This is a genomic window from Enteractinococcus helveticum (genome assembly GCF_020742345.1).
Lineage (GTDB): Bacteria > Actinomycetota > Actinomycetes > Actinomycetales > Micrococcaceae > Yaniella > Yaniella helvetica_A.
The window spans coordinates 1-57,671 of sequence record NZ_DYXC01000061.1 but is presented as its reverse complement, the minus strand read 5'-3'; the positions used below and the strand labels follow the sequence as shown (position 1 = coordinate 57,671).

Below are 57,671 nucleotides of genomic sequence, written 5' to 3'. Positions count from 1 at the left end.
CTAGCTTGCAAGAAGCTAAAGACATGGGGGCTATGAGCCTGTTCGGTGAAAAGTATGGCGATCGCGTTCGAGTTGTCGAAATCGATGGTGCCTGGTCACGTGAGTTGTGCGGTGGAACCCACGTTTCAGCGACCGCCGAGATCGGAACATTGGCACTGCTCACTGAACAGTCTGTGGGCTCAGGAAACCGACGAGTCGAAGCTCTCGTTGGACTTGATGCTTTCGAACACTTCGCTGCCGAACGGACGCTGGTCAATCAGCTGTCTTCCATGCTTAAAGCACCGACAGCTGAAATCCCGGGCCGTGTTGAGCAAACCCTGACTCGTCTGCGCGAGCTAGAAAAAGAACTTGCAGCACTTCGCACACAACAGATGCTTGCACAAGCAGCAAAACTTGTGGATGAAGTAGAAACCGTCGGAAATGTGACCTTGCTAGCCCAGAATCTGGGCGACGTTTCCAGTGCAGATGACCTACGCTCCACGGTGATGGATCTACGCGATCGACTAGCCAAGGCTGGTCATCAGAACATTGTCGTGGCCTTGATTGGTGTGGCGAATAATCGTCCACTGGTAGTCATAGCCGTCAATGAAAGTGCGCAGAATCTGGGACTGAAAGCAGGTAATCTGGTCAAGGTCGCCTCACAAACCTTAGGTGGTGGCGGCGGCGGTAAACCAGATCTTGCTCAAGGCGGGGGACAGGACACTGCCAAGATTGCCGATGCGCTAACAGCACTTCGGCAGGCAGTGGAAACTGCATAACAGAACCGACAACGAAACGCTGATTAGAACTATTCAATGACAGATACACGCGATCATGAGCCGGTACGAGGTTCTCGTCTGGGAGTGGATGTCGGACGGGCCCGTGTTGGCCTTGCGGCAACCGATCCGGCTGGCATTATGGCCAGTCCGGTGACCACATTGACGAGAGACCCCAAGAATTTTCGCGACCTGCATGCAATCGTTCATGAAGCGATTCAACGAAATGCTGTTCGTGTCTACGTCGGCGATCCGATTAACCTGAAAGGCCAAAAGACTGCGTCGACTCAGGACGCTCACATTTTTGCCCGGCAATTGGCAACAATGCTTGCTGAAGCAGAACTTCCCACCCAGGTTCGGCTCATTGATGAACGGCTGTCGACGGTGAGTGCAACACAGCAACTTCGCCAGGCAGGCGTATCATCGCGGAAACAGCGATCTGTGATCGATCAGCTTGCCGCCGTGGCTATTTTGGAACATGCCATGGTGCTGGAGAAAAATACCGGGGGTAACACCGGCGTCCTGGTCGGCCGAGACGAGGAGGGCGAAGTTGACGGATAGCAAGCTGCCAGAAGAACCTTCTGAACCACAGTTCCGTTCCCGCCGGGAACGTCGGGAATATGAGCGTGCCCGGCACCAAGCCCGGCACATGACAGGCGAGCTTACGGTCACCCAGGAGGATTCAGAGCACTACCTCCCAGAAGCCGAAACGTCACCGGCTGAACCTGAAACGTCCGAAGCTGAAGTGGAGTTTCGCCCGCAACCTATAGCTGCTGACGGCCCCGGCGGACTCCAAGATGCCCCCAGTCGTCCGGTCAATTATTCCCCAGATCAGTCAGCGGAAGAACCTGAGGGCTTTTTCAATGACTCCATCCGATATGACAATGCGGCAACGGCATTACCACAACTTCCCGAAGATACCCGCGCATATCCAGAACAGTCCGGTAATGTCGACTCTGACATCGAAGAACAACCCGGTGAGAAGACGTCCGATGATAACCCGCTGGGTTACATGCTCGTTGGTGACGGTATGCAGTTGCCGGAGATCGACGAGGAAGAATTGAAGACACGCAAAACGCGTAAACGCCGCCGGACCATCATTATGCTCACCAGCTTTGCGGTGTTTTTGGGTCTTCTTGCGATCGTCGGCATTGGGGTAGGCCAGTTGGTTGGTTGGAATAATAAAGACTTCCCTGGCCCAGGTGGACAAGAAATCGCCTTTGAGGTCAACCCGGGCGAAGGCCCCATCGTTATCGGCAATCGCCTGGTGGAAGAAAACATCGTAGCCTCCACCAGAGCATTCCGTGACGCTGTTGAAGCAACTGATACCACAGCACAAATCCAACCCGGTGAATATACCCTGCGCTATGAGATGCCGGCCCGAGACGCAGCCGAAGTGTTACTGGGGGTTGGGATTCCGGGCATGAACTATGTTCATGTCAACTCCGGCCACCGGATTGATGATGTCTTCGCACATATTGCCGAGCGGACTGACTACAGCATCGAAGAGATTGAAGAGGCAGCAGATCCAACCAACTTTGATCTTCCCACAGAAGCCTCCACGCTGGAGGGGTATATTGCGGTCGGAGAGTACCATTTCCCACTGGATGCCTCCATCCAAGAAATCTTAGAAATCATGATCGAACCGACCATGGAAGAATTCGAGCGCTTAGACGTGAATGAAGGAGCTCAACAGCACCGACTCGTAACAGTTGCTTCAATCGTCGAGGCCGAGGCACGGCCTGAAGATTACGCCACGGTGGCTGGAATCATTGAAAACCGTCTGGATGAGTCGAATCCAGAAACTGCAGGATTCTTACAGATCGATGCCACCGTTATCTACGGTATGGGCGTCCGGCAGTTGCAATTTACCGCCGAAGACCGCCGCGATGCATCCAATGAATACAACACCTACGTCCACCGCGGATTGCCACCCGGACCGATTGGTGCCCCTTCAATCGAAGCGCTGGATGCCGCGGCAGCACCTAAGGATTCGGACTACTACTACTGGATCACCACCAATATTGAGACTGGTGAAACGAAGTTCTCCTCGACCTACGCCCAACACCAGGAGTACCAGGAAGAATATCGAGCTTACTGTGACGATAACGCTGAGATCTGCGGTCGCGGGTAGTCAGGGGAGATATGACTGATCAGAAATATCACGCGGCTGTGCTCGGCTCACCGATCGCACATTCTAAGTCCCCGGCGATGCACCAAGCAGCATACGAATACTTGCAAGCTCCCATCGATTACGACCGGTTCGAGGTAGCTGAGGACAAGGCGGCGGAATTTTTCGCCTCACTTGATCAACGTTTCGGTTCACGACGTCGTCTTGTAGGATTTTCCGTGACGATGCCGCTCAAAGCCGTTCTGGTACCCCACATGGATGACCTCTCCACTCGAGTGCAACGCCTTGGTGTACTGAATACCGTGGTATTTGACAAACACGGTGCAGCTTGTGGCTATAACACAGACGTCGACGGCGTCCGGCTGGCATTAGCCCAGGCCGGGTTCACCAGTGCTGATGGTGGTTCGATGGGTATTCTCGGGGCCGGCGGCACAGCTACGGCGGCTGTGGCGGCTGCAGCAGATATGGGTCTAACACAGGTTGTGCTGTACGTGCGCGACCCACAACGGGCTCAGGATGCTCTCGAGGTTGCTGAGTATTTTGGTTTAGTAGCACGAGTTAAACGGTTAGAGACCTTTGTCCAGTCAGTGGCGCATCATGCTGCTGTCGTGGCCACTTTGCCGGCGCACGCAGCCGATTCGCTGGCCACTGAACTACCATCGGCAGGACTGCCACCGCTGCTTGATGTGATCTATGATCCCTGGCCCACGGCGTTGGCCGCGGCCTGGCAAGCAACCGGGGCACAGGTGGCATCTGGACTCGACATGCTACTGTATCAGGGCGTGGAACAGGCCAAATTATTTATCCAAAAAGTGGTAGCAAACCCAGAAACTATTGACTGGGATATCGCAACACACCATATGGCGGCAGCACTGGCTCTTGACGTGAGCTAATGTGCAACCGCACTGACAAACATCGACATGAAGCAAGCGCAACTGCGCAGAGCATGAAAGAATCGGGCCTATGATGCGTTGGTTAACAGCAGGGGAGTCGCACGGCTCTGGACTCGTAGGAATTATTGAAGGCCTACCGGCGGGAATTGAAATCACTACCGCCGATGTCCAAGAAGCCCTTATGCGGCGTCGTTTAGGGTACGGTCGCGGAGCGCGAATGAAATTTGAAAAAGACGAGGTCACCATTATTGGTGGTGTTCGTCATGGGGTGACACTCGGCTCGCCCATTGCCATTCATATCGCCAACACCGAATGGCCAAAATGGGAAAAGGTAATGAACCCTGATCCCGTTGATTCTGCAGAACTTGAGGGCCTGGCTCGCAACGCCAAGCTCACCCGCCCGCGTCCGGGTCACGCCGATATGGCTGGCATGCAGAAGTACGGTTTCGATGAAGCCCGCCCACTGCTCGAGCGCGCCTCCGCCCGCGAAACAGCGACCCGTGTGGCTCTGGGCCGGGTAGCCCAGCAGTTCTTAGCCCAGCTTGGGATTACCACCGTGTCGCATACCGTGCGCATGGGAGAGGTGGCCATACCAGATGGCTATGACTTTCCCACCGCCGACGATGTGGAATCCTTGGATGCTGATCCACTGCGCTGCATTGATCCAGAGGTCTCGGCCAAGATGGTCCAAGTTGTCGATGTGACCAAGAAGTCTGGAGAAACCCTGGGCGGAGTGGTCGAAGTTATCGTACACAATGCACCGGTCGGGCTCGGCTCCCACATCCACTGGGATCGCCGTTTGGATTCAAAACTGGCTGGCGCCCTGATGGGTATCCAAGCCATGAAGGGTGTTGAAATCGGTGATGGTTTCGACATCGCCACCCGGGTTGGTTCAGCTGCCCATGATGAAATTGTGCGCAACCCTGATGGCTCAGTTGCCCGCACAACCCACCGTGCCGGCGGCATTGAAGCAGGCATGTCGACCGGAGAACCCATCCGTGTGCGCGTGGCCATGAAACCGATTGCCACCGTGCCACGAGCGCTTCAAACAGTTGATGTCGCAACCGGGCAGGCCACGAAGGCCCACCACCAGCGTTCCGATGTCACGGCGGTTCCAGCCTCTGGAGTCGTCGCTGAGGCCATGGTTGCCCTGGTGATCGCCGGTGAAGTGCTAGAGAAATTTGGTGGCGACTCCGTTGCCGAAACCAAACGCAATATGGACAGCTTCATTGCAAATATTGCTCGGCTGCCCGAACCATCCTCGGATGACGCCGCCGATGACCACCTGGGCGACCCACTATAACCATGCCAGCACTTAGCCTGCCGATCATTCTGATCGGCCCCATGGGATCGGGTAAAACCACCGTGGGTAGACACCTCGCACAGCGTCTTGAAGCAAACTATGTTGATACCGACGATCTGTTCGTGGCCGAACACGGCCACATCGGCCAATTCTTCACCACCCACGGTGAGACAGCCTTTCGTGACAACGAACAACAAGTCATTGCCCAGACCCTTGCCCGCGATGATTTAGGTGTCATTTCACTGGGCGGGGGAGCCATCATTCGGCTGGCTAACCGCGAAATTATTCGTGAGCGTGGTTACGTTGTATTCCTCGACGTCAGCGAATCAAAAGCCCTCAATCGGCTCGGCGATGCCAGCGATCGGCCCGTGTTGGCAGGCGATCCAGCAGGTCAATGGTCGCGGATCCGGGCCGATAGGCTTGAGCACTTCACCCAGTCAGCACATCAAGTGGTGGATACCACTGGACTGGACGTCGACGCTGTGGCGACTAAGATCGTCCAAGGATATCAATCATTTTGTCAAGGGATTCGACCGCAGTTATGACTGAAAACACTACAAGCGCCACTACCCAACAGCCCACGATCATCAAGGTTGCAGGCGGCTCAGCAAACGAAGTCAACGGCGGTTACGACGTCGTTATTGGCAGCGGCCTGCTAGCCCAGCTACCAGAGATCCTGGGGCCTCAAACCCACCGGGTGGCAATCATCCTGCCGCGCGCGCTGCGCGCGACCGGTGACGTTGTGAAATCATCGCTGGATGAGGCCGGTTTCAACGCCATTTTGGTGGAGATCCCGGATTCAGAAGAAGGCAAACACATCGAAGTTGCCTCCTTCTGTTGGCAGGTTCTGGGACAAAGTGACTTCACCCGCTCAGATGCCATTGTCTCCGTTGGAGGGGGAGCAGTCTCAGATCTTGCCGGTTTCGTTGCCGCAACCTGGCTACGTGGTGTGCGTGTCATCCACATGCCCACCACCTTGTTGGGCATGGTGGACGCTTCTGTTGGAGGAAAAACCGGTATCAACACCGCCGAGGGCAAAAACCTGGTCGGCGCATTCCACCCACCGGCTGGTGTGCTAGCCGATCTTGACACATTGCTCACCCTGCCCAAAAACGAGGTCATCTCGGGACTGGCCGAAGTCGTAAAATGCGGTTTTATCGCCGATGCGACCATCTTGGACCTGATCGAAGCCAACATGTCGCAGGTTTCCAACCCGCACGCCTCGGTGCTGCGTGAACTCATTGAACGGGCAATCCAAGTTAAAGCCGATGTCGTAAGCCAGGACCTTAAAGAATCCAACCTGCGTCAGATGCTCAACTACGGGCACACGCTGGGGCACGCCATCGAATTGGCGGAACGCTACCAGTACCGTCACGGGGCAGCCGTCGCTGTCGGAATGGTCTTTGCCGCCGAACTCGCACGCTCAGTCGGCCGTCTCGACGATGCCACAGTGGCCCGCCACCGCAGCATCCTCGAAGGCATCGGTTTGCCAACCAGCTACGTTGGAGACCGGTGGGCGACTTTATTGGATGGTATTCGTCGTGATAAGAAAAACCGCGGCGAACAACTGCGCTTTGTGATCCTAGAAGAGCAAGGCAAACCAGTCACCTACGATGTTCCCGATGAATCCTTGCTATTTGCGGCATATCAAGAGATTGTCGACTAGCCACTCGAAAATTTTCTCGGTCGTCTACACTAGAGAAGGCCGGGTTCTATGAAGCTGCCCGTAATCTGCCAGAATACATACTCGACTTTCAAGACTTATACGGAGAAATCACCCCCATGGTCATGCTCACCAGTAACGATATTAAAAACGGTTCCGTCGTCGTCGTCGACGGCCAACTCTGGCAGGTACAGGAATTTCAGCACGTCAAACCCGGTAAAGGTGGTGCGTTCGTGCGCACCAAAATCAAAAATCTGACTTCCAATAAGATCGTGGATAAGACCTGGAACGCAGGCGCCAAACTGGAATTTGCCTCCGTGGATCGTTCCGAATACCAGTACCTGTACCGTGACGCTGATGACTTCGTGTTCATGGATCTGAAGACTTTTGACCAGATCATGGTTCCCTCATCCGTGGTGGGTGATGCTGCCGACTTCCTGCTGGAAAACGAAAACGCCCAGATTGCGATGTCCGATGGCGTGCCACTGTACTTAGAGTTGCCACCAACTGTGGTGCTAGAAGTCACCTATACTGAACCAGGCCTGCAGGGGGACCGCTCCTCGGGTGGTACCAAACCAGCAACAGTCGAAACCGGCCTGGAAATTCAGGTTCCACTATTTGTCGATGAAGGCACCAAAGTCCGTGTGGACACCAAAAATGGTGAATACCAGGGCCGGGCCACTGAGTAATCATTGGCGCGGAGTACAACTACATTGACAAAGAACGCAAAAGACCAGCCACGTAAGATCGGTTCCCGGGGACGGGCCCGACGTCGTGCCCTTGAAATCCTATTCGAAGCTGAACATCGAAACACCACCCCGCTGTCGGCGCTGCAACGACGACGCGAATTCACCGACCAAACCATCAACCCCTACACCGCACAGATCATTGACGGGGTGATCACCCACCAGGAGCAGATTGACGAGCTGTTAGCACAGTATGCCCACGGCTGGACGATGGAACGCATGTTAGCCATGGACAAGTCCATCCTGCGATTGGGCGCATGGGAATTGTTATTCAATGACGAAATGCCCGACGCCGCAGCAGTCAACGAAGCAGTCAATATGGCTCGGGAATATTCCAACGATGACTCACCGGGCTATGTCAATGGTGTTCTTGGTCGCTTACAAGACCTCAAACCCACGTTGTTCCTGTAAACATCACGGATGTGAGGCACACCGGTGCTACAGTTACATCCAGTGAAACTGACGGGAATACCACAGATCCCGCAGATCCTTTAAAATCCGTCCTGTGAGGCGGGAAAGGAGATAATCGTGGTGCAAGAACCCGTGCGCAAAGCACGCACCGTGATGTCCGAATCGGATATCAATCGGGTCCTAACCCGCATCGCTCACGAGATCCTCGAGGGCAACCGCGGCGTCGAGAACCTGCTCATTTTGGGTATCCCACGCCGAGGCGTCCCGCTGGCCAATCGCCTGGCGGCCAAACTAGCAGAAATTGATCCAGCATTCATCATCGAAGAACGCACCGGACAACTCGACATCACCCTCTACCGGGATGACCTCGCCCGCTCTGGTTCGCGAGTACCAGCATCCACTATCATCCCGCCAGTCGGTGTTGATGACGCCGTGGTCGTACTGGTAGATGACGTCTTGTATTCCGGACGAACCATTCGCGCAGCACTGGATGCACTGTCTGCTATCGGGCGGCCACACACCGTACGCCTAGCGGTCCTGGTGGACCGAGGGCATCGCCAGTTGCCCTTACGCGCCGACTATGTGGGCAAGAACCTGCCAACGGCGTCATCCGAACATGTTCGGGTCCATCTGTCCGAAATCGACGATGGCGAAGACTACTACACCACTGACCAAGTACAAATCGTGGAAGTGATGGACTAATGCGCCACCTTCTGGCAACCCGAGACCTGTCTTACGACAACGCACTGAAGATCCTTGACACCGCCCAAGAAATGGCCACGGTCTCGGATCGCTCCATCAAAAAACTTCCGACCTTACGCGGCCAGACTGTCGTCAATCTGTTCTTTGAAGACTCAACCCGCACCCGCACTTCATTTGAGGCTGCAGCCAAGCGTCTGTCGGCTGACGTGTTGAACTTCGCGGTCAAAACCTCATCAGTATCCAAGGGGGAGTCCCTGAAGGATACCGTCCAAACCCTTGAAGCAATCGGTGGCGATGCGATAGTCATGCGCCACTGGGCCTCTGGCGCCGCTCAACAGCTCGCGAATTTTGGTTGGTCGTCATCGGCAGTCATTAACGCCGGCGACGGCACCCACGAACACCCAACCCAAGCGCTGCTGGATGCATTCACCTTGCGCAACCGTTTATACGGTGCCAAAGCCACCGGTAAAGACCTCAACGGCCTCCACATCGTGATCGTTGGAGATATCCTGCACTCCCGGGTGGCACGTTCAAATGTGTGGTTACTACACACCCTGGGTGCCAAAATCTCACTGTCCGGGCCACCGACTTTGATGCCGGTGGGTGCCAACACTTGGCCGGTAGACATCAACTACGATCTCGACGCCCTGCTGGCACAGCGTGTCGACGCCGTCATGATGCTGCGCGTCCAAGCCGAGCGCATGGCTGGAGCCTTCTTCCCCTCACCAACCGAATACACTCGCGGCTGGGGGCTGACCAACGACCGGTATCAGACCATTGCCGGAACCGACATTCTGATTATGCATCCTGGGCCGATGAACCGCGGATTAGAGATATCCGCGGCAGCCGCCGATTCAGCACAAAACACCGCACTCGAACAAGTTGCCAATGGCGTCTCTGTGCGCATGGCAGTCCTGTACCTGCTCCTGGCAGGTCAACTAGGACAATGAAAGGGTAACGAATGACTTATACCTATGTGATTACTGGCGGCACCACCCCCAACGGCGTGCAGACCGACGTAGCCATTGATGCCAACGGCACGATTGCACAACTTGGCCAAGAACTTGCCACCGCCGGCGCTGAGGTGATCGACGCTACCGGCAAGATCGTGCTGCCCGGACTGGTAGACCTGCACACCCACCTCCGCGAGCCCGGCAACGACGACGCCGAGACTGTAGAAACCGGTACCCGAGCCGCAGCCAAAGGCGGATTCACCGCTGTTCATGCGATGGCCAACTCCAACCCAGTGGCTGACACCGCCGGTGTCGTAGAACAGGTGCACCGACTCGGCCGTGCTTCCGGCTGGACCGATGTCTACCCGGTGGGAGCCGTCACCGTGGGCTTGAAAGGTGAACAGCTAGCCGAAATTTCTGCCATGCACGATTCAGCCGCCGAAGTCACCATGTTCTCCGATGACGGCATGTGCGTCTGGGATCCAGTGTTGATGCGCAGAGCACTGGAATACGTCAAATCCTTCGACGGGTTCATCGCCCAACACGCCCAGGAACCGCGCCTGACCGAAGGCGCACAAATGAATGAATCTGCACTCTCATCAGAACTCGGCCTGGCAGGCTGGCCTGCTGTCGCCGAAGAATCCATCATCGCCCGCGACGTCTTATTGGCCCAACACGTCAATTCCCGTGTACATATCTGTCACGTCTCGACCGCCGGGTCGGTCGAGTTAATTCGCTGGGCCAAATCCCAGGGCATCAACGTCACCGCCGAAGTCACCCCGCACCACTTATTGCTCACCGAGGACTACGTCAAAACCTATGACCCGGTCTATAAGGTCAACCCGCCACTGCGCAAAGACTCCGATGTCCACGCGCTACGCCAGGGGCTAGCCGATGGCACGATTGACACCGTTGGTACCGATCATGCGCCACACACCGCCGAAACCAAACAATGCGAGTGGGTCGTAGCAGCCATGGGCATGACCGGACTGGAAACCGCACTGCCCGTCATCCAGCGCACCATGATCGACACCGGCCTGCTCGACTGGCATGCGGTTGCACGTGTGATGTCGGTCAATCCGGCAGCCATCTACCGCCACACCGACCAAGGCCAACTCACAGACAGCGGTAGTCTGGTACAGGGGGCAGTTGCAAACTTGGCCATCTACGATCCGAACCACACCTTTGTGGTCAACCCGGCCCAGCACGCGTCAAAATCCGCCAACTCGCCATATAAAGACATGGAACTGTCCGGACAGGTAACCGACGTGTTCTATCGCGGACATCGCGTCGTCGCCGACGCGGAGCTGACCACACCGTACCAACACAGCTACTAAGGAAGCACCAGTTTTGGACGAGACCGTATTTATTGTCACCCTGACCTCAACCATTCTTGTGCTGATGATCCTCGGAATCATCTTCGGACGTCGCAACCGCACCAAGCGACAACAATACGTCCCCATACCGCATGACGTACCTGCAGGACTGTTGGAAAAACAACCACAACTGGTTGTGGAAGGCACCTACGTCTCGACCGTCTTAGGCCAAGAACTCCTAGAACGTGTAACCGCCCACCGACTGGGCAACCCCGCCACAGTACAACTCGAAGTGCATAACGAGGGCGTTGCTCTGCTGCGCGCTGGTGAACCGAATATCTTCATCCCCACCCCAGACCTCGTCACGGTCGCCACGGTTTCGGGCATCGCAGGAAAGTTCGTCGAAAAAGACGGAATCCTAGCCATCACGTGGAACCTCGGCGACGTCGAAGTCACCACCGGATTGCGCATCGAATCCATCACCGAACATCAACAAGTTCTCACCGCACTGGAACAACTTACGAACGGAAGGCAGACCGCATGAGCGCATCAGCCAAACTTGTCCTGGCAGATGGCACCATCTATGCCGGCACCACCTACGCAACAACCGGTACCGTCTTTGGGCAATTGGTCTTCGACACCACCATGACCGGTTATCAGCACAGCCTGACGAACCCAGCCAATGCACACACGCTAATGGTATTTACCTTCCCACACATCGGTAACGTCGGGGTCAACGACGCCGAAGCCGAATCAGGCGCCTACTGGCCAGCCGGCGTGATCATCCGCGAACCGGCCCGGATACATTCCAACTGGCAGGCAGAACGCGACCTGGAGGCTGATCTGACCGCCGCCGGTGTGGTTGGTATCGCCGGAATTGACACGCGCGCACTCACCAGGCGCATCGCCGCTGCCGGGCAAGTCGCCGCCGGAATTTTTACCGGTGACCACGCCCAAGCCACCGACGCCGAGTTAGTCGCCCAGGTCCAGAACTGGTCTCAACCTGCCACCGAAGAACTCCTGGCAGAAGTCACCACCAGCACCGCCTACGAGGTCGCCGCCGATACACCAAAACACACCGTTGCCCTGATCGACCTAGGTGCTCGCCGTTCCACTATCAATCAGCTGGTGCAGCGCGGCAACACCGTCAAGGTGCTGCCAGCCAACGCCACGGCTGACGACATCGCTGCCGCCAAGGTTGACGGCGTAGTCTTCTCCTCGGGCCCAGGCAACCCAGCACAAGCCACCGCACAAATCGAGCTGGCCACCGCGCTGCTGGATGCCAAAACTCCACTATTGGGCATCGGATTAGGCCACCAGATTATTGCTCGGGCCCTGGGATATGACACCGCCCTGCTAGCCCAGGCTCAGCGCGGCCCCAATCAGCCGGTCTATGATGTGGCCTCCGGGCAGAGCATTATTACCACCCAGAACCACCAGTACGCCGTCGTCGCCCCACACGGCACCTCCACCGCACCGAATGCCACCTACGGGGAGGTGACCGTGACCCAATACAGCCTCAACGACCAATCTGTCGAAGCGCTACGCGCCGAGGCACTGCCGGTGGTCACGGTACAGTACTACCCAGAAAATACCGCCGTTACCGTCACCGAAACGCACCCGGTCTTCGATACCTTCGCAGCCCTGATGGCCACCGGAAAATAAGACTTTAGGAAACACAGACATGCCAAAACGCACAGATCTCACATCCGTATTAGTCATCGGCTCCGGTCCCATCGTGATCGGCCAGGCCGCCGAATTCGACTACTCAGGAACCCAAGCCATCCGGGTACTCAAAGAAGAAGGCATCCGCGTGGTGCTGGTCAACTCCAACCCGGCCACCATCATGACAGACCCGGAAATGGCTGATGCAACCTACGTTGAACCCATCACCGCCGACGTCGTTGAGAAAATCATCGCAGCCGAGCGTCCCGATGCGATCCTGCCAACCCTGGGTGGACAAACCGCACTAAACACCGCCATCCAACTGGATGAACGCGGCGTATTAGAACAATACGATGTCGAACTCATCGGCGCTAACATTGCCGCAATCGAACTGGGCGAAGACCGTGAACAGTTCAAAGGTGTTGTTGAACGATGCGGTGCCGAATCCGCTCGTTCCGTGATTGTCCACTCCATGGATGAGGCCCTGGAAGCCGCCAAAGAACTGGGCTACCCAATGGTTGTTCGACCATCATTCACCATGGGTGGACTCGGCTCGGGCATGGCCTATAACGAAGCCGACCTGTACCGCATCGCCGGCGCCGGCATCCAGTACTCGCCAACTTCGGAAGTCTTATTAGAAGAATCCATCCTGGGGTGGAAAGAATACGAATTCGAAATGATGCGCGACAGTGCTGACAATGTCATCGCATTGTGCTCGATCGAAAACTTCGACCCGGTCGGCGTGCACACCGGAGATGCCATCACCGTGGCACCGGCTGTCACCCTGACGGATACTGAATTCGCCAAGATGCGCGACATTTCCATCAAGATCATCCGTGAAGTCGGCGTGGCCACCGGTGGCTGTAACATCCAGTTCGCAGTCAACCCAGTAGACGGTCGCATCGTCGTCATCGAAATGAACCCTCGCGTCTCGAGATCTTCGGCACTGGCGTCCAAAGCCACCGGATACCCAATTGCTAAAATCGCGACCAAACTGTCACTGGGCTACACCCTGGATGAGGTGCTCAACGACGTCACCGGCACCACAACCGCCGCATTTGAGCCGGCACTGGACTACGTGGTTGTCAAAGTCCCGCGCTTTGCCTTTGAGAAATTCCCCGCCGCTGATGCCACCCTCACCACGACCATGAAGGCCGTGGGCGAGGTTATGTCCTTTGGCCGGAATTTCTCTGAAGCCCTCCAAAAAGCTCTGCGCTCTTTGGAACAGGCCGACGACGCCGAACTAGACTTCACTGTGCCAGACGCAGCAGAAGTAGCCCAACTGCTGGAAGCCGCGAAAACAGCCACGACATCGCGTCTAGGACAGATCCAGCGTGCACTGCTTGGGGGAGCGACCCCACAGCAAATCTTTGACATCACCATGATCGATCCGTGGTTCATTGATCAGTTGGTGCTGATCAATGAAGTAGCCACCGAAATTCGCAATGGTGATGAACTGACCAAAGACCTGCTGCTGCACGCTAAACGCCATGGTTTTTCCGATCAACAAATCGGCCAGCTGCGTCACATGGATGAGGCCGTCGTCCGCGGCGTCCGCCACGCACTGGGTGTGCGTCCGGTCTACAAATCCGTTGACACCGCCGCCGGTGAACACCTTGCCCAGGCGCCGTACCACTACTCATCCTACGACGGCACCGAAACCGAAATTACTGCACACAGCCGTCCGACGGCGATCATCCTGGGCTCGGGACCAAACCGCATTGGTCAGGGTGTGGAGTTCGACTACTCGTGTGTGCATGCGACCATGGCCATGCAACAGGCCGGTTATGACACTGTACTGGTCAACTGCAACCCAGAAACGGTGTCGACCGACTCGGATATGTCCGACCGTTTGTACTTCGAACCGTTGACGCTGGAAGACGTACTGGAAATTATCCATGCCGAAGAACAAACCGGTCCGGTCGAAGGAGTCTTTGTCCAGCTTGGTGGTCAGACGCCGTTGAAGCTGGCTCAAGATCTCGCCGATGCCGGGGTAACTATTTTGGGTACCTCTCCGGAAGCCATTGATCTGGCCGAACACCGTGGCCTGTTCTCCCAGGTGCTACAGGAAGCCGGACTGATCGCACCAAAGAATGGTACTGCGGTTTCATTTGAAGACGCCAAGGCCGTTGCCGATGAAATCGGCTACCCGGTGCTGGTGCGTCCATCGTATGTGCTGGGCGGTCGCGGTATGGAAATCGTCTACGACGAAGCCCAGTTGGAGTCCTATATTATAAACTCCACGGCAGAAATCACCGCCGAACACCCGGTGCTGGTTGATCGGTTCCTCGATGACGCCATCGAAATCGACGTTGATGCCCTATATGACGGGCATGAACTGTTCATGGGCGGCATTATGGAACACATCGAAGAAGCCGGGGTGCACTCCGGTGACTCCGCGTGTGTCCTGCCCCCAACCACGCTGGCACCCGATGTGTTGGCGCGGGTGCGTGAAGCAACCGAAGCCATCGCCAAAGGCGTGGGCGTGCGCGGCCTGATCAACATCCAATTTGCACTGGCCGCTGATATCCTCTACGTCATTGAGGCCAACCCGCGTGCCTCACGGACTGTGCCATTTGTTTCCAAAGCCACCGGTGTAGCACTGGCGAAAGCTGCCGCTAAAATTGGTGTCGGAACCACCATCGCTCAACTGCGCGAAACCGGGGATCTGCCGGCCACCCACGATGGATGGTCGCTGCCACTGGGTGCACCGATCGCTGTCAAAGAAGCCGTTCTGCCATTCACCCGCTTCCGTACGCCCGAAGGCCGTGTTGTGGATTCACTACTGGGACCAGAAATGCGCTCGACCGGTGAGGTCATGGGCATCGATAAGTACTTCGACACCGCCTATGCTAAATCTCAAGACGCCGTTGGCGGCCGTCTGCCGACCGGTGGCCGCGTCTTCGTCTCGGTAGCTAACCGCGATAAACGGAGCATCGTAGCCCACGCCAAACGTCTGACTGATATGGGCTTTGAGCTCGTGTCAACCGGTGGCACAGCTGATGTGCTTGCACGCAACGGCATTACCACGGAAATCGTCGACAAGATTACCAGTGATGTTGAAACCACCGGTGAAACGATTCTTGACCAACTCGAAGACGGTCGCGTAGATCTGGTAATCAACACGCCATCGGGTTCTGACGCACGTGGTGACGGTTATGAGATCCGAGCCGCTGCCAATTCGCTTGGTGTGCCACTGGTGACAACCATGGCCGCGGTCGGTACCGCGCTGCAGGCCATCCAGGCACAACGTGAATACTCCTGGGACGTTACCAGCTTGCAAGAACACGATCGCCGTTTAGCCGAAGTCATCAACAACCAGCACTAGGAAACCATGTCACAACCATTTGGAAGTCGTCTTGCCCAAGCCATGGACCGCCACGGTCCACTGTGTTTGGGCATCGACCCACACCGTCAGTTGTTGAACGCCTGGGGACTGAGTGACGACCCGGCTGGGCTGACAACCTTTTCCAAAACCGTAGTCGAAGCCGCTGCCGAAACCAACGGTGTCGCTGCCTTGAAACCACAGGTCGCACTCTATGAGCGGTTCGGCTCGGCGGGCTTCGCGGTATTGGAAGAGACCCTGCAGTTGGCACGTGATGCGAATATCCTCACGATTGCCGATGCCAAACGCGGCGATATCGGCTCCACCATGGAAGGCTATGCACAAGCGTGGCTTGCTGACGGATCAGCATTGGCCGCTGACGCGGTGACCCTGACGGCCTACTTGGGCTATGAATCGTTGCGTCCAGCAATCGATTTAGCCTTATCCCATGACAGGGGCGTATTCGTCCTCGCCTTGACATCGAATCCCGAAGGAGCATCTGTTCAACATCTTGGTCCTCAAGGTGACTCGGTTGCCAAGCGGATCGTCGATGCCACATCGCAAGATAATGCAACGGCCACAGGGCTTGGATCTATCGGATTAGTCGTTGGCGCAACCGTTACAGACGATGCTAAGGCACTTAATATTGATCTGGTTAGGGCAAACGCGCCTATTCTCGCGCCAGGGTATGGGGCTCAAGGCGCTCAGGCCGCAGATATTCGGGCGGGCTTTGGTGAGGCTTGGAAGAATGTCCTAGTCAACTCGTCACGAGGCATCTTGCAGCACGGCCCCGAAGTTGCAGACCTGAAGTCGGCTATAGACGACGCTCGCAAAGACATCAATGTGAAGTAGAATACAATCCACTAGGTAGAACAGGTCAAACACCCCGGTGGTTACAGGCCTCTTGGGGTGCGACGGTCCTCACCGTTACGCTAGAAACGGGCACGAAAGGGCAAAGCCAATGGTTCTCAAAGATTTGACACCCGCCGAACGTCAAGCAGCTCGACAAAAAGCGCTTGATGCCAGGACGATACGGGCAAAAGTCAAAGCGGATTTCGCTGATGGAAAGCTAACACTGGCAGAGGTTTTTGAACGATCTGACACAGAAGAGGCTGTCGCCCGGATGCGTACCATCGATCTGCTCACTGCTATAAAAGGTATCGGTGAGATCCGCGCCCAAAGCATTATGGAACAGTGCGAAATTTCTTTGAATCGGCGTCTGCGCGGTCTGGGCCATCGGCAACGTGACGCGCTCATTGATGCCCTAGGCCGGTAGAAAAAAACCACAGAAATGGGCGGTCTCTTTTGTGAGATCGCCGGTTGTTGCGCTAATCTACACGTATCGCATTCGAGCGGAATCCACCCAGACACACCACGAGGAATATCTTGCCTGATCAGACGCCACCGGTCATTCCTGAGCCCCGAGATCTGACGTTGCGTCCTGAGCACACAGGTACACGCCCTGCCGTAACCGTGTTAGCCGGTCCGACTGCTGTAGGCAAGGGCACAGTAAGTCAATACATTCGCGAGCATTACCCACAGGTCTGTCTTTCAGTGTCAGCTACCACCAGGGAACCGCGTCCCGGTGAAATTGATGGTGTGCATTACTCATTTGTGTCCCATCAACAATTTGACGAACTCGTAAAACAAGGCAAGATGTTGGAATGGGCACAAGTCCATGGGCAGAATAAATACGGCACACCCCGCTCTATGGTTGAAAATGCCCTGGCAAAAGGACGACACGTCCTATTGGAAATTGATTTACAGGGTGCTCGTCAGGTGCGACAGACCTTGCCAGAAGCCACTTTCGTATTTCTGGCACCACCCAGCTGGGAAGAACTAGTGCGCCGCCTCACGGGACGCGGCACCGAATCACCCGAGGAACAGCAGCGCAGATTAGAAACCGCTAAACTAGAACTTGCTGCAGAACCAGAATTTGACGCCGTGATTGTCAACGATACAGTTGGACAAGCATCTGCCAGACTGGTAGAAGTCATGCAGTTGACTACACCCCAGCAGTAGCCGCGGCAAATAACAAATATATCCACAATCTCCGGTCGCTCCGGAGAAATTTATTGGAGAGTCAGTGACTGAACAAAAAATTGAAGGTATCGTCAACCCATCGCTCGATGAACTTATCGACAAGGTTGATTCCAAATACGCCCTGGTGCTTTTCGCTGCTCAGCGCGCCCGCCAGATCAACGCATATTACTCCCAACTGCACGAAGGACTCTTCGAATACGTTGGGCCACTGGTAGACACCGAGCTCAACGAAAAGCCACTGTCGATTGCACTGCGTGAAATCGATGAAGGTCTGCTAGAAATGAAGCCGGTTGAAGAAGTTCATGCGGCCGCTGCCGATGAACTGGCCGAAGAATTCCCAACCTTCGAATTGCCAGCCAATGAAGATGATCCATTCGCACTGCCACAGGAACCTGCAGCAGACTCCGAGGAATAACACCACACATCAAGAGGTTTGAAGAGGGCATCCATGCGGATTGTACTAGGCGTTACCGGCGGTATCGCCGCATATAAGGCTGCACTCCTACTGCGACTTATGACCGAAGACGGTCATGAGGTGCACGTGGTCCCCACAGATTCGGCCCTGAAATTCGTTGGCAAGCCTACTTGGGAAGCTCTCTCGGGCCGACCGGTATACAATGACACGTTTGAGGCCGTCGAAGACGTCAACCACGTGTTGCAGGGACGCCGTGCTGATGTAGTGGTGCTTGCGCCAGCAACTGCTAATTCGATCGCCAAAGCTGCCGCAGGTCTAGCTGAAGATCTGCTGGGCAATATCCTGCTGACTGCCACAGTTCCGGTCGTTATGGCTCCGGCCATGCACACCGAAATGTGGGAGAATCCTGCCACCAAGGCCAACGTTGCAACGCTGCGCACGCGCGGTGTGCACGTTATAGAACCGGCCGTTGGTCGTCTGACCGGTGTTGATACCGGCAAAGGACGTTTTCCTGAGCCAGAAGACATTTGGGCCCAAACGCAACAGATTGTTGCCGAAACTCAGACCGGGGATCAACTTGCTGGCAGATCAGTTGTGGTCAGTGCAGGCGGGACTCGGGAGGCACTTGACCCCGTGCGGTATTTGGGGAACCGCTCCTCCGGTAAACAAGGCGTAGCGCTGGCAAAGGCTGCTGCTGCACAAGGTGCACGCGTCACGCTGATTGCCGGGGCCATGGACGTCCAGGCACCGACACACCCTAATATCACCGTAGTGCGTATTGAGTCCACCCGGGATTTGCTGGACGCTGTACTGGAACATGCTCAACACCAGGACGCTCTGATTATGGCAGCGGCTGTTGCCGATTTCCGACCAGCCACTGCTACCAACGAGAAGATCAAGAAACACGATGATGCTACGGCTCCAACGATTGTTCTTGAACAAACCGAAGATGTCTTGCGTACCAGCATAGAACAACGCGCCGCAGGTCAACCGCTACCACGAGTTATCGTTGGATTTGCTGCTGAAACCGGCGATGAGACCACTAGCCCGCTGGAATACGGACGGGCCAAGCTGCAACGCAAAGGTTGCGAAATACTGGTAGTCAATGAAGTCGGAATTGGCAAAGTCTTTGGCCAAGACGACAACGACGTCACTATCCTGTTTGCCAACAGTCACGAAGAAGTTTCCGTTCGGGGCAGCAAAGATGTCGTGGCCAAAGCGATTATTGAACAGGTTGCTGCCGCGTTGGCGTAGAGTTTTACGATCCATGTATCGTAGCCTTGTTGAGGCAGCCGGAGGGGGTAAACTCTCATACTGTGACTGCTAAAGATATTTCTTCCATATATGAACCATATGAGGGCATCGGCGACGGCCAACTTCGATTATTTACCTCTGAATCCGTGACCGCCGGCCACCCCGATAAAATTTGTGACCAGATCTCTGATGCGGTGCTTGATGCCATCATCGCGCAAGACTCCAACGCTAAGGTGGCAGTCGAAACCCTGGTGACCACCGGTCTGGTCCAGGTTGCAGGGGAAGTCAACACCTCCGCATATGTTGAAATCCCAGATATCGTGCGTCAGACCATCTTGGACATTGGCTACGATTCCTCCGCCAACGGCTTTGACGGTGCCACCTGCGGTGTCAATATTTCTATCGGACAGCAGTCATCAGATATTCACCAAGGTGTCTCGACATCGCTGGAAACCCGCGACGGCTCCGTCGATGAAATCGACAAACAAGGCGCTGGCGACCAGGGCATCATGTTCGGCTATGCTTCAAATGAAACCCCGGCACTTATGCCTGCCCCGATCTACCTGGCTCACCGGTTGTCCGAGCGTCTTACCACGGTGCGCCAACAGCATAACTCACCGATGCCATACCTGTTGCCAGATGGTAAAACACAGGTCACCATTGGCTACGACGAACACCACGTACCACAGTCGGTCGAAACCGTGGTTCTATCCACTCAACACTTAGCCGATGTTACTCAAGAACAGCTCCACGCCGATGTGATCGAATACGTTATCAAACCTGTGCTGGTCAATTTTGGTTTGAACGCTGAGAATGCTGAATTTATCATTAACCCCTCCGGCCCATTTGTTATCGGTGGACCAGTTGGTGACGCCGGCCTGACCGGCCGAAAGATCATCGTTGACACCTACGGTGGTATGGCTCGCCACGGCGGCGGTGCCTTCTCAGGTAAAGACCCATCGAAGGTTGACCGATCGGCGGCGTATGCCACTCGCTGGGTTGCTAAGAACATCGTTGCAGCAGGCTTAGCCGCTCGCGCTGAAGTCCAGGTCGCCTACGCGATCGGCAAAGCTCGTCCAGTTGGTCTGTACGTGGATACTTTCGGCACCGAAAAAGTCAGCCACGAGCAAATCGTCAACGCCATCAACGGGGTCTTTGACCTGCGCCCAGCAGCCATCGTCCAAGATCTGCAATTGCTACGCCCCATCTACCAAGCCACCGCGGTCAACGGGCACTTCGGTCGAGAACTGCCAGACTTCACCTGGGAACGCACTGACAAAGTCGATCAGTTGCGTGCCGCGGTAGGCTGGTGATGTGCCACAAACAGATGCTTTATTCGACCTACCGGAACACCGGGCGAGCCTGCCACCGGCGCCTGATGGGTGGCCAAAACAACCGGTAGCTAAAATTCTGCTTGAAGCACCAGTACTGCATCTGGATAGGTACTTCGACTATTTGATTCCCAGAGAGCTTGATGCTGCAGCTCAACCGGGGGTTCGAGTGAAAGTCCGGTTTGGACATCAACAACTCTTCGGGTGGCTCATTCGACGTACCGATACCATCGAGACCGCGGCACGACTGACGACCATCAAAACCGTCGTCTCTGCACTTCCCGTGCTCGAACCCAAAGTGTTTGAGCTGGCCCAACAGATCGCGCAACACTATGGATCCATTACCGCCGATGTGTTGCGCGCCGTCGTGCCACGCCGCGTCGCCGGAGTAGAACGCGAAATCGCAGAACAAATAGCAGATCACAGCATCCCGGCACCGCCGGCCATCCCCGAAGTCAACGAAGCCCCCCTCACCGATAGCGGCGCCCCAAATTTCCGGTGGGCTCTACTCGACGGCGCAGAACAACTCTTCATCCAAAAACACCGGGGCCACTATGCTCTGACACTACCCAGCGCTCATGGTAGCTGGGATGCGATGGGGGTTCTTGCTGACGCCGCACATCGACTGGCCATCAGCGAACAAAACACGCTCATTGTCGTTCCAGACCATAAGCACCTCTCCAGACTGCAACGTCACCTTGAAGATCGGATCGGGTCACGTGCTTTTGCCATGCTCAGTGGCGAACAGGGCAATACCGCCCGCTACCGGTCGTTTTTGAAAATCCTCACCGGCCAACACCGAGTGGTGATCGGTACCCGATCGGCTATCTGGGCACCCCTTGAACACATTGACGCGATCATTGTATGGGAACCCACCAGCGAGCATCTTATTGAACCGCGCACGCCATATTTCCATGTCCACACCGTGGCACGGTTCCGAGCGACCCAACACGGGGCTCGGCTGGTGCTGGCATCCACCTCACGAGCACTGGAGATTCAGCACTTGGTTGCCAACGGACAACTCCAACAGATCGGTGCGGATCGACCAACACGGAAAACGCTTACGCCCAGGGTCGTGGCTACCGCTGACTCATTCCATGCCGAGCGTGACCCACTTGCCCAGATCGCCCGCATACCGCATCTGGCGCATCAAACAGCCCGTGAAGCCCTTGACGGCAAACACGGACGCCCCGGACCGGTCCTAGTGCAAGTCGCTCGCGCAGGCTTTATCCCCGGACTATTTTGTTCCAACTGCGGTGAATCAGCCCGGTGCCGACACTGCACAGGCCCACTTGGATTCACCGATCGGTTTTCGGTCGAGCGACACGAGGCGACCTGTCGTTGGTGCGGTATCAAAGAACGCCATTTTGCCTGCAGCAACTGCGGTGGTCGACAACTGCGTGCCGGAGCTCGCGGAGTCCGGCGCACCGCGGATGAACTGGGACGCGCTTTTCCCATGACACCTGTGATGTCGTCCTCGGCTGACCATATGCTCGTCACGGTGGGGGAGCAGCCGGCCATCGTTATCGCCACCCCGGGTGCCGAACCGGTTGCCACAGACGGTTATGCCGCTGCACTGTTACTTGACGGCGATGCACAACTCCAGCGAGAAGGACTCAACGTTCCAGAGCAGGTACTTGGCCATTGGATGCGGGCCGCAACCTTAGTGCGACCTTCCAGCCAAGGTGGCACCGTCGTCGTAACAGCAGAATATGACGACGCCGTGGCAGCGCTTGTTCAAATGAATCCCATTGCCTGGGCCACCCGAGAACTGGCACAACGTCAACAGCTGGGTCTACCTCCTGCCATGCGTGTGGCCGAGTTGATCGGACCATCCCATGAGGTGCAGAAAACGATTCGAAATACTCCGCTGCCATACCAATCGCAAGAGTCTCCGTGGATCGGTCCGGTACCGGTGGATGAGACTACGTATCGAGCGCTGTTATTCTTCCCGGATCATGTCGCAGAACAGGTCGTGGGAGCATTGAAAACGACTCGTGCCCAACTGTCAGCGCGCGGAGAGACAACCTCAGTGCGCTTGCGCATAGACCCCATCGATGTGCTGTAAGCCATTGGCGGAACGGGGCGCTCATAATCCACCGGCCGGGCGCGCAGGCTTCTCAACAGAGGACGGCGCCGTGGGATGCAACGCTGGCCAGGCACACTAGATCGTCAACCTGTCAAATGAATTCCCTATTGTTGATAAACCGCCCAATATTGTCGATCTGGCCCACGTCGATATGCTCCTGGTGATGTGAAGCGCAATCAAGGTTACAGGGGTTTTCAGGAGTCTTCGGTATTCTCTATAACATCTTAGAGAATCCGGCAGGTTACACAACATCGCCTGTCAGCTAGGCTAGGAGACAAGCTGCGGAGGTGACCCATGCGACGCCGTATCATGATTGCGGTCTGTTCATTATTGGGCTCACGGTGTGCTGTATCCGTGCGGCGCCCGACGGCGCAGGAAAGTCTCGATGAAGCATCCAAGCTGATCCCGCGCGACAAATACAGTTCCGAACAATGGTCAGAACGGTGAGCCGCTACTAAGCATCCGTCAGGCGAGATACCATCAACACTGCTACGGCACCCGACCGTTCGTAATGCATCAGGTGCCCGGTGTGCTGTAGCACGTACGTTTCGACGTCGTCGGTAGCCAACACCTCGGCCAGGGCTGATAGATCCTGTGGGGATGACAGCTCGTCGTCGGCGCCACCAATCATGGTCACAGGCACACACAAACGATCAGCGAAATCAGTCACCGTGTGCGTGATAGAGGCCTGGTAGGCCTCCAATAATGTTATCGGGGAGTCAAAACCGGAGAAGTATGCCTGGTGCTGATCATGGGTATAAGCCAATACGCGAGGATCATCGGTTTTAGTCATGAACGCGCCGGTGGCCCACACAATGAGTTTATTGCCCAGTAGACGACGCCCCACCCCTGACGGCAGGGCAGCACAGAGCCGATAAAACCCATCGGTCACCAGGGTTGCTGCACGATCCACCAGTGTTCCAGCATCCAGGGCTGGTTTGGCAATCGGATTCAAACACACCAGGTGTGGGTAGTCCACTACGTTGGCAGCCACCGCGGCGGCGGCTATGACTGACCCAAAAGAATGGCCCACCAGAATAGGCGAGACCATAAACTGTGCGATCTGGTTGACGATGTGCCCATAGTGTTCAACGCTGTGCGGGGCATCAGGCATCGGGCCTGACACCCCAAACCCCGGCAGATCCGGAACCCAGATCTCATACGGGGTCAACCCATCGACAATCAGCTCCAGCCCGTGGTGATCACCGCGGAACCCATGGACGGCCAACAGTTGCGGGGCACCAGGCGGCCCGGGGTATTTGAACACGGCCACCTCAAAGGGCACCCCTGAAACCGGGTCGGTGACCGTCACCCCGAAGCGCTGAGGATCCCGCTGGGCGTGTCCCGTTAATACGGCACGGTCACGAACTAAAAACCGCGGTCGCAACCGGGCGGCAATCCCATAACTCATAGCGACCAGTCTATAGAGTCTGCACATGGTATCGCTCCCGGAGTGACCTCGAGCCCAGCAATGTGGTTAAGTAACGCTTATGGTTGCAGCATCAACATCCACGATCATCATGGCACTTGACCTGGGCACCACCTCCACCCGGGTGGCCCTATATGATGCCCAGGGCAACACCGTGACCATTGTTGCCCGCGAACACCAACAGTATTTCCCACATCCCGGGTGGGTGGAACACGACGCCACCGAGATCTGGGCCAATATCCGCGAGCTGTCTGCGCTTGCATTAGCCCGTGCCAACCTGACCGCTGCCGATATCGCTGCAATAGGCATTACGAACCAGCGCGAAACCATTGTCGCCTGGGACGCGACCACTTCGATGCCCGTGCACCGGGCGATCGTGTGGCAGGATGCTCGCACCGACGCCATCATCGAACACCTGATCGCAAACGGCCACAACGCCGCGATGCAGCAAACCACCGGGCTGAACCTGTCAGCCTATTTCTCAGCGCCCAAAATCGCCTGGTTATTAGCAAATAACGACGACGCTGCCCGATTAGCCCAAGCCGGAAACCTGCGCTTTGGCACGATCGATTCCTGGATCCTGTGGAACCTGACCGGCGGGAGGGTGCATGCCACTGACATTACCAACGCCTCACGCACCTCGCTGATGAATATCCACACCGCCACCTGGGACTACCAGCTTGGTCACGTATTTGGCATCGACCCACAGATACTGGAATCTGCCCTGCCCCAGATCTACCCCTCGGTCCACGATTATGGCACCGTGACCGCAGGGCTCGCCGTTGCAGGGGTGCCCATCACCGGGGTCCTGGGCGACCAACAAGCCGCAAGCTTTGGCCAAACGATCTTCTCAGCCGGTGAAGCCAAGAATACGTACGGCACCGGGTGTTTTCTGTTGTATAACACCGGCCACGAACCGGTGTTATCGTCGTCGGGATTACTGACCACGGTTGCCTATCAACTACCGGGCCAAGACCCCGTCTACGCGCTGGAAGGTTCAGTGGCTCAGGCCGGTTCGGTGGTCCAGTGGCTGCGTGACCAGCTGGGCATTATCCAGCACTCGGCAGATATTGAAACCCTGGCTAATAGCGTCGAAGACAACGGGGGAGTGTACTTCGTGCCGGCGTTCTCGGGCCTATTTGCCCCGTGGTGGCGCCCAGATGCCTCCGGAACAATCATTGGGCTGACCAGCTATGCCACCGCCGGTCACATCGCCCGTGCCACACTAGAAGCCACCGCATATCAAACCCTCGACGTGGTGGCGGCCGTTGAAGCCGACACTGGAGAAACACTGCGCCGTCTGAATGTTGACGGCGGGATGAGTATCAACGATCAGCTGATGCAATTCCAAGCCGACATCCTCGACGTTGACATCCACCGCAACGCCGATGTGGAAACCACCGCCCGCGGTGCCGCTTATGCGGCCGGTTTGGGTGTCGGCATATGGTCCTCAACCAAGCAGCTTCGCGCCCTGTGGCAGTCCGGTGGCCACTGGAGCCCACATATTGATCCGGAGCAACGCGCCCGATTGATCTCCGGCTGGCACGCTGCAATTGACCATGCGATTGGGTGGCCAGTTGACCAACCGGGTTAGAATACTAGTCTTAGATTAGATTTGACCTTTTGACCGAGTGTAGACAGGACATCGTGACGAACACATCGAAGCAAGCCGCAACCGAGCGTGAAGAATATTCGTTTGCAGCCATCGAGAAGCGCTGGGCCGGCTTTTGGGAAAAGAATAAGATTTTCAAAGCCGCCGACGACGGCACACGCCCCCGCCGCTACGTGCTGGATATGTTCCCCTACCCGTCTGGTGACCTACACATGGGCCACGCTGAGGCATTTGCCATGGGCGACGTCGTCTCCCGCTACTGGATGCTGCGCGGCTACGATGTACTGCACCCCATTGGCTGGGATTCCTTTGGTCTGCCCGCCGAAAACGCCGCAATTGCCCGCGATGCCCACCCAGCCGAATGGACCTATAACAACATTGCCACGCAACGCTCCTCGTTTGAGCGCTATGCGATCTCGGTCGACTGGGACACCATCCTGCACACCTCTGATCCCGAATATTACAAGTGGACTCAGTGGCTGTTTCTGAAGTTTTATGAACGCGGCCTTACCTACCGCAAGAAATCTCAGGTTAACTGGTGCCCCAAAGACCAAACCGTACTGGCAAACGAACAGGTTGTTGACGGCGCGTGTGAACGCTGTGGCACCGAAGTGACCAAGAAGGCCCTGGAACAGTGGTATTTCAAGATCACTGACTATGCTGAACGTCTGCTCCAAGACATGGACGCACTGGAAGGTCAGTGGCCCGAACGGGTACTGAATATGCAGCGCAATTGGATCGGCAAATCCACCGGAGCGACCGTAACCTTTGCGATCGAAGACGGCCCCGAAATTGAGGTGTACACGACCCGTCCGGACACGCTGTACGGTGCAACCTTTATGGTGATCGCCGCGGATGCTGATCTGGCCGAAGAACTGGTCACCGAAGACCATGCCGACGCACTGGCTAGCTATCGCGAAGAACTTAAACACGTTTCCGATATCGACCGCCAGTCGGCTGATCGACCCAAGACTGGCGTCTTTTTGGGTCGCTACGGCATCAACCCGCTCTCCGGTGAACGCGTCCCCGTCTGGGCATCCGATTATGTACTGGCCGACTACGGTACCGGTGCGATCATGGCGGTTCCTGCCCACGACCAGCGCGACATGGACTTTGCCCGTGCCATGAACCTACCGGTACGCACGGTGGTTGATACCGGTGAAGACAATCCCGAAGATACCGGGGTTGCCACCACCGAGTCCGGCACCAACATCAACTCTGGCCAACTGGACGGCCTGTCCGGTCAAGCCGCGATCGACAAAGCTATTGAACTGCTGGCCGCTAAAGGCACCGGCGAAGCCTCCGTCAATTACCGCCTGCGTGACTGGCTGCTGTCTCGCCAGCGTTTCTGGGGAACCCCCATCCCAATCATCCACTGTGATGGCTGCGGCTTGGTTCCCGTGCCTGCCGATCAACTGCCAGTCCAGCTGCCCACTGATCTTCACGGCCAACAGCTGGCCCCCAAGGGCAAATCGCCACTAGAAGCTGCCGAAGACTGGGTCAACGTTGAATGCCCGACTTGTGGCGGTGCCGCCACCCGTGACACCGACACCATGGACACCTTCGTGGATTCATCCTGGTACTACATGCGCTTTACCGACTCCAAAAACAGCCAACAAGTCTGGGACCGCGATCGCCTAGATCGTTGGGCGCCTGTGGACCAATACGTTGGCGGTGTCGAACACGCGATCCTGCACCTGCTATACTCACGCTTCTTCACCAAAGCCCTCTACGACATGGGACTGGTCAATTTCACAGAACCATTTGCACGACTGCTCAACCAGGGTCAAGTGCTCAACGGCGGCAAAGCGATGTCTAAATCACTCGGCAACGGGGTGGATTTAGGCGTACAACTCGATGAATTCGGGGTCGACGCCATCCGACTGACCATGGTATTCGCCTCACCGCCAGAAGACGACATTGACTGGGCCGACGTCGCCCCCGGCGCCTCCCTGAAATTCCTGGCCCGTGCTTGGCGGCTGGCACAAGACGTCCAGTACGCTGACTCAGCACCCGGCACTGACCCATCCACCGGGGCGCTAGCATTGCGCCAGACCACCCATAAGATCGTCTACGAAGTGCAGAGTCTCTTGGACGATCAGAAGTTCAACGTGGTCATTGCCCGCACCATGGAATTAGTCAACGCCACCCGTAAGGAAATCGACAACGGCGCCGGAGCCGCCGATCCGGCAGTACGTGAGGCAGCCGAAGTGGTTGCCCAATTATTGTCACTGGTGGCTCCATACACCGCCGAAGACATGTGGGCGATGCTAGGCCATGAACCATCTGTCGCCCGGTCGACTTGGCTCAACGTTGATGAATCCCTGCTGGTCGAAGACAAAATCACCGTGATCGCCCAAGTCCAAGGCAAACTGCGCGACCGCTTCGAAGCCCCCGCCGATATTTCCGAACAGGAACTGGAAACCATGGCTCGCGAATCACAAAACGTGCAGCGCGCCATCGGCGATAAACAGATTCGCAAAGTCATTGTGGTCAAAGGCAAGCTCGTGAACTTCGTGGTGGGTTAACCCCACTATGACCGAAATTGCCCCGTGGATCGCCCGACTGACCGTTCGCTCGCGTGAAGTACGCAGCGAAGCGGTCGGTTGGGCACGCTACATCAAACCGCAGCGACGCGACCGGGTAGCCATTGTCACCGACACCTCAGCAGCCTTACCCGATGCAGTCTACAAACTACCTAATGGTTCAGATCTCTTTATCATCCCTATTCCGGTGATGATCGGTGATCAGATTTATAATGAGGAGGACGACACTCTTCATCACGATCTGTCCATCGCCTTGGCATCCGGCACCGCACTGCGTACTTCGCGCCCGTCGCCGGGACAATTTTCAGCCCTGTATAAATACATCGCCGAACAAGGCTACGGCCATATTCTGTCGATCCACCTGTCGTCAAAATTGTCTGGCACTACGGACGCTGCACGAGTGGCTGCCCAGACGTCGTCGATACCTGTGACGGTCCTGGATTCGCATAGTGCTGGGCTGTCGTTAGGAAATGCCGTACTTGACGTGCTGATCCGCACTCGATTAGGCCTTTCACCGCAATATCTTGCCAGCGTCGCCACGCGACAGACCCAGGTCGGGCAGACGATCTTTACCGTCCCAAACCTGGAAACGCTGCGCAAGGGTGGTCGTATTTCAGCCTTGGCCGGTATCCTGGGACAGCTGCTACAGGTACGTCCTGTCATGCAACTCAACGACGGTGCTATCGAACTGCTTGACCGGCCGCGTAGTGAGGCCAAAGCACTGTCGATCATCACCGATATTGCCACTTCGGTACCACCGCCAGTTCGACTCAGCGTCCAGTCCTACGGCGATTACGACATGGCCCACCAAATCGCAGGCGAACTCCAAGAGCACTCTTCGATGCCAGTGCCTGTCGTGCGTTTACCCGCCGTCCTGGCAGCCCACTTAGGCTTGGGCGCACTGGGAATCTCCATAAGCCCAGACCTCGATTATGCCAGTTACGGCACGGCCTAGGTTAAGTTATCCCCAGCTAGCATCATCAGGCCCCTACTATCCACATTGCTTGGGTTAGCCGCCAGCAGTAGACATCAGAGATTGCACGCTAGATGGTATGGCAAAACATCTAGCCGAACCCCTCGGGCAATCGCAACAAGCACCGATCTGGCGCACCAAGATCGCGCTATCGGCTGTGCTCATGGTAATCATTATTATCCTGACGATCCTGGGATTTCGGTGGCTCACGACTGACCATGAGGCCACACCAGACTCCGCTCTGACCGTCAATAACACCGAACCGGAACCATTTGACCCACCCGTGGATGATGCATCAGTTCCCGAGGAGACACAACGCGACCTACTTATCGTGCATGTTGCAGGCGAGGTGCAACAGCCTGGCATAGTTGAACTTGAGCCCACGGCCAGAGTCATTGATGCCATTGACAACGCTGGTGGACCAACCGACGAAGCACACATGGATGCATTAAATCTCGCCGCGATCGTCAACGACGGCGAATATATTTTGGTCCCCGATCGTCAAACCACAGCAGAAGCACCACCAAATTCACTGCCCTCTGGCGGGACGGGCCTTGCCGGCAGCAATCCCACAGTCAACCTCAACACCGCCGATTCTACTGAGTTAGAAACCTTACCGGGTGTTGGTCCCGCCACTGCCGAAAAGATCATCGCCCATCGAGAACAGCACGGAGCTTTCGCACAATTATCCGACCTCGAAGCCGTTTCAGGGATTGGCCCTGCCACCTTAGAACGACTCGACGGGCTTGTGACGTGGTAATGCAACAAGACCACATTAAGCCAGACGATATTGCTGCCCCCATTGATATACGGCTAATCCCTGCTGCAGTCCTTACGGTTCTAGTATGTTTGATAGGGCCTGAATTATCTATTGCATGGGTACAACGAGTTCCGTGGATTCTTGGTTTCCTCGGTGTGCTGACGTTGTCGGTCGTTGCGTGTTTCCGAAAGTCACGTGGCAAACGTATCGTCCAGGGTGTACTTCTCTTGTCGATTGCGTGCTGGACTGCGACTCCTGCAGCAGTGATGGTGCAGTATCAACAAACAACGGCCCAAACCTCTGGCTGGTTGGACTTTGTTGACACCCAGGGCACCGCACGGATGTCCGTGCGCTTAGCGACTGACCCAGTGAAACGCGATGGACCTTTTGGCACCAGTTGGTTTGTCACGGCTGATGTTGAGGCCTATGGCAAAGATCTTATCCTCACACCCCACCCCGCTAAGATCGTAATTTCCGGGGACCAAAGTTGGAATGATCTGGCAGCCGAAGATCAAGCGTGTTTCATCGGTCGCGTTACTGACAATGAAACATCAGTATTTGTTCAAGCCACTGCAGCAACACACCCTGGTAGCTGCGCTAACGGGGCGAGTGAACCAACAATAACTGGTCGCGATTCACTTCGAGAAACGCTGCGAACCCAGGCCAATCAGACCATCAGCTTTGCTCCAGAACTGTTACCCGGGCTCATTCTCGGAGACCGGTCTCAACAGTCAGAAGAAATTGACCACGCGATGAAAGTATCGGGTCTGAGTCATCTATCGGCGGTTTCAGGTGCTCACACGTCACTGATTGCATCGGCAGCAACCATATTATTTCGCAGCCTTCGTTTGCCACGTTCTGTTGTGATCGCAGCATTCCTGGCCACCTTGGTATTGTTTGTTCAAATTGTAGGAATGCAGCCGTCCATAATTCGCGCTGCAACCATGGGCGCTATCGGCGCGTGGGCTCTATTTTATGGTCGCGGCTCTCAAGTACTGCCGATCTTGGCATTATCAACCATCGTTATACTTACCATGTCGCCGGAACTGATACACGAGGTCGGCTTTCAATTATCTGTTGCGGCCACAGCAGGAATTGTGCTGGGCGCTCAGCCACTTGAAGCCTGGTGCCGCCCGATGCTGGAGAAAGTCCTTCCGAATTTCTGGGCAACGATGCTCAGTTCGTCTTTTGCAATCTCTGCTACCGCACAATTGGCCTGTCAACCACTGCTGCTGACGTTCATCGATTATGTCAGTCCATATTCTTTGCTCGCCAACCTCTTGGCCACGCCACTGTTACCTATGATCACCATTCCCGGCACGGTGGCAGCCGGATTAGGCATCGTGGCACCTGGCATAGCGCAACTCCTGCTGCACGCTGTGTCACTGCCTACGGCAGCCATCGGCTGGATCGCCACCAGTGTTACCAACTTGCCTGGAGCAATGCTTCCCTGGCCTGAAGGCTTGGCAGGAACCGTATTGATTGTATTGCATTGGACCGCCAGCTGTATTGTCCTGCTAAAACTTCTACGCCGCCAACGACATTCAAAACCAGCAGTCAAAATTGATTCGCCCCAAGCAGGATGGTTTGGCGTCCTCACCGCTGCAGTACAGCGGCTCACCATGGCCAACATTATTCAGTTGAGTTTGGTGGTCGTGGCACTTGTTGCCCACCTCGTGGCGTTCTGGCCTATACGACCAACGACAGTGGATGCTGATTGGGATATTGTCGGCTGTGATGTCGGCCAGGGTGATATGTTCCTGATCCGCACTGGATCCGACTCGGCCATGGTGATTGATAGCGGACCGGATCCAGATCGTGCCCGACAGTGCCTGGAAGCAGCAGCAGTAGAGCATCTTGATCTCGTCGTCGTGACACACCTTCATGCAGATCATGTGGGAGGCATACAAGGCGTATTAAATGTTGCCACACCACAAGACATAATATTTTCTACCGGTTCTGATGATACCTATTCGCCAACATCAACGGACCTGCCCGACACAGCTCGACAGGCCGACCAGCCGGTGGTTGGCGTGATTGATCACGCACAACATGATCCAGACCATGCGGTACAAGTACGCTGGTCGATTCTGAGCGCGGACAGGACTGCTCAAAATGAAAACAACGCCTCGATTATGCTGTTTCTGGAAATCTACCGACACGGAGGAACTGTGACCGCACTGTTTACTGGAGACGCTGAAGAAGACCTTGCAGCAAAGCTCTTGGGCGAACAACGCATCCCGGCAGATGTCGATATTCTCAAATTGTCACACCATGGAGCAAAAAATGGAGGAACTGAGCTGATTGAACATACTAGCCCCCGGATGGCCCTGATTGGGGTGGGAGAGAATAACACCTACGGTCATCCGCACCCGGAAATATTAGAGGCGTTGGGTCCACGAATCCAACTTCACAGAACGGATCTCGACGGCACTTTTGCGGTGACCTTTCAGCACAGTCACGCATTGGTTGCTGCAGAACGATAGACTCAAGCCCATGGCCGCAACTCGACGTACAAAAACTTCCGATACATCCTGGCGTAATGTGCTGGCGAGCCCACTGATCCTCGTGCAGGGCAGTGAAGAATACATTCACTCGGCCGTCACCGAATCCGTGAAATCGCAGCTGAAAAAAGATGAACCCGACACGGAAATCCACCATCTGTCAGCAGCCGAATATCAAGCTGGAGAGCTACAAGTCCTCGCAAGTCCCTCACTATTTGGGGAGAAGAAGTTGTTGGTCTTTGCAGATATGCAAAAGATGACCGACGCTTTTGTCACTGATGGGTTAGCCTACCTGCAAGATCCCAACCCTGACGTAACGTTTTTAGGCTTGCACGCCGGCGGGACACGCGGTAAACGTCTGTTGGATGCGCTAAAGAAAACCGGTCAATTTATCGAGGCTAAACCGATCAAGTCCGATCGGGACAGAATGGAATTTTTGCAGGCAGAATTCCGAAGCGCCCGCCGGAAAATCGACTTAGACGCAGTTCGCTCCTTAGCTGATTCCATTGGCCAAGACCTTGGAGAACTCGCTGCTGCGGCCAGCCAGTTGATTGCCGACACCGAAGGCACTATCAGCGTGGAGATTGTCGAAAAATATTACGGTGGTCGTGTCCAAGCTACCGCGTTCAAAGTCGCCGATGCAGCCTTGGACGGGCAACTTGGATCGGCTATTGCCTTACTACGTCATGCATTAGCAACCGGTGTGCAGCCAGTGGCGATCACCGCATCATTTGCCTTGAAAGCTCGCCAGGTGGCACGGATTATCGACGCAAAAATGGCCGCTGGACAAGTCGCCTCAGCGCTGGGTATGGCCCCGTGGCAAGCCCAACGTGTGGCTTCTACAGCGCGGCATTGGACCCCGGTAAATATTGCCGGAGCTATCGAACTTATCGCTAGGGCAGATGCTGAAGCCAAGGGCCAAGCACGTGACGCAGACTTCGCGGTTGAACGTATGGTCACCAAGATCGCGGGTCTTGCCAAACACCGTTGAACGGTGGGTTAAAGCATCGAGGCCGTGACAACCATAGTGATCGTCACGGCCTCAAAGCGTGTGTTCGTTCTATTTGAACTTAGGCATCCATAGCGTTAACACGAGCTGCAGCACCGGATTTCCGGTTTGCAGCGTTATTGCGATGGATAGCCCCCTTGCTCACAGCCTTGTCCAGCTTACGGCTGGCAACTGCCAAAGCCTGTTCAGCAGCGGCTTTATCGCCTGACTGAACAGCTTTGTTGACTTTGCGAAGCACAGTCTTCAGTTCAGACTTGATCGCGGTGTTGCGTTCACGACGTTTTTCGTTCGTGATCGCGCGCTTTTTTGAAGATTTCAGATTAGCCAATTACTGGTCCTATCCATTCGAAAAATGTGGGTCGTTGAGGGGTATTCCTGCCGAAGCGACTGAGCGGTGTGGGGGCACCTTGGAAAGCCCCGGCAAGAGTGCCCGTCGACCTGCGCGGACACACAGCGGATAATTCTACCAAACTCTGGCATAGACAGCGAATTGCGCAGACGAATAGCACGACCCGCTCGGGTGTTCGCTACCAGGCAGCTGACCATGCTCGATATGTTGTCGCTCTAAGTCATGAAACGTGAAACAATAGTGCAACAAGAAAATTTAGTTGTGCTGCAACCGGTTTGACCAGCAGCCAATATACACAAGAAGGATGGTGCACGTGTCGCCAGTGGCGTCCAACCCGCCTCAGCCCGGTTCTACCGATCCATCGGTTATTCGGAACTTTTGTATCGTCGCACATATTGACCATGGCAAATCCACTCTTGCAGACCGCATGCTGCAAAATACCAATGTGGTTGCGCCACGCGATATGCAAAGCCAGTTCCTTGACAACATGGACATCGAACGCGAACGTGGGATCACCATCAAATCTCAAGCCGTGCGCATGCCATGGAAAGTCGATGGCCACGACTATATTCTCAATATGATTGACACCCCTGGGCACGTGGACTTCGCCTACGAAGTATCACGATCATTGGCCGCCTGCGAAGGGGCAATTTTGCTTGTGGATGCCGCACAGGGAATTGAGGCACAGACCCTGGCAAACCTCTATATGGCCATGGAACACGATCTTGAGATCATCCCTGTTCTCAATAAAATCGACCTGCCGGCAGCTGATCCAGAGCGCTACGCACTTGAGATCGCCAATCTGATTGGTGTTGACCCAGATGACGTTCTGCGAGTCTCTGGTAAGACCGGTGAAGGCGTCGAAGCTTTACTTGACCGCGTAGTTAATGCGGTCCCTGCGCCGTCTGGGAACGTTGACGCACCAGCGCGCGCAATGATCTTTGACTCGATCTATGACACCTACCGCGGAGTCATTACTTATGTCCGGATGGTTGACGGCAAGCTTAGTCCTCGTGAGGGCATCCGGATGATGGCCACCGGAGCTGAATACGAGCTCCAAGAAACCGGCGTCTACTCGCCAGTCGCCATTCCTGGTAAAGGCCTAGGCGTAGGAGAAGTCGGTTACTTGATCACCGGTGTCAAAGATGTCTCTGAATCAAAAGTCGGTGACACTGTCACCTTAAAGAACAAACCCGCTGAAGAACCTATCGGCGGATACAGTGAACCGCTACCTATGGTGTTTTCCGGTTTGTATCCGATCGACGGATCCGATTACCCCGCACTCCGAGAAGCTTTAGAAAAACTGCAGCTCAACGACGCCGCACTGAGCTACGAACCGGAAACCTCTGTTGCACTTGGCTTCGGTTTCCGTGTCGGTTTTCTGGGCTTATTGCACTTGGAAATTGTTCGTGAACGACTTGAACGGGAATATAATCTCGACCTGATCTCGACGGCACCAAACGTTATCTACAACGTCACCACCGAAGATGGCACGGTGGTGCGCGTGACGAATCCTTCGGAGTTTCCTGAAGGAAAGATTCTAGAAGTCGAAGAGCCCATGGCGATGGCAACTATTATCGTTCCTTCGGAATTTATCGGTGCCGTTATGGAACTGTCGCAGAGCAAACGCGGTCAGCTTGACGGCATGGATTACCTATCCGAAGAACGCGTTGAGATCCGTTACTGGATTCCGCTGGCAGAAATCGTCTTCGACTACTTTGACCTATTAAAGTCGCGCACCAAAGGCTATGCTTCCCTGAACTGGCAGCAACAAGGTTCACAAGTGTCAGACCTGGTTAAAGTCGACATCTTATTGCAAGGTGACACCGTGGATGCCTTCTCAGCGATTACCCACCGTGATCATGCATACTCCTATGGCGTCAAGATGACCTCGAAGCTTAAAGAACTCATTCCGCGTCAACAGTTCGAAGTGCCCATCCAGGCTGCTATTGGGTCGCGCATCATCGCTCGGGAGAATATCCGAGCGATCCGCAAGGATGTACTGTCGAAATGTTATGGCGGTGACATCTCGCGTAAACGCAAGCTGCTCGAGAAACAAAAAGAAGGCAAGAAGCGCATGAAGATGGTCGGTACTGTTGAAGTGCCTCAAGAGGCGTTCATCGCAGCCCTCTCAACAGATACGGATAGCAAGTAGACCTTGAGCCAAACCGAGATTCCCCCAACGACCGGTGTGCTCCCAGAGTTCGTTGTACCGGCGGCTAATGACGCAGATCGGACTTTTTCGCTGTACGTGCATGTTCCGTTCTGTGTCAGCCGATGCGGTTACTGCGATTTCAATACCTATATTTCACCTGATCTGGGCCCCGGCGCCTCGCACGAAAGCTACGCTGACACCGCGATAAAGGAACTGGAATTCGCAGCCGACACCCTCGAACAATCTGGGATAGACGCCAAGCCGCTGCATTCGGTCTTTTACGGTGGTGGAACCCCCACATTGCTGGCGGCCCAAGATCTCAATCGAATTCTTCAGCGTGCTAGAGAACTCTTTGGCATCAAACCAGGGGCTGAGATCACTACAGAAGCGAATCCTGATTCGTTGTCCGAGCAAGCTGTGCAGACACTCGCTGAGGGTGGCTTCAACAGGATTTCAATGGGGATGCAGTCTTCGGTATCCCATGTACTTCAAGTCTTGGAACGTACCCACAACCCAGATAATGTCTACGCGGCCGCAAAATGGATACGCGATGCCAACCTGGACTTGTCGCTGGATCTAATTTTTGGCACACCAGGGGAGTCTATTACCGATTGGCACCAGTCGCTTGACGCCGTCCTGGCCGTACGCCCGGACCACGTGTCTGCCTATGGGCTCATTGTCGAAGAAGGCACCAAACTTGCAGCCCAAATTCGACGCGGTGTTTACCCGAACACTGATCCAGATGATCAAGCAGACAAATATCTTGTCACAGAAGAGCGTCTAACCACAGCCGGATACCGTTGGTATGAAATATCTAACTGGGCTTATGATCCGCAGGAACAAGGCATTCATCAGTCCCAACACAACCTTGCCTACTGGCGAGATCAAAACTGGTGGGGGATAGGTCCCGGCGCGCATTCACATATAGCCGGTGTGCGTTGGTGGAATGCTAAGCACCCAGCGGCTTATGCCTCGCGTGTTCTGGATAATATTTCGCCAGCAATCGGTCGCGAAATTCCCGACGCTGAAGCACGACTGCTAGAGCAAATCATGCTAGGTGTGAGGCTTTCCGAAGGTCTCGAATTATCGGTGCTGACATCACAGTCCGAATCTGAAGCACAGGCGGCACTAGCCGAAACCCGACGGCTAGCAGATCAGGGTTTGATCGAGTCAGCAGCACTCGAAGACGGCAGAATTGTGCCGACCCTTAAGGGGCGCTTGCTCGATGACGCGATTACCCGACGGCTTGCTGGGTTCTAGGATCTGAGTTGACTAGCGGATGATCCGCAGGTTGAAAGGGTAGCGGTACGGTCGACCCTTATTGACCTCGATGCCTGCGATGACGCCCGAAATGGTCATGAACAGCCACAGCAACACCGCGACCACCCCAAAAATAGCGCCCATGACGGGGAGGAACGCCAGGATATTCGTGGCCAGAGCAACGATCGTCAAGGGGAGTGTGAAGTTAAGGGCTTCTTTGGATTCTTGTTCGCAAAACGGGCCACGAGAACGGAACACAACAAATATCACCAACGATGGCACAAAGCCCAAGAACGCCCCGAAATGAGCAACAGTTGCCCATTGCCGGTCTTCAGATGGTGTAAGTGGACCACGCGAGGTGGTATTACGGCCATAACCTGAGGTGCCAGGGGTTTGTGACACGGCGGGTATCCTTTACGTTGGGGTTTAGCTGATATTTATGCGATAGAGGTGACGAGTTAACAACAGTCTAATGCTGTTTCACCCTGCGCACGGGCAGAACAACACTGTGCACGCAGAATTCTGCTAATCGTGGACGGTAACGAAATCGATCATGTGTTCCACACGGCCCAGCAGGTCGGCTTCGAGGTCTTTAAAGTTACTGACTCGAGACAAAATCTTTTTCCAGCCCAGCCCGATATCAGCAGGTGTTTGGTGGGGTAAACCTAACCGAGCAAGCATACCGGTTTTCCAGTCTTCATTGCGGGGGATTTTTGGCCATGTATGAATACCAATGACTTCTGGTTTGACCGCTTGCCAGATATCAACATACGGGTGGCCCACGATTAACACATTGTCTTTGGCGCCCGAGGCTTTCATGGCCTCTTGGGCAATCCGCTGTTCTTTTGATCCATCCACCAAATGGTCTAATAACACTGCTAGCCGTCGTTTTGGGCCGGGCTGGAACTGTTTTACTGCTCCCGCTAGATCATCAATACCGTGCAATGGTTCTACGACGATGCCTTCGACGCGAAGGTCATCGCCCCAGATTTTCTCTACCAGTTCAGCATCATGAATCCCTTCCACCCAAATTCTGGAAGCTTTGGCTACTGCTGCGCGTCGTGGTGCTACGGCACGGGAACCAGATGCGGTGCGAGTGGGACGTGATGGTTGTTGTTGGGTCGGCACTACAAGATTGACCGCGGTGCCATCGATCAGAAAACCTAGTCCTAACGGGAAGGATCGCGTCACACCCTTGCGGCCTTCTAGAACGACTAAATGTACGCCACCGGATTTCTCTACCCTCACCACCGCCCCGGTGAAACCCGATGCGGCATCTTCAACAACCAGACCGCGTGCCGCGGCGACTTGTTTCGGTGCTGAGCGCTGGTCTCTGCGGGTCATCTGCGTTGGTCCCCACTGGTTCCAGTTCATGATTGTGTATCGCTTTCTTTGGTGTTGGCTCTCCGAGGCTATCAAAGCTTGATCAGTCAACAGCGAAGAACCTCCGTTGTGTGCTGCCACCATCGAAAAAATCCAGCTAACATTAGCACTATGCTATCGACAGTGCTAAGTTTTTGGGGAGGGTAAATGATTGATCAACCACGTCGAATGAAAGTTCTACAAGCCATTGTGGAAGACTACGTGGCCTCCCGGGAGCCTGTCGGTTCAAAAGCTTTAGTGGAGCGACATAACCTCGGGGTCTCTTCAGCGACGGTTCGAAATGATATGGCTGAGCTCGAGGATGAAGGGCTCATCGCAGCTCCACACACGTCCTCAGGTCGTATCCCAACCGATAAAGGCTATCGATACTTTGTCGATCGGATCTCCGAGGTTCGACCACTTTCGATTGCCGAGAAGCGTGCAGTCCAAAGGTTGCTCGACAACTCCGATGGCATCGATGACATGATGGCCGCCACGGTGCAGGTTCTATCGCAACTGACCCGCCAGGTCGCCGTCATTCAGTACCCTCACATGGATTCTTCAGTCATTCGACGCGTTGAGTTCGTGTTGTTATCTGAAGACCGCATGTTAGCTGTGCTGATTCTTTCCACAGGACGGGTCGATCAGAGGGTTGTCTACCTCAATGAAGTCGTGGATCAGCCGACCTTGGATGTGTTGGCTCAGGTCTTTATGAAATATCTGGATAACGTGAGCCCGTATAACCTTTCGCAGGCGTTGACTGATGTACAAGCTGCAGTTCCACAAGAACACCAGCAACTGGTTTGCGCCCTTGGCAACGCTGTGGAGTTGTTGGCCGAAGCAGGACACCGGGATCGCATCTTGATGGCGGGAACTGCCAACCTTGCCCGTTCTCCGCAGGACTTTAGCCATTCGATTGGTCCCATTCTTGAAGCTCTGGAAGAACAGGTTGTGCTGTTGAAGCTGTTGACCGAAATGGAAAACGACGTGCACGGCTTATCGGTACGGATTGGTGACGAAAACTTCGGTTCGTTGGGTGACACCTCGGTTGTAGCGGCAGGCTACGGACCTGGTGATGCGGCAAAAATTGGCGTCGTCGGACCCACCCGCATGGACTATCCCTCGACGATGTCGGCTGTGCGAGCGATCGCTCGGTACCTGTCGAGGATTTTGTCTAGTTAGCTCATGACCGGATAATAGACTCTGACCAGAACACGGTTTCAAGCTCCCGATGCTTGAACTGAAAGGAATACGACCAACAAGTGGCACAAGATTATTACCAGATCCTGGGTGTTGACCGTAACGCCACAGAACAAGAAATCAAAAAGGCCTACCGCAAAAAGGCCCGCGAACTGCACCCGGATCATAACCCGTCCGAAGAAGCCGCAGAGCAATTCAAGGCTGTCACGCACGCCTTTGAAGTGTTATCAAACGCTGAAAAACGGCAGAATTATGACGCCACCGGTCACGAAGATGGTCGACGTGCAGGTGGTTTCGGCGGCGGCGGTTTTGGCGGCTTCTCCGACATCTTCGAAACCTTTTTTGGCGGGGGAGCAGGTGCTGGCCCCGCATCCCGCGCACGTCGTGGTCAAGATGCTCTGATTGCGACACATATTGATCTTGAAGAAGCAGTCTTCGGTACCGAAAAAACCATTGAGGTTGAAACGGCAGTCCGCTGTGAGCGGTGTGACGGTTCTGCGATGGAACCTGGTACGCATCCAGAAACGTGTACCACATGTCGTGGCGCCGGACAGATCTCGCGTCCAGTGGATTCAATCCTGGGACGGATGATGACCACAGAAACCTGCCCCACCTGTCGAGGTTACGGCGATGTCATCACCGACCCATGTGGGCAGTGTTCTGGCCAGGGCCGCGTACGCGAGCGGATATCCTTCACCGTCAAAATTCCAGCCGGTGTTCGTGACGGCACGCGAATCCAACTGGCCGGACGAGGTGAAGCTGGGGTTGCAGGTGGACCTAACGGCGATCTCTACCTTGAAATTCGAGTCCGTGAGCACGAAGTATTTACCCGCCAGGGCGACAACCTGCATGCGACAATGACCGTCCCGATGACTGCTGCTGCCCTAGGTACGGAAATCAAGATTGACACTTTCGACGGCGAACAAGCCTTCACCGTAGAACCTGGAACCCAAACCGGACACGTAGTTACGTTGCGGAATCTGGGTGCCTCGCGACTTCAGGGCAGCGGCCGAGGTGATATGAAGATCACTCTCAACGTCTCGACGCCGACAAAATTGAATGATGAACAGCGTGAGTTACTCACCCGGCTGGCCGAGCTTCGTGCCGAAGATATTGCCCATGGACAGATGGAGTCTCGAGGCTTCTTTTCCCGTCTGAAATCCGGGATCGACAATATGTTCTCACATGATGAATCGTGACACATCCACTGTTTTATAGTCCCCAAGCCACCGGGAGCCGTATCGATGATCTCATCAGTCTTGATAGGGCGGCATCTGGTCATGCGATTCGTTCACAACGACTGCAAGCCAAAGACCCGGTGCTAGTATCCGACGGCGCTGGGACTCTGGCCGAAGGGGTCATCCAAACTGCTGATCCTCAAAGCACGCAGATTCGGGTAACTCAGGTCAGTATTCAGTCGCAGCCACGGGTGCGCATCAATTTGGTGCAAGCCTTAGCCAAAGCTGACCGGGACCTTCTGGCTGCCCAGATGGCCACCGAATTGGGCGTTGACGCCGTGACACCGTGGCAAGCCCAGCGATCAATAGTACGTATTCGTGCAGAGCGAGCTGAAAAAATCCTCGGGAAATGGCGCTCGAAACTTCAGGCAGCTGCTCAGCAGTCGCGTCGCGCCATCATCCCCGACCTCAAAGACCCTATGATCACCACAGAGGTCGCTAGACTGCATGATCCTGAAAACGGTCACCATATTGTCGTACTACACGAAGATGGCACTACGGAGATCGACCACGCAGTTGCTCTGACATCAGGTGTCCAGACGCTTCACATCGTGGTAGGCCCCGAAGGCGGGGTGGCACCACAGGAACTGGCTGCTATTGAACAAGCTGGTGGTACCGCAGTAAAAATTGGCCACAACGTCCTTCGTTCATCGACGGCCGGACCGGTAGCCATTACCCTGCTAAACCAACTCTTGAAACGTTGGTGAACTAAAGCAGCTTGTAAAACCTTACGGATCTTATACAAAGATAGACCAGGCCCTAGCTGACCACATAGACTGGATACCACAGCACAAACGAGTAATGGAGTCGACCTGACAGAACACACTCAGCCCGATCAGACAAGGCGCACGACCATCACATTCACCACTCCTGCCGACATGGTGCAAACATTTGGTCCACAAGACATGTTGCTTCGGGTCCTCGACGGCGTGTATCCAGATCTGAAACTACTGGTACGAGACCAGCAGCTCGACATCACAGGCCCCGCCGAAGATGTGGCCCAAGCTATCAAGATTGTTCATGATCTTCAATCTGTCGCCGGTGCAGGCACGACAGTAGACCCCGAAATCATTGAGACAACCATTGCAGGAATTCGCGCCTATCACGATAACACAGCCATGAACATGCCTGCCGAGCTGATTGTCTCAGCACAGGGTAAGAAGATCCGTCCGAAGACTGAAAACCAAAAAGCATATGTCAACGCTATCAACACCAACACCGTGGTGTTTGGCATCGGCCCGGCGGGTACTGGAAAGACGTATTTAGCCATGGCCAAAGCCGTTCAAGCGTTGCATACTCGGCAAGTCAATCGAATTATTCTCACCCGGCCCGCAGTAGAAGCCGGCGAATCCTTGGGTTTTTTGCCCGGTACACTCAGTGAGAAAATCGACCCGTATCTTCGGCCGCTGTACGATGCGTTGCATGAAATGGTCGAACCAGACTCCATCCCGCACCTGATTGAAGTCGGCACCATCGAAGTAGCACCATTGGCCTATATGCGTGGACGTACCTTGAATGACGCGTTCATAATCCTAGATGAAGCCCAGAACACTTCAGCAGAACAAATGAAAATGTTCCTCACCAGGCTGGGTTTCAACTCGCATATGGTCATTACCGGGGATGCTTCCCAGATCGATCTGCCCCGCGGAACTGACTCGGGACTGGCTCAAGCTGTAGATTTCCTACAGGGCATTGATGACATCTCCATCATTGAACTGAAATCTTCAGATGTGGTTCGCCACGATCTGGTTTCAAAGATTGTCGATGCCTACGATCGCTATCAACCCGAACCTTCACGTCCACAACGGTCCGGTCGGAATCGAAATCGGTAAAGGAACATGGCAATAGAAGTACTGAATGAAACTGCTTTCGACATCGATATTCAACGGGTCATGATGTTAGGCAAACACCTGTATAACAACCTCCACATCCATCCGGCATCTGAACTGGCAGTGGTATTTGTTGATAACGACGCCATGGCTCAATTGCACCAAGACTGGATGGGTCTAGATGGCCCCACTGACGTCATGAGTTTTCCAATGGATGAGCTGCGCCCTGGCACTCAACAGCAACCGGCCCAAGGGTTGCTCGGCGATATAGTCATCAGCCCGGAAGTAGCTACAGAACATGCCGCACGCGGTGGCCACAATGTGGCTGACGAGGTGGCCTTGCTCGTAACCCACGGGTTACTTCACCTGCTAGGCTACGATCACCACGATCCCGAAGAAAAAGACGAAATGTTCGGCTTGCAAAACCGACTTCTCCAAGAATTTCTTGGTTACGCGCCGCCAGAGCTTCAGGATGAGGAAGCATAAACGCTGTGACCGTACCTATCATCATGGCGATATTTTTTCTCGCCAGTGTCATCTTAACCTGGGTGTTAAACCTCGCCGAATCGGCGTTTGACTACATCTCATACCGAGAAGCAGAAACGGTCGTAGCCAAACGGCCAGGCAACCCCATATTGCAGGTGCTCGATCGGCTACCCGAACATCAGCTGGCCGTCCGGTTCTGGAGCAGCGTTTTTCTGGCAAGTTCTGCAGTTCTCATGACGGTGTTTATTGACTACTTCGTCAATAACGTGTGGCTTTCAGCTGCCGGCGGCATCCTGGTCATGGGAGTCTTGACGTTATTAGCTGCCTTCCGAAGTCCACGCAAAATCGGTGCGAAACACTACGAGGTCTCAGCACAAGGCACCGCATGGCTAGTTCGTCTGTTGACCGTCATCCTGGGTCCGATCCCGCGGCTGTTCATCACGGACACCGACACCGAAAATGACGAGGAAAATGACGAAACCGATCTGGAAGAAAAACACTTCCGCGAATACGTCTCACGCGCATCAAAAGCCGATGTATTAGAAGATGACGAAGCAGAAATGATTCAATCTGTATTCGAAATGGATGACACTCTAGTGCGTGCCATCATGGTACCGCGTACCGATGTCGTGTGGCTTGAATCAGGCACCACGCTGGCTGACGCTACAGAAATCTTCATCGATTCCGGCTTCTCCCGCATCCCCCTGATTGGCGAAAGTCCTGACGACGTCCTCGGTATCGTCTTTCTCAAAGACGTCGTACGTGCCACGCACACCAGAAGGTTATCCCCACAGGAGCAAGTCAATGTCTTGGCACGCGAGATTCGTGTTGTTCCCGAATCTAAATCTGTTTGGGATCTTTTGCAAGAGCTCCAACGTGAAGCCATTCACGCGGCTATTGTCGTCGATGAGTACGGTGGCACCGCAGGACTGGTCACACTGGAAGATCTTATTGAGGAACTCGTTGGAGATATTTCGGATGAATACGATGACGTAGAAATCGCTGACGTTATCCCACAACCCAACGGCGAATTCCTGGTGAATGCTGCTATGTCGGTGACCGACTTCTCGGAAGCGTTCCACTTATTCTTAGACGATGACGAAGACGTTGACACCGTGGGCGGTTTGCTGGCCAAGAGTTTAGGTAAAATTCCGGTTGAAGGCTCTGTCGCGGAAATTGAAAATCTCACGCTGACTGTTGCCTCACTTGTGGGCAAACGCAATCGAGTCGATACGATTAAAGTCACCGTACATTCATCCTCCGAGGAGACCACAGCATGATGCCAACCGAGTATCCCGAACACTTTCGTTCCGGATTTGTCAGCCTTGTCGGTCGACCCAATGTTGGAAAATCTACGTTAACCAACGCAATGGTTGGCTCAAAAGTCGCCATCACCTCATCAAAACCTCAGACCACCCGACGGGTCATCCGTGGGATCGTATCTGGCGACGATCATCAGCTAATCTTGGTCGATACACCGGGTCTTCATCGACCACGAACTCTGCTAGGGGAGCGTCTCAACGAACTTGTTGCAGAAACTCTTGCGGGAATGGACGCCGTGGCCATGTGCATCCCGGCCAATGAAAAAATTGGTCCCGGGGATCGTTTCATTGCCGAACAGCTAGCAAAACTGCACAAGACACCGATCATTGCCTTGGTCACGAAAATCGACACGGTCACCAGGGGAGTGCTGGCCGACCAGCTGATCGCCGTCCAACAGCTTGGTGAAGACATCTTGACGCCCGATACCGGTGAAGGATTCACAGAAATCGTTCCGGTCTCGGTCCAAGGAGATGTCCAAGTTGATACGGTAGTTGAAGTCCTGACCAAGTACCTGCCGAAATCACCGGCGTTGTATCCCGACGGCGAAGTCACTGATGAGCCCGACGACATTATGGTTGCCGAACTTATTCGAGAAGCAGCTTTAGAAGATGTCTTTGATGAACTGCCACATTCCCTGGCGGTTGTCGTGACCGAAATGGGTCTCCGCGAGGACGAACCTGAAGACCAGCCCATCACGGACATATACGCTGCGATCTACGTGGAACGGGATAGTCAAAAAGGTATTATCATCGGCAAAGGTGGCCAACAGCTACGGGCTATCAGACAGCGCGCGCGTAAGAACATTCAAAAACTCCTTGGCACACGGGTATATCTGGACCTCGTTGTTAAAGTTGCTAAAGAATGGCAACGCAATCCTAAACATATGAATCGTTTGGGATTCTAAGGGCCCGGTGCTAGGCTAGCCACATGCATTGTGTTCAGAGCACCCCACAGCACGGTCTTCACCGTGGGCTTCTTGGTGCTCTACTAGGTCTACTGCTACCGTGCCGTAGCGGGGCCTAGGTTCTTCAAGCACACGCTTTGAACGCCACCAGGTAGCGTCGACCCCGTTGCGGAGCGAAACACACGACCTGCCACCGGTGAGACATGAATGCTCACACACCGGTTTGTCATCATTGGTCCACTAAACTCGTCACAGGACCAGGCAGTTTCAAAGAATGAGGAAAGACTTTGCGGAATTTTCAGCAACCATCGGGAATGAACTTTAAGAAATACGTCCCTTTCGAACAACAAATTGCCGTAAACCTGCCGGATCGTACCTGGCCAGATAAAGTCATCACGAAAGCTCCTCGCTGGTGCGCAGTCGATTTGCGGGATGGAAATCAGGCCCTGGTCAACCCCATGGATCCGGAGCGTAAAATGCGGATGTTTGAACTGCTGGTCGGTATGGGATATAAAGAAATCGAAGTTGGATTCCCCTCTGCCTCACAAACCGATTACGATTTCGTGCGTCAGTTGATTGAAGAAGACCGCATTCCTGAAGATGTACACATCCAAGTGCTCACGCAGTCCCGGGAACACCTTATTGAACGCACCTATGAAGCGTTAGAAGGCGCTCCACGGGCTATCGTGCACCTGTACAACTCCACTTCTGTCTTACAACGACGCGTAGTCTTCCGCGAAGACAAAAATGGCATCGTCGACATCGCCACGCGAGGTGCCATGCTGTGTCGCAAATACGAAGAACAGCTCAACGATACAGAGATTACCTACCAGTACTCACCAGAATCCTTTACCGGCACCGAATTAGAATTTGCCGCTGAAATATCTAATAAAGTTGCCGAAGTTCTGGAAGCATCCACCGACCGCCAGATGATTCTCAACCTGCCTGCCACCGTCGAAATGTCGACTCCGAACCGGTATGCCGACCAGATCGAATGGATGCACCGCAACATCGAGAATCGCGACGCGATCATCCTGTCACTGCACCCGCATAATGACCGTGGTTCCGGTGTGGCTGCTGCTGAACTTGGTTACATGGCTGGTGCCGATCGAATCGAAGGTTGCCTGTTCGGTAACGGAGAGCGTACCGGTAACGTTGATCTTGTCACACTCGGAATGAACCTGTATACCCAGGGGATTGATCCAGAAATTGATTTCTCCAACATGAACAAGATCCAAGAAATCTATGAATACTCGACTCAGATGAAAGTGCATGAGCGTTCGCCATGGGCCGGCGAACTGGTCTTCACCGCGTTCTCCGGGTCGCACCAGGACGCCATCAAAAAAGGCTTCGAAGATATGGAAGCCCGTGCAGAAGCATCTGGCGTTACAACCGAAGACATCGACTGGGGTGTCCCATATCTGCCGGTTGACCCAGAAGACATTGGTCGCACTTATGAAGCAGTTATCCGGGTGAATTCGCAGTCGGGTAAAGGCGGGGTCGCCTACATGCTGAAGTCTGAATATAACTTGGACCTGCCACGTCGTGCCCAGGTTGAATTCTCAGCTGTCATCAAGGACTACACCGATACCCACGGTGGGGAAATTTCTTCTGAAACCCTGTGGGGAGTCTTCGCCAACGAATATTTGCCAACTGACGATCCACAAGAACGCTGGGGCCACTATCATCTTGTGTCCTCAACTTCTTCCACAACTGAAGATGGTGACTTCTCGATGGAAGTCAAAATGGAACGCGACGGCGAAGTCGTCACCCGTAATGCCACCGGCAACGGGCCGATTTCTGCGCTGGTGAAAATGTTCCATCAGGCCGGCGTCGACGTTCGGGTCCTCGACTACACCGAACACGCCCTGACCGAAGGCGGCGAAGCCATGGCCGCCGCCTACGTTGAGGCGGCCATCGGTGATCGCATTCTGTGGGGTATCGGATTGGACCACAACACCTCGACCGCCTCACTGCAGGCAGTCACCTCTGCGGTCAATCGGTACATGCGTGATGTGAAAGCTGAACAAACCGCTGAATAAAACGCCTAGGAAACGATCTCGTGGATCCGGTACCTACATTTCGCAAAGCTACCGGACCCACGGGATTGTATTACGCACTTATAAATTGGCCGAAGCGGACCGGATCATTGTCATTTTGACTGCCGATCACGGTCAGATTCGAGCCGTTGCTAAAGGTGTGCGCCGTACGACGTCGAAATTTGGGTCGACGTTGGAGCCATTTATGCACACGAGATTGCAGCTCGTGCCTCGACGCAGTATGCACATGATCGTCCAAACGGAGACCATTCACCCCTATGGGATGATGCTCACCGGTGACTATGACAGTTTCGGGGCAGCCTCTGCGATGGTAGAAACCGCTGAACAACTCACACGAGATGAAGACACTACCGACGCATCCCAACAATATCGGCTGTTACATGGTGCGATCGCCGCTTTGGCTCGACGAAGCGCATCACCAATCATGTTACTCACCTCGTACCTCTTACGTGCACTTGCCATCGCGGGATGGGCCCCAACGTTTGATGAATGTAGTAGATGCGGTGTTGAAGGTCGCCACAACTGGCTGTCGGTCCCTCTAGGAGGTGTCGTGTGTGATGACTGTGCGCCACCGCAGACACCCTATGCCACAGATGACGTGGTAGCCCTGCTGGCCGCATTACTGGCGGGGGATTGGAACGTTGTTTCGCAAGCAGAACCGGCACAAACCCGACAGGCCACCAGTTTCGTAGCACAATATTTGCAGTACCATCTAGAGAAAACTCTGCAGTCACTATCGGTGATGGAACAGGGCTAGCCACCACAGGAGCCACCAATGCGTTATCAGAACCCAGCGCCCCACCCTGATGGTTTTGTCATGCCAAAAATTGACCCGAAATTCATTCCACAACACGTAGGGATTGTGATGGATGGCAACGGTCGATGGGCGAACCAGCGAGGCTTACCTCGAACCGAAGGGCACCGAGCTGGAGAACAAGCGTTACTCGATGTAATGGCCGGAGCCGTCGAAATGGGCATCAAATACGTTTCGGTCTATGCGTTTTCTACAGAAAACTGGAAGCGATCACCAGATGAAGTTGCCTTTTTGATGGGGTTTTCACGAGATGTTCTGCGGCGTCAACGTGACACATTGAACTCCTGGGGGGTCAGAGTGCGCTGGAACGGTCGTAAACCACGGTTGTGGAAGTCGGTGATCAACGAGCTACAGGTTGCTGAAGAACTTACCAAAGACAACGATCGTACAACGCTGGTGATGTGTGTTAATTACGGTGGACGGGCAGAAATCACCGACGCGGTCAAAACTATTGCTGAAAAAGCAGCCAAAGGCAAGCTCAGTGCCCGCTCGATTAACGAAAAGACAGTTGCCCAACACTTGCTCCATCCAGATGTGCCGGATGTCGACTTATTCCTGAGGACCTCTGGGGAGCAGCGGCTGTCCAACTTTTTATTGTGGCAATCGGCCTATGCTGAACTCGTCTTTCTGGATGTGCTGTGGCCCGATGTTAATCGGAAAACCCTGTGGGATGCGGTTGAGACGTACGCCTCCCGAGACCGTCGTTACGGGGGAGCGATTGACGCTCCATCTGGTTCCCGGTGAAATAATTTAACCACTCAAACGTAGTAGCAAAGGCGTGGTCACGTACCGGACGCGCCGAGGCGTAAACATCGTGAATGGCATCCGGAATTTTATGGATCATCACCGTATTGCCCAAATGCGTTGCACGCTTGGCAGTAGCCTCAACATCCAGGACGCTGTCGGCCGTTTGCATCTTGAAAGAATATTTGGCGCCAAAATGGGTCTTCGTGGACACCAGAACCAAGACGGGGACGTCAATGGCTAGTCCTGCGCGAACTTTGGAATGACCCTCAAGGATTGCTGACAGCCAGCCGCCATGAATATCGAAGGAATACCGGGGGCGCCATAATGGGTGTAACACCCATTCGCCGTGCTCATTGGACGATATCGTCCGGTAGAAAAAATCGACCTTGGGCAATAACAGCTTGCGCTCGGGCATACTGCGCCACACAGGGTCAGCCACCGTATTGGCAAATCCGCGCAACCAGGTATTGCCTTGGAGGGTCAACCACGGGGCATTGAGCACTAAGGTTCGAAGGCGCCCGGGATACCGATTCGCCCACAGTGCTGCAATCAACCCACCGGTTGAATGCGCGATCATGGCTGGCTGCTCGCCCGGATGCTCGTGGGCAATCAAATCCAAAGCCGCGTTAATTTCCTGGTCATATTCGGCTAAATGGTCAATATAGCCAGGCTGTTGCCTGGGTCGCAATGACCGCCCGTATTTTCTAAGATCCAAGGCATACAGCTGATGACCGTGGCGAGCTGCGGCGTCGGCCAGTTCGGTGTTGTAAAAATAGTCCGACCAGCCGTGAATGTAAAGCAGCGGCAGTCCCTCGACATCGTCATGACGAACCAGAGTTGCGGTCACAGGGCGATCTGATTCCTCATGAACAGGGATGCTTTGACGCGAGAACCCTTCTAAGACGTCAGGCAACCACTGGCCCGGGGGTGTATCCTCAAGTAATCCGTAGTGCATTGGCGGCTCCCAAACATGACAAACCCGGTGCACAGTTGCACAAGGTATTGATCCATATGGTTGACTACAAGCTATGACCAACCTACTTGCTACACGCCTTGCCGGCCAATCTCCAAAGCTTTACCCACACCTTTTTAATGCGGTTTTTGCAGATATGGATGCCGAGCGTGCACACGAGCTAGGTTTCCGTGCGATTCGTGTCGCAGAAAAAACCGGTGCCTCTAAAGTGCTTCGCGCCGCGCTTAGCCCCAAGCAAAGCCTTCGGACACAAGCCATGGGCTTGACCTTCCCATCACCTTTTGGCCTCGCTGCGGGCTTCGACAAAGCCGGCATTGGTACAAGCGCCCTGGCAGATCTAGGCTTCGGACACATTGAAGTCGGCACGATCACCGGACAAGAACAGCCCGGTAACCCTCAGCCGAGACTTTTCCGACTACCCGAGGATCGCGCCTTGATCAACCGCATGGGCTTCAACAATCATGGCGCCCAGCGTATAGCACCTCGGTTGGCGACAACCCGCAAGATATTGACGCGCCGATTTGGCCAGTTCCGTCCGATCCTAGGCGTGAATATCGGCAAGTCGAAAGTCGTGGAGCTGGAAGACGCCATTGACGATTATCTTGTGTCCACCCAGCTGCTCGCACGTCATGCCGACTACCTGGTCGTGAATGTCTCAAGCCCAAATACTCCGGGGTTGCGACAGCTACAAGCTATTGAGTCATTAGCACCACTGTTGGCTGCCGTGTCAAAAACCGCAGATGCGGTGACCGGTCGTCATGTCCCACTCGCCGTTAAAATCGCCCCCGATTTGGTCGACGACGACGTTATTGCCGTCGCAGATATGGTGTCAGAACTTGGCTTGGATGGCATCATTGCCACCAACACCACGATTTCTCGCAACGATTTGACCGCCGACCCAGCTGAAGTAGAAGCGCTGGGCGCCGGGGGAGTATCCGGTGCGCCACTCGCCGCCCGGTCCATGGAAGTCCTTGATCTGTTGGCCAAGCATGGCACTTCAGCAAGCATCATTTCCGTGGGTGGTGTCACTACGGGACAGGATGTCATCGATCGCCTCGAAGCCGGTGCAACCCTGGTTCAAGGCTATACCGCCTTCCTGTACGAAGGGCCACTGTGGGTCGGGCGCATCAACGCGGCACTAGAAAACCGTTAACCGGGAAACTGGCCGCGTTTGACCTGTGGCTTCGGTAGACGCATCCGACGCATCTGGGTGGATCGCATCGCAGCGTACCACCGGGTGCCCGGTTCCATTTCGCCGAATTTTGCTTCCAAACGCTTTTTCACCTGGTGACCGACCCAGAAACCCTCAAAGATCACCAAAAACACGAAGGCCAGCATGCCGATGGTCGATGCCATCTGCATGGTCGGAGTTGGCACAAAGCTCAATGCCAAAAAGACCAGCACACCAATAATCAGCCATTCACCCAGACCCCAGCGCGCATCCACGTAATCACGTGCAAACCGACGCTGCGGGCCCTTATCGCGTGGCGGCAAATATTTCTCTTCGCCCGTATCCAAGGCACGGCGCATTCTGGCACGTTCTTCGGCAACAGCCTGGCGATGTTGCTGGCGAGCTACCTTACGGTTATCGGAGATTAACGGACGACGATTCGCGGCCTCTTGGTCGCGCCGTTTTGGTGTGGGGCGTCCCTTGCCTTCGGATTGAGACTTTGCAGTGCCCCGGTCTTCTTCGGTCATTTCTTCTCTTCTGTTGTTCAGCATGGACGAATGTGTTGCCTCTATTCTAAGTGTTCCAATGGCACTGTCATCCCGACTACGCTAATGACCATGAACGCATCTCTATCAGCTGCCAATACCCCCAATCCGCAGAGTCAAGAATTCGTCTCAGCAGTCAAAAGCTGGGTCGATCAGCACTTTTCGGACATCGTCACCGACCTCAGCCAACTGGTGGCTCACCGTTCCCTAGCCTTTGATGGCTACGACAGAGCACCATTGGAATCGTCGGCAGCAGCCGTGGCGGAACTATTCAATGACCTCGGTTTCGAACAAGTACACCAACTTACCGAAACAAATATCGACGGCGAGCAATCCGGACCGGCCGTTATCGCCCGTACGCCTGCCCATGCTGACAAGCCAACCGTCCTGTTATATGCACACCACGACGTGCAACCCGTCGGAGACCGTGATGCCTGGGACACGGATCCCTGGGTGGCCACCGAAAAATCTGGTCGGCTGTATGGTCGAGGCACCGCAGACGACAAAGCCGGCATCGTCGTCCACCACGCCGCTATTCGAGCCCTGCAGGACTTACTGGGTGACAACCACGGTTTGGGTCTGACCGTATTCATCGAAGGTGAGGAAGAAGTTGGCTCTCCGTTTTTCGCTCAGTTCTTGCAGCGGCATCAACAACTTCTTGCCGCCGACACCATCATCGTTGCTGATTCCGCGAATTGGTCGGTCGAGATTCCCGCATTGACGACCTCGCTACGCGGATTGGTCGACGGCGTCATAGAAGTTACCGTTACGGAGCATCCTGTACATTCCGGGCTATTCGGGGGACCAGTGCTTGATGCCAACACCACATTGGCGCGAATTATTGCCAATCTCCACACCGCTGACGGCGACGTGGCCATACCTGGGTTAGACCAGACGCGTTGGGCCGAAGTGGTTTATAACGAAGAGGAATATCGGCAACAAATTGGGGCAGTTCAAGGATTAGAACTGGCTGGCACCGGTGGTCTTGCTGACCGACTATGGAACAAATCGGCGCTAAATATCATCGGCATTGACACCACTTCAATAGCTGAGTCTTCGAACACTATCGTTCATACAGCTCGTGCGAAATTCTCCATGCGTCTTGGACCAGGCATGGATCCACAGCATGCTATGGATAGCCTTACTGCTCATGTTCACAACACTGCAGCTTTTGGTGCAACCGTGTCCGTGTATCCAGGTGAACAAGGCAAGCCATTTGTTGTTGATGCAACGTCACGAGCCAGTGTCATGATGAAGCAGGCCCTGACTGAGGCCTGGGGGACTGAGGCTATCGAGACTGGCATGGGTGGTTCCATCCCGTTCGTGGCTGATCTGGTCAAAGCATTTCCAAATGCAAGCATTTTATTGACTGGCATAGAAGATCCAGACACGAAAGCACACTCGCCGAATGAATCATTAGACTTGTCTGTATTACGCCATGCGATTGAAGCAGAGATACTATTGCTTGCCAGAATGGCCCTAGACCATGTGGAATAAAGACAACGGGCAATAACGTTGCATCATTTGACCGCATGTGCCACATTCTCAGAGGAGTACACGATGTCCCAGACAGATAATATTGCCGACCAGCTGCCACAAGCGGCTCCCGCTGAAGGACTGCCAACGCACGAGATCGTGCTGACCGATGTGGCTGCCGCCAAAGTTCGCGACCTCTTGGAACAAGAAGGCCGTCCGGATCTGCGCTTGCGTATCGCTGTACAGCCGGGTGGATGTTCTGGTCTGATCTACCAGCTGTACTTTGACGAACGTGTGCTTGATGGCGACGCTGTAAACAGCTATGACGGCGTTGAAGTCATCGTTGACAAGATGTCGGTGCCTTACTTGGCAGGGGCTTCTATTGACTTTGAGGACTCCATCACTAAGGTTGGTTTCACGATTGACAACCCTCAGGCCGCTGGTTCGTGCGCCTGTGGAGACTCGTTCCACTGACATGCTTCAACTGTAATTTCCTGCAAAACGGCGGGTTGACGTCACATAGTACGTTGACTCGCCGTTTTGCTGTCATGGTCCAACTTTCCGATAGAAAAAGCACTAAGCTAGACACAGCAAAAGTTGTTTTGCCTGGATAACTCTCAGTGCGATGTGAGAGTAGGCTAATGACACAAGGCAAAACACTCGCACTGGATAAAGAAGAGGAAGGGCCGTCTGTGAGACTGCTACAACGAGCCGGCAGCCGCGGCAAGAGACTCCTAAAGGGGGGAGTCATTGGCGCTACGGCTTTGCTGTTCTTGACCGCGTGTTCAGAACATGCAAAACGAGGCTGGTATCCCGGATCTAACGAGACAACCAACCACAACGAGATACTCACCAACCTCTGGGTTGGAACATGGGTAGCCGCACTTGTGATTGGTGTCATCACCTGGGCATTGATGCTCTGGGTCATCGTGGCTTACCGTCGCCGTAAAGGCGACAAAGGTTATCCACGTCAACTCGCATATAACGTCCCCATGGAAACCATGTTCACCGTGATTCCAATTATTTTGGTTCTCACTCTGTGGGGTTTCACGGATCGCGTTGAACGTACTGTTAACACGCCGGTAGAAGACTCTCCACTGGTGGTTACTGTGCATGGTAAACAGTGGGCTTGGGACTTCGACTACGAATACACCACGCCTGATGGCCAGAAAGAAGAACGCCACCTGTACGGTGTTCAAGCTCAGTTAACTGGTGAGGAAGGCGTAGAAGATACCCTTCCAACCCTATACCTTCCCGTCGATGTACCAGTTGAGTTCCAGTTAAAATCACGCGACGTTATCCACTCATTCTGGGTTCCTGCCTTCCTGCAGAAACTCGATATGGTTCCCGGACAGACCAACCGCATGTATCTCACTCCGGGTGAGACTGGACACTTCCAAGGTAAATGCGCCGAACTTTGCGGTGAATTCCACTCTGAAATGCTCTTCAATGTTGAGATCGTTGAAGAAGCCGAATTCCTCAATGAAATCCGCCAGCTTCCAGAGGGGCTGTCGGGTGCGGAATTGAACCGTAACCCGAACGAGAACCCTGATGGTCAGCGCGATCAAGAGGTACCTCTGGGCGATCCACAACGGATCGAGGAGTAAGGTAAATGACTACTTACGAATACACACAAGACGACACTCGGTCACGTGTGCGGCCTCAGGTAGTGCCGGTCTCTAAAGGCCGCATTATCGTCAACTGGCTGACCACGACCGACCATAAGACCATCGGGTACCTGTACCTGATGACTTCATTCATTTTCTTTGGCCTCGCCGGCGTTATGGCGTTGCTTATCCGTGCTGAACTGTTCTCACCAGGTATGCAGGTCCTGCAGACCAAAGAACAGTTCAACCAGCTGTTTACTATGCACGGCACATTGATGCTACTCATGTTCGCGACACCACTGTTCATTGGTTTCGCAAACGTCATTATGCCGCTTCAGATCGGTGCACCAGATGTGGCATTCCCACGCCTGAACGCCCTGGCATACTGGTTCTTCCTGTTCGGATCACTCATCGCTACGGCAGGATTCCTCACCCCACAGGGTGCAGCATCATTCGGTTGGTTTGGATATGCTCCGCTGTCGAATGCAACGTATTCACCAGGTATTGGTGGGGACATCTGGGTCTTTGGACTTGGCCTGCAAGGTTTCGGAACCATTCTTGGTGGCGTGAACCTGATCACGACCATCATCTCGATGCGCGCACCAGGTATGACGATGTGGCGTATGCCGATCTTCACCTGGAACACCTTGATCACCGGTATCTTAATCCTGATGGCTTTCCCGCCACTTGCTTCAGCACTGTTTGCGCTGGGTCTAGATCGTCGTTTCGGCGGACATATCTTCGATCCGGAAAACGGCGGCGCCATCCTGTGGCAGCACCTGTTCTGGTTCTTCGGACACCCTGAGGTTTACGTTATTGCGCTACCGTTTTTTGGTATCGTTTCTGAAATCATTCCGGTGTTCTCGCGAAAACCAATCTTTGGTTACAAATCCCTGGTCTTCGCAACCGCAGCCATCGCAGCACTGTCCATGACGGTGTGGGCACACCACATGTATGTCACCGGCTCAGTGCTACTACCATTCTTCTCCCTGATGACGATGCTCATCGCCGTACCTACCGGCGTGAAGTTCGTCAACTGGATTGGAACCATGTGGCGAGGGTCTATTACCTTCGAAAACCCCATGCTGTGGACTCTCGGATTTATGGTTACTTTCCTATTCGGTGGTCTTACCGGTATCATCCTGGCCTCTCCACCGCTTGACTTCCAGGTGTCTGACACCTACTTCGTAGTTGCACACTTCCACTACGTAGTCTTCGGTACCGTGGTCTTCGCAATGTTCGCCGGCTTCTACTTCTGGTGGCCAAAGTTCACCGGTAAGATGCTCAACGAAACCTGGGGCAAGATCCAGTTCTGGATGCTCTTCCTTGGTTTCCACGGCACCTTCCTGGTTCAGCACTGGCTGGGCGTCATGGGCATGCCACGTCGTTACGCAGACTACATGGTCGAAGACGGCTTCACCCTCATGAACCAGTTCTCGACAGTATCGTCTATGCTCCTGGGTGCTTCGATGATTCCATTCCTCTGGAACGTCTACTACACCGCGCGCTACGGCAAGAAGATTACTGTTGATGACCCATGGGGCTTCGGAGGTTCGCTAGAATGGGCAACCTCTTGCCCTCCACCACGTCATAACTTCCACGCACTGCCACGAATCCGTTCCGAACGTCCTGCACTCGACCTTCACCACCCAGAACTGATTCCTTTAGAGCGTCGTGAACATATGACAACTAAGGCAGGTGCATAGCGAGTGAAGATTAACCAGCAGCTATTTGCAATTCTGGGAACGTTCTTCCTAGCAGTAGCCATCGTGTACACAATTTGGACCCGTGGAACCGAATGGGTCGGTATTCCCGCCCTGTTCGCTCTAGCTGGTATGCAGTACATGATTGCTTACTACTTGCGTTTGGTTGAAAAAGAATACAAAACGGGTGTCGACGATAAAGACGACGGAGAGATTGAAGAATACTCCGGAACTTACGGCCGTTTCGCCCCTTGGAGCTGGTGGCCATTGGGCCTCGGCGCGGCAGCCGCAATTATAGTACTTGGTGTAGCTATCGACTGGTGGATTTTCATCATCGGTATCGGTGCCGGACTATTCTTTGTAACCGGTTGGGTATTTGAATTCTCACGGGGACAGCACAAACATTAACGTGTAGTGGCAAGCTCTATAAGTGGAGGGTCTCAGTCTTAGGACTGGGACCCTCCACTTTTTAACCCTGCTTTACCCTCTAAGTATCAGTCCAAGATGTTCACAGGACAGACGGTGCCCATTGCCGTATCTAACACAGCAATACGAACCACCCATCACTAGGTGATCAACGTTTTAGAAATACACCGCAAAACACGGTGATGAAGTGGCCGGATTCTTATCGCTCTTTTGGC

52 protein-coding genes (1 of these 52 running past the window's edge) are annotated in these 57,671 nt (G+C 54.7%); 46 read left to right on the top strand and 6 right to left on the bottom strand.

Annotated elements, in window-relative coordinates; all coding sequences use genetic code 11:
- The 22 genes from alaS to K8V32_RS04805 form a co-directional block, all read left to right on the top strand.
- A protein-coding gene (gene alaS / locus K8V32_RS04910) for an alanine--tRNA ligase (protein ID WP_303903736.1) crosses the window boundary here: on the top strand, positions 1-758 show its final stretch. It extends 1,930 nt beyond the left edge of the window; 758 of the gene's 2,688 nt are visible here — the last part of the coding sequence; its start codon lies off the left edge, out of view; the stop codon is at positions 756-758.
- A 36-nt stretch (positions 759-794) separates the two neighbouring features.
- Positions 795-1,316 carry a Holliday junction resolvase RuvX gene (gene ruvX, locus K8V32_RS04905; RefSeq protein WP_303903733.1) on the top strand — a complete coding sequence of 174 codons (522 nt, stop codon included), beginning with the start codon at positions 795-797 and terminating at the stop codon, positions 1,314-1,316.
- Positions 1,306-2,889 carry an endolytic transglycosylase MltG gene (mltG, locus tag K8V32_RS04900; protein ID WP_303903730.1) on the top strand — a complete coding sequence of 528 codons (1,584 nt, stop codon included), beginning with the start codon at positions 1,306-1,308 and terminating at the stop codon, positions 2,887-2,889. Before ruvX ends, mltG begins: the two co-directional genes overlap by 11 nt.
- An 11-nt stretch (positions 2,890-2,900) precedes the next feature.
- Positions 2,901-3,779: a shikimate dehydrogenase family protein gene (locus tag K8V32_RS04895; RefSeq protein ID WP_303903727.1), complete on the top strand. Its 879-nt coding sequence runs from the start codon at positions 2,901-2,903 to the stop codon at positions 3,777-3,779.
- Positions 3,780-3,849: 70 nt separating this feature from the next.
- Positions 3,850-5,082, top strand: a complete 1,233-nt coding sequence (gene aroC, locus K8V32_RS04890) for a chorismate synthase (RefSeq protein WP_303903724.1) — start codon at positions 3,850-3,852, stop codon at positions 5,080-5,082.
- 2 nt (positions 5,083-5,084) lie between these two features.
- Entirely contained in the window at positions 5,085-5,627 is a 543-nt protein-coding gene (locus K8V32_RS04885; protein WP_303903721.1) for a shikimate kinase, read from the top strand.
- Positions 5,624-6,748: a 3-dehydroquinate synthase gene (aroB, locus tag K8V32_RS04880; protein WP_303903718.1), complete on the top strand. Its 1,125-nt coding sequence runs from the start codon at positions 5,624-5,626 to the stop codon at positions 6,746-6,748. The genes K8V32_RS04885 and aroB overlap by 4 nt, the downstream gene beginning before the upstream one ends.
- 122 nt (positions 6,749-6,870) lie before the next feature.
- Positions 6,871-7,434: an elongation factor P gene (gene efp, locus K8V32_RS04875; RefSeq protein WP_303903715.1), complete on the top strand. Its 564-nt coding sequence runs from the start codon at positions 6,871-6,873 to the stop codon at positions 7,432-7,434.
- A gap of 57 nt (positions 7,435-7,491) precedes the next feature.
- Entirely contained in the window at positions 7,492-7,902 is a 411-nt protein-coding gene (gene nusB, locus K8V32_RS04870; protein ID WP_043058019.1) for a transcription antitermination factor NusB, read from the top strand.
- Positions 7,903-8,019: 117 nt separating this feature from the next.
- The gene (pyrR, locus tag K8V32_RS04865) at positions 8,020-8,604 is read left to right on the top strand and encodes a bifunctional pyr operon transcriptional regulator/uracil phosphoribosyltransferase PyrR (RefSeq protein ID WP_524536687.1); all 585 of its coding nucleotides are present in this window, start codon (positions 8,020-8,022) and stop codon (positions 8,602-8,604) included.
- Entirely contained in the window at positions 8,604-9,554 is a 951-nt protein-coding gene (locus K8V32_RS04860) for an aspartate carbamoyltransferase catalytic subunit (RefSeq protein WP_303903712.1), read from the top strand. Before pyrR ends, K8V32_RS04860 begins: the two co-directional genes overlap by 1 nt.
- An 11-nt stretch (positions 9,555-9,565) precedes the next feature.
- Positions 9,566-10,894 carry a dihydroorotase gene (locus K8V32_RS04855; protein WP_303903710.1) on the top strand — a complete coding sequence of 443 codons (1,329 nt, stop codon included), beginning with the start codon at positions 9,566-9,568 and terminating at the stop codon, positions 10,892-10,894.
- Positions 10,895-10,907: 13 nt separating this feature from the next.
- The gene (locus K8V32_RS04850) at positions 10,908-11,417 is read left to right on the top strand and encodes a PH-like domain-containing protein (protein ID WP_303903708.1); all 510 of its coding nucleotides are present in this window, start codon (positions 10,908-10,910) and stop codon (positions 11,415-11,417) included.
- Positions 11,414-12,538 carry a glutamine-hydrolyzing carbamoyl-phosphate synthase small subunit gene (carA, locus tag K8V32_RS04845; protein ID WP_303903706.1) on the top strand — a complete coding sequence of 375 codons (1,125 nt, stop codon included), beginning with the start codon at positions 11,414-11,416 and terminating at the stop codon, positions 12,536-12,538. The genes K8V32_RS04850 and carA overlap by 4 nt, the downstream gene beginning before the upstream one ends.
- 19 nt (positions 12,539-12,557) lie before the next feature.
- Positions 12,558-15,866 (top strand): carbamoyl-phosphate synthase large subunit, encoded by a 3,309-nt coding sequence (gene carB / locus K8V32_RS04840; protein ID WP_303903702.1) that lies wholly within the window; start codon positions 12,558-12,560, stop codon positions 15,864-15,866.
- A 6-nt stretch (positions 15,867-15,872) separates the two neighbouring features.
- Entirely contained in the window at positions 15,873-16,715 is an 843-nt protein-coding gene (gene pyrF / locus K8V32_RS04835; protein ID WP_303903699.1) for an orotidine-5'-phosphate decarboxylase, read from the top strand.
- A 109-nt stretch (positions 16,716-16,824) separates the two neighbouring features.
- The gene (mihF, locus tag K8V32_RS04830) at positions 16,825-17,139 is read left to right on the top strand and encodes an integration host factor, actinobacterial type (RefSeq protein WP_303903696.1); all 315 of its coding nucleotides are present in this window, start codon (positions 16,825-16,827) and stop codon (positions 17,137-17,139) included.
- 134 nt (positions 17,140-17,273) lie between these two features.
- Complete coding sequence (gene gmk / locus K8V32_RS04825) at positions 17,274-17,885, top strand: guanylate kinase (protein WP_303903782.1); 612 nt, start codon at positions 17,274-17,276, stop codon at positions 17,883-17,885.
- 64 nt (positions 17,886-17,949) lie between these two features.
- Complete coding sequence (gene rpoZ / locus K8V32_RS04820) at positions 17,950-18,321, top strand: DNA-directed RNA polymerase subunit omega (protein WP_303903693.1); 372 nt, start codon at positions 17,950-17,952, stop codon at positions 18,319-18,321.
- A 33-nt stretch (positions 18,322-18,354) separates the two neighbouring features.
- Positions 18,355-19,575, top strand: a complete 1,221-nt coding sequence (coaBC, locus tag K8V32_RS04815; RefSeq protein ID WP_303903690.1) for a bifunctional phosphopantothenoylcysteine decarboxylase/phosphopantothenate--cysteine ligase CoaBC — start codon at positions 18,355-18,357, stop codon at positions 19,573-19,575.
- 62 nt (positions 19,576-19,637) lie between these two features.
- On the top strand, positions 19,638-20,888 hold the full coding sequence (gene metK, locus K8V32_RS04810; RefSeq protein ID WP_524536685.1) for a methionine adenosyltransferase: 1,251 nt from the start codon (positions 19,638-19,640) through the stop codon (positions 20,886-20,888).
- A gap of 1 nt (position 20,889) precedes the next feature.
- Positions 20,890-22,974, top strand: coding sequence for a primosomal protein N' family DNA-binding protein (locus tag K8V32_RS04805; protein WP_303903687.1), 2,085 nt, complete (start codon positions 20,890-20,892; stop codon positions 22,972-22,974).
- A gap of 475 nt (positions 22,975-23,449) precedes the next feature.
- Here K8V32_RS04805 and K8V32_RS04800 read toward each other — a convergent pair whose 3' ends face one another.
- On the bottom strand, positions 23,450-24,406 hold the full coding sequence (locus K8V32_RS04800) for an alpha/beta fold hydrolase (RefSeq protein ID WP_303903683.1): 957 nt from the start codon (positions 24,404-24,406) through the stop codon (positions 23,450-23,452).
- 79 nt (positions 24,407-24,485) lie between these two features.
- Here K8V32_RS04800 and glpK point away from each other — a divergent pair, with 79 nt between their 5' ends.
- The 6 genes from glpK (at position 24,486) to holA (ending at position 33,810) form a co-directional block, all read left to right on the top strand.
- On the top strand, positions 24,486-26,018 hold the full coding sequence (gene glpK / locus K8V32_RS04795) for a glycerol kinase GlpK (protein ID WP_303903681.1): 1,533 nt from the start codon (positions 24,486-24,488) through the stop codon (positions 26,016-26,018).
- A gap of 53 nt (positions 26,019-26,071) precedes the next feature.
- On the top strand, positions 26,072-28,564 hold the full coding sequence (gene leuS / locus K8V32_RS04790) for a leucine--tRNA ligase (RefSeq protein WP_303903678.1): 2,493 nt from the start codon (positions 26,072-26,074) through the stop codon (positions 28,562-28,564).
- Between the two features lie 7 nt (positions 28,565-28,571).
- Positions 28,572-29,537, top strand: coding sequence for a DegV family protein (locus K8V32_RS04785; RefSeq protein ID WP_303903675.1), 966 nt, complete (start codon positions 28,572-28,574; stop codon positions 29,535-29,537).
- 97 nt (positions 29,538-29,634) lie between these two features.
- Positions 29,635-30,315, top strand: coding sequence for a helix-hairpin-helix domain-containing protein (locus tag K8V32_RS04780; RefSeq protein WP_303903672.1), 681 nt, complete (start codon positions 29,635-29,637; stop codon positions 30,313-30,315).
- Between the two features lie 227 nt (positions 30,316-30,542).
- A complete protein-coding gene (locus tag K8V32_RS04775) occupies positions 30,543-32,801 on the top strand; it encodes a ComEC/Rec2 family competence protein (RefSeq protein WP_303903668.1) in 2,259 nt (752 codons plus the stop codon).
- Positions 32,802-32,811: 10 nt separating this feature from the next.
- Positions 32,812-33,810, top strand: a complete 999-nt coding sequence (gene holA / locus K8V32_RS04770) for a DNA polymerase III subunit delta (RefSeq protein WP_303903665.1) — start codon at positions 32,812-32,814, stop codon at positions 33,808-33,810.
- 79 nt (positions 33,811-33,889) lie between these two features.
- Here the strand turns inward: holA and rpsT are convergent, their stop codons facing one another.
- A complete protein-coding gene (rpsT, locus tag K8V32_RS04765; RefSeq protein WP_303903662.1) occupies positions 33,890-34,156 on the bottom strand; it encodes a 30S ribosomal protein S20 in 267 nt (88 codons plus the stop codon).
- 334 nt (positions 34,157-34,490) lie between these two features.
- Between rpsT and lepA the strand changes: the two genes are divergently transcribed.
- Positions 34,491-36,332, top strand: coding sequence for a translation elongation factor 4 (gene lepA, locus K8V32_RS04760; protein ID WP_303903659.1), 1,842 nt, complete (start codon positions 34,491-34,493; stop codon positions 36,330-36,332).
- Positions 36,333-36,335: 3 nt separating this feature from the next.
- The gene (hemW, locus tag K8V32_RS04755; RefSeq protein ID WP_303903656.1) at positions 36,336-37,592 is read left to right on the top strand and encodes a radical SAM family heme chaperone HemW; all 1,257 of its coding nucleotides are present in this window, start codon (positions 36,336-36,338) and stop codon (positions 37,590-37,592) included.
- Positions 37,593-37,604: 12 nt separating this feature from the next.
- Here the strand turns inward: hemW and K8V32_RS04750 are convergent, their stop codons facing one another.
- A complete protein-coding gene (locus K8V32_RS04750) occupies positions 37,605-37,994 on the bottom strand; it encodes a DUF4870 domain-containing protein (RefSeq protein WP_303903653.1) in 390 nt (129 codons plus the stop codon).
- Positions 37,995-38,117: 123 nt separating this feature from the next.
- Complete coding sequence (locus K8V32_RS04745; protein WP_303903650.1) at positions 38,118-38,966, bottom strand: DUF3097 family protein; 849 nt, start codon at positions 38,964-38,966, stop codon at positions 38,118-38,120.
- Positions 38,967-39,125: 159 nt separating this feature from the next.
- Here K8V32_RS04745 and hrcA point away from each other — a divergent pair, with 159 nt between their 5' ends.
- The 10 genes from hrcA to K8V32_RS04695 all read left to right on the top strand — a co-directional run bounded on the left by hrcA (position 39,126) and on the right by K8V32_RS04695 (position 49,552).
- Positions 39,126-40,136 (top strand): heat-inducible transcriptional repressor HrcA, encoded by a 1,011-nt coding sequence (gene hrcA, locus K8V32_RS04740; RefSeq protein WP_303903776.1) that lies wholly within the window; start codon positions 39,126-39,128, stop codon positions 40,134-40,136.
- 80 nt (positions 40,137-40,216) lie between these two features.
- Positions 40,217-41,353, top strand: coding sequence for a molecular chaperone DnaJ (dnaJ, locus tag K8V32_RS04735; protein ID WP_303903647.1), 1,137 nt, complete (start codon positions 40,217-40,219; stop codon positions 41,351-41,353).
- Positions 41,350-42,099 carry a 16S rRNA (uracil(1498)-N(3))-methyltransferase gene (locus K8V32_RS04730; RefSeq protein WP_303903644.1) on the top strand — a complete coding sequence of 250 codons (750 nt, stop codon included), beginning with the start codon at positions 41,350-41,352 and terminating at the stop codon, positions 42,097-42,099. Before dnaJ ends, K8V32_RS04730 begins: the two co-directional genes overlap by 4 nt.
- 171 nt (positions 42,100-42,270) lie before the next feature.
- Positions 42,271-43,224 carry a PhoH family protein gene (locus tag K8V32_RS04725; protein ID WP_369681040.1) on the top strand — a complete coding sequence of 318 codons (954 nt, stop codon included), beginning with the start codon at positions 42,271-42,273 and terminating at the stop codon, positions 43,222-43,224.
- Positions 43,225-43,230: 6 nt separating this feature from the next.
- Positions 43,231-43,707 (top strand): rRNA maturation RNase YbeY, encoded by a 477-nt coding sequence (ybeY, locus tag K8V32_RS04720; RefSeq protein ID WP_303903641.1) that lies wholly within the window; start codon positions 43,231-43,233, stop codon positions 43,705-43,707.
- A 5-nt stretch (positions 43,708-43,712) separates the two neighbouring features.
- Positions 43,713-44,987 (top strand): hemolysin family protein, encoded by a 1,275-nt coding sequence (locus K8V32_RS04715; RefSeq protein WP_303903638.1) that lies wholly within the window; start codon positions 43,713-43,715, stop codon positions 44,985-44,987.
- Positions 44,984-45,934 (top strand): GTPase Era, encoded by a 951-nt coding sequence (gene era, locus K8V32_RS04710; protein ID WP_303903635.1) that lies wholly within the window; start codon positions 44,984-44,986, stop codon positions 45,932-45,934. The genes K8V32_RS04715 and era overlap by 4 nt, the downstream gene beginning before the upstream one ends.
- A gap of 314 nt (positions 45,935-46,248) precedes the next feature.
- Entirely contained in the window at positions 46,249-47,976 is a 1,728-nt protein-coding gene (leuA, locus tag K8V32_RS04705) for a 2-isopropylmalate synthase (protein WP_303903771.1), read from the top strand.
- The gene (recO, locus tag K8V32_RS04700) at positions 47,957-48,751 is read left to right on the top strand and encodes a DNA repair protein RecO (RefSeq protein ID WP_369681041.1); all 795 of its coding nucleotides are present in this window, start codon (positions 47,957-47,959) and stop codon (positions 48,749-48,751) included. The genes leuA and recO overlap by 20 nt, the downstream gene beginning before the upstream one ends.
- Before the next feature lie 18 nt (positions 48,752-48,769).
- Complete coding sequence (locus K8V32_RS04695; RefSeq protein ID WP_524536684.1) at positions 48,770-49,552, top strand: isoprenyl transferase; 783 nt, start codon at positions 48,770-48,772, stop codon at positions 49,550-49,552.
- Here K8V32_RS04695 and K8V32_RS04690 read toward each other — a convergent pair.
- Entirely contained in the window at positions 49,458-50,510 is a 1,053-nt protein-coding gene (locus tag K8V32_RS04690; RefSeq protein WP_303903632.1) for an alpha/beta hydrolase, read from the bottom strand. The two genes, K8V32_RS04695 and K8V32_RS04690, sit on opposite strands and share 95 nt — an antisense overlap.
- Positions 50,511-50,583: 73 nt before the next feature.
- Between K8V32_RS04690 and K8V32_RS04685 the strand changes: the two genes are divergently transcribed.
- Positions 50,584-51,681, top strand: a complete 1,098-nt coding sequence (locus K8V32_RS04685) for a quinone-dependent dihydroorotate dehydrogenase (RefSeq protein WP_303903629.1) — start codon at positions 50,584-50,586, stop codon at positions 51,679-51,681.
- On the opposite strand, the gene K8V32_RS04680 is transcribed toward K8V32_RS04685, so the two are convergent.
- On the bottom strand, positions 51,678-52,226 hold the full coding sequence (locus K8V32_RS04680; protein ID WP_303903627.1) for a DUF3043 domain-containing protein: 549 nt from the start codon (positions 52,224-52,226) through the stop codon (positions 51,678-51,680). The genes K8V32_RS04685 and K8V32_RS04680 overlap by 4 nt on opposite strands.
- 90 nt (positions 52,227-52,316) lie before the next feature.
- On the opposite strand from K8V32_RS04680, the gene K8V32_RS04675 reads away from it, so the two are divergent.
- From K8V32_RS04675 to ctaF, 5 genes are all read left to right on the top strand, one after another.
- Positions 52,317-53,741 carry a dipeptidase gene (locus K8V32_RS04675; protein WP_303903624.1) on the top strand — a complete coding sequence of 475 codons (1,425 nt, stop codon included), beginning with the start codon at positions 52,317-52,319 and terminating at the stop codon, positions 53,739-53,741.
- Positions 53,742-53,804: 63 nt separating this feature from the next.
- A complete protein-coding gene (locus K8V32_RS04670; protein ID WP_303903621.1) occupies positions 53,805-54,194 on the top strand; it encodes a HesB/IscA family protein in 390 nt (129 codons plus the stop codon).
- Between the two features lie 167 nt (positions 54,195-54,361).
- Complete coding sequence (gene ctaC, locus K8V32_RS04665) at positions 54,362-55,327, top strand: aa3-type cytochrome oxidase subunit II (RefSeq protein WP_524536683.1); 966 nt, start codon at positions 54,362-54,364, stop codon at positions 55,325-55,327.
- Between the two features lie 5 nt (positions 55,328-55,332).
- A complete protein-coding gene (gene ctaD / locus K8V32_RS04660) occupies positions 55,333-57,033 on the top strand; it encodes an aa3-type cytochrome oxidase subunit I (protein ID WP_303903618.1) in 1,701 nt (566 codons plus the stop codon).
- A gap of 3 nt (positions 57,034-57,036) precedes the next feature.
- Positions 57,037-57,438, top strand: coding sequence for a cytochrome c oxidase subunit 4 (ctaF, locus tag K8V32_RS04655; protein ID WP_303903616.1), 402 nt, complete (start codon positions 57,037-57,039; stop codon positions 57,436-57,438).
- Positions 57,439-57,671 lie beyond the last annotated feature (233 nt).

Coding starts and splice junctions, on each gene's coding strand:
- ruvX (WP_303903733.1), top strand. CDS start 795: ATGACAGATACACGCGATCATGAGCCGGTACGAGGTTCTCGTCTGGGA.
- K8V32_RS04895 (WP_303903727.1), top strand. CDS start 2,901: ATGACTGATCAGAAATATCACGCGGCTGTGCTCGGCTCACCGATCGCA.
- aroB (WP_303903718.1), top strand. CDS start 5,624: ATGACTGAAAACACTACAAGCGCCACTACCCAACAGCCCACGATCATC.
- mihF (WP_303903696.1), top strand. CDS start 16,825: ATGGTTCTCAAAGATTTGACACCCGCCGAACGTCAAGCAGCTCGACAA.
- carB (WP_303903702.1), top strand. CDS start 12,558: ATGCCAAAACGCACAGATCTCACATCCGTATTAGTCATCGGCTCCGGT.
- K8V32_RS04855 (WP_303903710.1), top strand. CDS start 9,566: ATGACTTATACCTATGTGATTACTGGCGGCACCACCCCCAACGGCGTG.
- efp (WP_303903715.1), top strand. CDS start 6,871: ATGCTCACCAGTAACGATATTAAAAACGGTTCCGTCGTCGTCGTCGAC.
- ctaC (WP_524536683.1), top strand. CDS start 54,362: ATGACACAAGGCAAAACACTCGCACTGGATAAAGAAGAGGAAGGGCCG.
- K8V32_RS04670 (WP_303903621.1), top strand. CDS start 53,805: ATGTCCCAGACAGATAATATTGCCGACCAGCTGCCACAAGCGGCTCCC.
- K8V32_RS04685 (WP_303903629.1), top strand. CDS start 50,584: ATGACCAACCTACTTGCTACACGCCTTGCCGGCCAATCTCCAAAGCTT.
- K8V32_RS04800 (WP_303903683.1), bottom strand. CDS start 24,406: ATGAGTTATGGGATTGCCGCCCGGTTGCGACCGCGGTTTTTAGTTCGT.
- holA (WP_303903665.1), top strand. CDS start 32,812: ATGGCCGCAACTCGACGTACAAAAACTTCCGATACATCCTGGCGTAAT.
- carA (WP_303903706.1), top strand. CDS start 11,414: ATGAGCGCATCAGCCAAACTTGTCCTGGCAGATGGCACCATCTATGCC.
- K8V32_RS04675 (WP_303903624.1), top strand. CDS start 52,317: ATGAACGCATCTCTATCAGCTGCCAATACCCCCAATCCGCAGAGTCAA.
- K8V32_RS04725 (WP_369681040.1), top strand. CDS start 42,271: ATGGTGCAAACATTTGGTCCACAAGACATGTTGCTTCGGGTCCTCGAC.
- ctaD (WP_303903618.1), top strand. CDS start 55,333: ATGACTACTTACGAATACACACAAGACGACACTCGGTCACGTGTGCGG.
- K8V32_RS04695 (WP_524536684.1), top strand. CDS start 48,770: ATGCGTTATCAGAACCCAGCGCCCCACCCTGATGGTTTTGTCATGCCA.
- pyrF (WP_303903699.1), top strand. CDS start 15,873: ATGTCACAACCATTTGGAAGTCGTCTTGCCCAAGCCATGGACCGCCAC.
- glpK (WP_303903681.1), top strand. CDS start 24,486: ATGGTTGCAGCATCAACATCCACGATCATCATGGCACTTGACCTGGGC.
- ybeY (WP_303903641.1), top strand. CDS start 43,231: ATGGCAATAGAAGTACTGAATGAAACTGCTTTCGACATCGATATTCAA.
- K8V32_RS04680 (WP_303903627.1), bottom strand. CDS start 52,226: ATGACCGAAGAAGACCGGGGCACTGCAAAGTCTCAATCCGAAGGCAAG.
- K8V32_RS04745 (WP_303903650.1), bottom strand. CDS start 38,966: ATGAACTGGAACCAGTGGGGACCAACGCAGATGACCCGCAGAGACCAG.
- K8V32_RS04780 (WP_303903672.1), top strand. CDS start 29,635: ATGGCAAAACATCTAGCCGAACCCCTCGGGCAATCGCAACAAGCACCG.
- K8V32_RS04785 (WP_303903675.1), top strand. CDS start 28,572: ATGACCGAAATTGCCCCGTGGATCGCCCGACTGACCGTTCGCTCGCGT.
- coaBC (WP_303903690.1), top strand. CDS start 18,355: ATGCGGATTGTACTAGGCGTTACCGGCGGTATCGCCGCATATAAGGCT.
- leuA (WP_303903771.1), top strand. CDS start 46,249: ATGAACTTTAAGAAATACGTCCCTTTCGAACAACAAATTGCCGTAAAC.
- era (WP_303903635.1), top strand. CDS start 44,984: ATGATGCCAACCGAGTATCCCGAACACTTTCGTTCCGGATTTGTCAGC.
- K8V32_RS04885 (WP_303903721.1), top strand. CDS start 5,085: ATGCCAGCACTTAGCCTGCCGATCATTCTGATCGGCCCCATGGGATCG.
- K8V32_RS04860 (WP_303903712.1), top strand. CDS start 8,604: ATGCGCCACCTTCTGGCAACCCGAGACCTGTCTTACGACAACGCACTG.
- K8V32_RS04690 (WP_303903632.1), bottom strand. CDS start 50,510: ATGCACTACGGATTACTTGAGGATACACCCCCGGGCCAGTGGTTGCCT.
- aroC (WP_303903724.1), top strand. CDS start 3,850: ATGATGCGTTGGTTAACAGCAGGGGAGTCGCACGGCTCTGGACTCGTA.